Origin of the sequence: Achromobacter sp. ACRQX, assembly GCF_022346505.1 — a bacterium.
In the GTDB taxonomy this organism is placed as follows: Bacteria; Pseudomonadota; Gammaproteobacteria; order Burkholderiales; family Burkholderiaceae_B; genus Achromobacter; species Achromobacter animicus.
Genome location: NZ_JAKRML010000002.1, coordinates 219692 through 275600 on the forward strand (window position 1 = coordinate 219692; position 55909 = coordinate 275600).

Sequence of the window (55909 nt, forward strand, 5' to 3'; positions counted from 1 at the left end):
CAGGACAGTTCGCCTTCGACCAGAACCGTGATGTCGACCACGACGTCGGCGTGCAGGGCGACCTGGACCGGGTACTCGCCGATGGCCTTCAGTTGGCCATTGGGCAGACGCACTTGGGCCTTTTCGACGGCTTCGAACGAAGCCTTCTTCAGACCTTCGGCGATGTCGGCGTTGGTGACCGAACCGAACAGACGACCGTCAACGCCGGCCTTCTGAACGATCTTGAGCTGGTAGCCGTTCAGGCGCTCGCCCAGGGCTTGGGAAGCGGCCAGCTTTTCAGCCTGGACCTTTTCCAGCTCGGCGCGGCGGGCTTCGAATTCCTTCAGGGCGGCGTCGGTTGCGCGACGGGCCTTCTTCTGGGGAATCAGGAAGTTGCGGGCGTAGCCATCACGCACACGCACGACTTCACCCAGGTTGCCCAGGTTGACGACTTTTTCGAGCAGAATAACTTGCATTTCAGTGCCCCGGATTAGTTGTGGTTGTCGGTGTAAGGCAACAGAGCCAGGAAGCGCGCGCGCTTGATGGCGGTGTCCAGCTGGCGCTGGTAGATTGCCTTGGTGCCGGTCAGGCGAGCCGGGATGATCTTGCCGTTTTCTTGCACGAAGTCGCGCAGGGTGTCCAGATCCTTGTAGTCGATCTCTTCGACGCCGGCTGCGGTGAAGCGGCAGAACTTACGACGCTTGAAGAGCGGGTTCTGCTGCGTGAATTTGCGTTTTTCTTTGCGTTTTCCGAAGAAAGCCATGATATGTGCCTTTATGTTTGAGGGGACGGGGTCAATGCCCACTTCCCCATAACCTATCCGAATTCAGAAGGCGCTCTCGCACCCTGTGTCTCATTGCCATCAGGCCACCTGCGGATCGCGTCCAGCGCTTCCGCTGATCTTGCGCGCCTGCTGCAGATGCAGCTTGATCTTCACCGAGTCCTTGCGGGCGGGAGCCAAAAACCCCTGCACCAGCAATTCAGACCCTAACGCGGTGTTTCTCAAGAGCAGCGCCAGATCTCCCAGTGCCACGGCGGAAATCGTCAGTTCGACACGGCGCGGGTGGCCGGCTTCGATGACTTCCGACTCGTGCGCCAGCAGCATTTCCAGCGCTGGCAAACCGGCGGGTGTGTGGCGCAAAGGCTCGCATTCGAGAACGCGGGCGCTGAGTTCCAGCTTGTTCATCCTGCCTGGTACCGAGGGGACTTGATGCAATGAGCTCTGCGTGAGCCTGCTTACTCGGCCTGAGCCGGAGCAGCTTCCGCCGAAGCCTTGCGGGCTTCTTCGCGCTCGACCGACTTCATCATGATCGACGGGGTGGTCTGGGCCTTCTTGGTCTTGATGACCAGGTGGCGCAGCACGGCGTCGTTGTAGCGGAACGAGTGTTCCAGCTCATCCAGCGTGGCTTGGCCGCACTCGATGTTCAGGCAGACGTAGTGAGCCTTGACGAGCTTCTGGATCGGGTAGGCCAGTTGACGGCGGCCCCAGTCTTCCAGGCGATGGATCGAGCCGCCTTGGCCCGTGACCAGCGCTTGGTAACGCTCGACCATGGCGGGCACTTGCTCGCTTTGGTCGGGGTGAACAATAAACACTACTTCGTAGTGACGCATGAGTAAAACTCCTTGAGGATGTCTTGCTGGCCAAACGTCTTGCACCCGCGCTTTCCATCATGGGTGGATCAACATCATTGACGTTTCGCCGCAAGGGGCAGCCCGCTACCCAAAAACCATGGGTGGTCGAGCAAGAAAGCTCTCGATTATCACCGATTGGGCGGTCGCTTGCAAGCCGGCGTAGGCTTAAGAAATAAGGGACGCGTTTCGGGCAGGTTCCTGCCCGCCAGTTGCAGGCAGGTCGGCGGCGGTGATCGCCCGCGGCCGGTTGACGGCACTGACCATGACGTAGCTGATGATCATGAGCAGGAACCAGGAACCCAGCTTGGCGATGGACACGGCCTGCCAGACCTGCGCCTGGTTGGGATAGCGCCACGCATTGGCGAAGGTGCCGATGTTTTCGGCAAACCAGATGAACAGCGCCACCAGCACGAAGCCCAGCAGCAGCGGCATGCGCCGGTAGACCTGCCAGATCCGGAAATACACCCACGTGCGCGCGAACAGGACGGCGGTCATGGCGAACAGCGCCCATCGGAAGTCCATCACGTAATGGTGCGCGAAAAAGTTCACGTAGATCAGCACCGACAACACGGCGGTCGCGGCCAGCGGCGGATGCGCGCGAAAGCGGAAATCGAACAGCCGCCACACCCGGGCCAGGTAGCTGCCCACCGCCGCGTACATGAAGCCCGTGAAAAGCGGCACACCGCCGATGCGCAGCACGCTGGCCTCGGGATAGATCCACGAGCCGGCGGCGGTCTTGAAGATTTCCATGCAGGTGCCGACCACATGGAACATCAGGATCACGCGCGCTTCGCTCCAGGTTTCCATGCGCAGCGCGAGCAGCGCGGCCTGGATGCCGAGCGCGGCGAGCGTCAGGAAGTCGTAGCGCGCCAGCGCGGCATCCTTGGGATACCACCAGTGCGTGCCCAGCAGCAGCGCGCACATCAGGCCGCCGAACAGACACGCCCAGGCCTGCTTCACGCCGAAGCGGAAGAACTCGTAAAGCGCCACGCCAAAGCGGCCGCGGCTCGCCAGATTGCTGGCCAGCCGCGCTTCCCATTGCTGCAGATCGGCGATGAGCGGCCAGTCGCTGGCCGCCGGGTGGCGCACGGGCGTTCAGCCTTCGACGACGGCGTAGGCCGAGTGGTTGTGAATGGACTCGAAGTTTTCGGCCTCGACGCGATAGCGCGCGATGCCGGGGTGCGCGTTCAGGCGGGCCGCCACGTCACGCACCAGGTCCTCGACGAACTTGGGATTGTCGTAGGCGCGTTCAGTGACGAACTTTTCGTCAGGGCGCTTGAGCAGCCCCCACAGTTCGCACGAGCCTTCGTCTTCGATCAGGCGGATCACGCCGTCCATCGAGATGTCTTCATTCAGGATGGCCGACACCGTGACGTGCGAACGCTGGTTGTGCGCGCCGTATTCGGAGATGGCCTTCGAACACGGGCACAGGCTGGTGACCGGCACCTGGACCACGAGCTCGAATTCGACGCGATCGGCCTGCGCGCGCGCGATCCACTGGACCTCGTAGTCCAGCAGGCTCTGCACGCCGGAGATCGGCGCGGACTTGTTGATGAAGTACGGGAACGATGCCGTGATGTCGCCGCGTTCGGCATGCAGCAGCGGCAGCATGTCGGCCGCCATGGTGCGGAACAGCGCCGGCGTCATGGCCGTGGTGCGGTATTTTTCCAGCAGGGCCACAAAGCGGGACATGTGCGTGCCCTTTTCTTCGGGGGGCAGGGCCACGGTCAGCGTCCAGCTGGCCACCGTGCCTTGCGCCGAGCCGTCGCCGCTCTGGACCAGCATGGGATGACGCACGCCGCGGATGCCAACGCGCTGGATCGGGATATGCCGCGTGTCGGTGGCGCTCTGGACGTCGGGCATCACGATGGCGGGGTCGATCGGAGAATTCATTTCGGCTTACCTGTCCGGGCCGGTCCGCCATGGCGCAACGTGCTGGCCCAGTTGTCTTGAGAAGGGGCTAATTATCGCCCAGCCACGCGCAATGAGAAGGGGTAACCCTACGGCGCCCATGCGGGCGGGGCCGGAACAGTGTGTTTCATTCATGCGTCCGAAGACGCATGTCCTCGGCCGCAAGGATCAGCCGGGATCAGGCCGGCCGGATCACTTCAACAGGTCGGCGTAGCGCGTGCGGATCGACTGCTCGATGCCCACGGCATCCAGGCCGAGCCCCACCAGCAGGGCCGATTGCTCGCCGTGGTCGATGAATTCATCCGGCAGGCCAAGCTGCAGCACCGGAATCAGCACGCCGGCGGCGCTCAGCACCTCGAGTACCGCGCTGCCTGCGCCGCCCATGATGCAGGCGTCTTCCAGGGTGACGAGCGCGTCGTGGCGGCTGGCCAGATCCAGGATCAGGTCGCGGTCGATCGGCTTGGCGAAGCGCATGTCGGCGACGGTGGCATCCAGCTTGCCGGCGGCGCCCAGCGCAGCCTGCACCAGCGTGCCAAAGCCCAGGATGGCGATCTTCTTGCCTTCGCGGCGGACGACGCCTTTGCCCAGTTCAACGGTATCGAGGCTCTGACTTTCAGCCGCGCCGCAGCCCGCGCCGCGCGGGTAACGCACCGATGCCGGACCGGGGTGCTGATAACAGGTCGACAGAAGCAGGCGGGTTTCGTTTTCGTCGGAAGGCGTGGCCACCACCATATTCGGCACACAGCGCAGGAAGGCGATGTCGTAATTGCCGGCGTGCGTGGCGCCGTCGGCGCCCACGATGCCGGCGCGGTCCAGCGCAAACGTGACGTCCAGGTTCTGCAGGGCGACGTCATGGATGAACTGATCGTAGCCGCGTTGCATGAAGGTGGAATAGATGGCGACGACAGGCTTCTGGCCTTCGCACGCCACGCCCGCGGCAAACGTGACGGCATGCTGTTCGGCAATGCCCACGTCGAAATACCGCTGCGGAAACCGCTGTTCGAATTCGACCAGGCCGCTGCCTTCGCGCATGGCGGGCGTGACGGCCACAAGGCGCGCATCCTGCTGCGCCGTGTCGCACAGCCACGTGCCGAACACCTGCGTGAAGGTGCGCTTGCCCGGCGCCTTCGATTGCTGGATGCCGACCGCCGGATCGAACTTGCCGGGACCGTGATAAAGCACGGGATCGGCTTCGGCCAGCTTGTAGCCCTGGCCCTTGCGCGTGACGACGTGCAGGAACTGCAGGCCTTCGAGGGCTTTCAGGTTCTGCAGCGTGGGAACCAGCGCGTCCAGGTCATGGCCATCGATGGGGCCAACGTAGTTGAAGCCGAACTCTTCGAACAGCGTGGCGGGCGTGACCATGCCCTTGGCGTGTTCCTCGAAGCGGCGCGCCAGCTCAAGCACCGGCGGCACGTGCTGCAGCACCGCCCGCCCCACGTTCTTGGCCGTGGCGTAGAAGCGTCCGGACATCAGGCGCGCCAGATAGCGGTTCAGCGCCCCCACCGGCGGCGAGATCGACATGTCGTTGTCGTTCAGGATCACCAGCAGGTTGATGTCGGGCGTGACGCCCGCGTTGTTCATGGCCTCGAACGCCATGCCCGCGGACATGGCGCCGTCGCCGATCACGGCAATGTGCTGGCGCTGTTCGCCCGCATTGCGCGAGGCCACCGCCATGCCCAGGGCCGCGGAGATCGACGTGGACGAATGCGCGGTGCCGAAGGCGTCGTACTCGGATTCGCTGCGCTTCGGGAAGCCCGAAATGCCACCCTGCTGGCGCAGCTTGGCCATGCCGGCGCGGCGTCCCGTCAGGATCTTGTGCGGATAGGACTGATGACCCACGTCCCACACGATGCGGTCGTGCGGCGTGTCGAACACCTGGTGCAGCGCCAGCGTGAGTTCGACGGTGCCCAGGTTGGACGACAGGTGTCCGCCCGTTTTGGACACCGACTCCAGCACAAAGCCGCGCAGTTCATCGGCAAGCTTTTTCAGTTCGCGGCGATCCAGGCGCTTCAGGTCAGCCGGCGATTGAATACGGTCCAGTAAATCTGTCGTCATGCTTTTATGGGGTTCGTTGGCCCGGCCTACCAAGAAGGCCGGGCTGATCTCGGATCAGCGGTCTCGAAGAACGATGAAGTCGGCAAGCTGGGCCAGACGCGCGCCGGCGTCGCCCAGCGGCGCCAGGGCGGCCAGCGCCGCCACGCGCAGTTCCTCGGCAAAGGCCCGGGCTTCGTCCAGGCCCAGCAGGGACACGTACGTAGGCTTGTTTTCGGCGGCGTCCTTGCCCGGCGTCTTGCCCAGGCTGGCGCTGTCCGCGGTGACGTCAAGAATATCGTCGACCACCTGGAACGCCAGGCCCATGGCCTGCGCGTAGGCGTCCAGCGCCTGGCGCGATGCCGAGCTGGCGCCCGCCACGATGCCGCCCAACGCCACGCTGCACGCCAGCATGGCGCCGGTCTTCATGCCGTGCATCATCTGCAGTTCATCGCGCGACAGCGAGCGGCCGACGCTGAACAGGTCGATCGCCTGCCCGCCCGCCATACCCTGGCTGCCGGCCGAGCGGGCCAGCGACTGGGTGGCCTGGACGATCAACGCCGGGGCGATCGGCATGGACGCGATCAGTTCGAAGGCCAGCGGCTGCAGCGCGTCGCCCGCCAGCATGGCGGTGGCTTCGTCGAACTGCACGTGCGTGGTGGGACGGCCACGGCGCAGCGTGTCGTCGTCCATGCAGGGCAGATCGTCGTGGATCAGCGAGTAGGCGTGGATCAGTTCGACGGCGGCGGCCGCGCGGTCCAGCGAGGCCTCGATGGCAAGCACGCTGCCGCTGACGGGGCAGGCCTGTCCGGCGGCATAGACCAGGGCGGCGCGCACGCGCTTGCCGCCGCCGAGCACGGCGTAGCGCATGGCTTCATGCAAGCGGGCAGGCGCCTGATCCGCCGGGGGCAGCAGGTCGTCGAGCACGTCTTCGACGTGGCGCGCACGGCCTTGCAACCACTCGGAAAATGCGAGTTGAGTTTGCTTCATTGGTGTCTTATTCGTCGTCCAGCGCCGCGGGATCCAGCGGCCGCAGCAGGCCGCCTTCGAGGACCTTGACCTGCTGCTCGGCCTGCGCCAGGCGATCCTGGCACACCCGCGTGAGCGCCACGCCGCGCCGGTAGGCAGCCAGCGATTGCTCGAGCGGCAGCGATCCGTCTTCCATGGCCGCGACCAGTGATTCCAGTTCGGCCAGCGCCGTTTCGAAATCCTGGGGCAAGGGACGATCGTCGTTCTGCGGATCAGCTTGAGTGGGTTTGGCCAAACGGGCCTCCGGGGCACTTGGGGGTGGATTAATCCGTGAATTGTACGAGATAGCCAGGCGCGGCCCGGATGCGTCCCATGCCCTAGGCCTGCGTGCCCGCCAGGCCCGCCACCGCCGCCAGGAGCGCCGGGGCGACGTGATCCCGAAGATGCGAAGCCTCCAGCAAGCTGGCCGGCCCGCCGCAGCTCATGACGAAGACGCCTTCGCCTGTGATGGACGTGAACGGCACGGCCACGGCATTGATGCCGGATTGCCATTCGCCGATGGCGCAGCAGCAGCCGGCCTGCGCCAGTTCGGCGCGCGCCCGCGCGATGGCCTCGGGCGCCGGCGCCGCCTGGTCCAGGCGCGCGAGGACGGCGTCGCACTCGTCTTCGGGCAGGCTGGCCAGGTACGCACGCCCCATGGCGCTGTCCAGCGTGGCGCGGTAGCCGACGGGCAGGCGCAGGTACAGCGCGGACGAGCCGTGGATCGCTTCGACGTAGGTCATGGCGTCGCCGTCGAAAGCGCCCAGCGCCACCGCGCCGCCGGTCTCGCGCGCCAGATCGGTCATGGACGCCTTGGCCAGTTCGCGCACTTCCAGACCGGCGAGCAGGCCGAATCCCAGCGCCAGCACGCCGTAGCCGGGCGAATACTTGCCGGTGTCGGGGTGATAGCGCAGGTAACCCAGTTCCGTCAGCGTGTAGGTGATGCGGCTGATGGTGGGTTTGGGCAGGCCGGTCAGGCGCGCCAGATCCAGGTTGCCCAGCGCGGCCACGCCGTGGCGAAAGCAACGCAGCACATCCAGGCCGCGCGCCAGCGCCGTAATGAAGTCAGGGGAATTGGCGCCCTCGCCCGCGCCGGCGGCCCGCTTGCGCCGGGCGGGCAGGCTCAGTTCAAGCTTCTGGTCCGGCTTGGACGGCGGGAGGGTGATGCGCTTGGCGCCAGAAAACGGTTGCATTTATATACGCTTCGTTTTTATAGTTTATTTCGAAAGACAGAATTAAATTCCATATTCCGGAATTTAAAACATCCAAGGAGACCTGGCAAGCGACGTCCCTGCGCGTCAGCCAAGCCAGGCCCGGCGATCCACTCTGACCATGCGACTTCAAGGGGAAAACATGATTCGCAACAGCTTCAAACTGCTCGCCACCCTGGTGCTCAGCGCCGCCGCGCTGGGCGCCCAGGCAGATACGTATCCGTCCCGCCCGATCAAGGTGATCTCGCCCTTCCCGGCGGGCGGCGCCACCGACGTGCTGACGCGCGTCCTGGCCGAGCGGATGGCCAAGAACCTGGGCCAGTCCATGATCGTGGAAAACAAGGCCGGCGCAGGCACGTCGATTGGGGCGGCCTATGTCTCGCGCGAAGCGCCGGACGGCTACACCATCCTCATGGCCACCAACTCGACGCTGGTGACCAACCGCTATCTCTACAAGGAACTGCCCTACGACCCGGACAGCTTCGCCAAGATCGGCATGGTCGGCGTCGGCCCGCTGGTTCTGCTGTCCTCGCCCAAGCGGCCGTTCAACAGCACGCAGGACGTGGTGGCGTACGCCAAGCAGAATCCGGGCAAGCTGACGTTCGCGACCTTCGGCCCGGGCACGTCGTCGCACCTGGCCGGCGAACTCTTCAAGGAACGCGCCGGCATCGACATCCTGCACGTGCCCTTCAAGGGCGCCACGCAGGCCCTGCCCGCCCTGATCAGCGGCGACGTGGACCTGTTCTTCGACATGGTGGCGACCGGCATGCCGCAGGCTGACGCCGGCAAGGTCAAGGTCTTTGCGATCACGAGCCCCACGCGCCTGGCGACCGAGCCCAACGTGAGCACGCTGGCCGAGCAAGGCTATCCCGCGTTCGACATGACCGCGTGGTTCAGCTTCGTGGCCCCCAAGGGCACGCCGGCACCCGTTGTCGAGCGCCTGCAGGCCGCGCTGACCGAAACGCTGAAGGACGAAGCGGTGAAAAAGCGCCTGCTGGACATGGGCATCGACCCGCGTTCGGGCACGGCGGCCGAGCTGGACAAGCAGATCAAGACCGAGCAGCCCATCGTGTCGCAGCTCATCAAGCAGGCCAACATCGTCCTGCAGTAAGCCTGCCTTCATGCCGGTTTCGTGACAAAACGTTCGCGGAGTGCCGGCCCGCGACCGGTGTGCCCGCGGCCCTGCCGCGAGCATGCCTTTCCCCCCGACAGCGCCGTCACGGCCCTGTCGGTTTTTTACGCGCGGTCTAACCCCTGGATACAGAAATCGGCGTCACGTCGCTGCTAAGGTAAGGCGCAGTCACCGAACCATTCCGGGAGCCCGATGCCTCAGACCGAAGACCGATACGCCCGCCTGGACTCAGCCCGCTGGCTGGCTGCGCTGGCCGTCGTTCTGCTGCACAGCGCCGCACTCATCGTCAGCGATCCCGCCGCCCACGGCCGCGGCGCATGGCTGGCCGCCAATCTGTACGACTCCGCCGCACGCTGGTGCGTGCCCGTCTTCGTGATGGTGAGCGGCGCCCTGCTGCTCGACCCCGACAAGCCCCAGGACGCGCGGCGCTTCTACAGCCGCCGTCTTGCGCGCATCCTGGCCCCGCTGCTGTTCTGGACGCTCTTCTACCTGGCATGGCGCACGGGGCTGGACTGGTGGGACGACGGCCGCATCGATTTTTCGTTCTGGCCGCGCAAGGTCGCGCAGGGCGAGCCTTACTACCACCTCTGGTACCTGTACATGATCGTGGGCCTGTACCTGTTCGCGCCGCTGGTCCGCGTGCTGTATGTGCGCAGCACGCCGAAGGCGCGCGCGCTGTGGGTCGTCGGCATCCTGGGCGTGGCGATTCTTGACGCCCTGTACCGCCGCGCGCTCGGCGCGCCGCATGGCTTTTTCCTGACGTGGTTCCTGCCTTACCTGGGCTACTTCGTCGCGGGCCGTCTGATCTTCGATGGCGAGATGCGCGTTCCGCGCCCGGGCCTGATGCTGGCCGCCACCGTGGCCGCGACCGCGTTGGGCGTGACCGTCATGTCCAACGGCCACGTGCTGGACACCTACTTCTACGACTACTTCAGCCTGACGGTGCCGTTCATGTCGCTGGCTGCGTTCCAATGGATCGTGTCCTCGCCGCGATTGCCAAGGCTTGCAGCGCTGGCCCCGTTGACGTTTGGCGTCTATCTCATCCATCCCGTCTTCCTGGATGTCGCGCGCCGCGTCGGGGCTTTTTCGGGCCAGGACCGCGATGCGTGGGTGGTGCCGCTCCTGACGATGATGGTGTTCGCCTTGTCGGCCGCCAGCAGCTGGTTGCTCAGGCGTCATCCGGCCACCCGCCGGCTCGTCTGAAAGACCTACGGGATAAAGGGTTAATCGCGGTTTGCGCGCGGTCAAACCCACCCCGGGATTCACGCGAATGGCCTGCCCTTTTGCCACGGGCGTCGTACAAGCCCTTGGGGTACAATTCACGGCTTATTTGATCGGCCAGACACCGATTTTTCTTCGCGCCAGTACGGATTCAACCAGGCTCGAATTCACGAACAAGGCCCCCGGCACACACCGCGAGGGACCTGGACTTGAACAAAAGCGCCTGGCAAGGCTCAAACCGTCCTGGCTTTTTTATCCGAGCGGAGGGAATCATGACCGACATCGGTCGGATGGCACATGTCGTGCCAGCTCGCACCCAGCTACCCGTCAGCGCTTATTTTGACGAAGCCCTCTTTGCCCGCGAGCAAGAACTCATTTTCAAGCAATCCTCGCTGTACGTCGGCCACCAGAAATTGGTGCCCGAAATCGGGGATTGGCGTACGTTGGTCCAGGAAAACGGAGGGCGCTCGCTGGTTCGCAACCAGCATGGCGTCGAACTCATCTCAAATGTCTGCCGTCACCGTCAGGCATTGATGCTTGGTGGCGAAGCCGGCAACGTGGCCGGCAACTGCAACACGCACGGCAACCTGAAGGCAACTGGCGGCAACATCGTCTGCCCGCTGCACCGCTGGACGTACAACAACCAAGGCGAGTTGTTGGGCGCGCCGCAGTTCGAAACCACGCCCTGCATGAACCTGCAGAAGTTCCGCCTGCGCGATTGCCACGGGCTGCTCTTCGAAGGCCCGCGCGACCCGGCTGCCGACATGGCGCCGCTGTTCGGGCGCCCCGAGTTCGACTTCGGCGACTACGTGCTGGACCACGTTGAAGTGCATCAGTGCAACTACAACTGGAAGACCTTCATCGAGGTCTACCTCGAGGACTACCACGTCGGCCCGTTCCATCCCGGACTGGGGCGTTTCGTCACCTGCGACGACCTGACCTGGGAGTTCAACGACTGGTACAGCCTGCAGAAGGTGGGCGTGCACAACGCGCTGGCGCAGCCGGGTTCGGACGTGTACAAGCAGTGGCACGACCGCCTGCTGTCGTTCCGCGAAGGCGACGCCCCCGACTTCGGCGCCGTGTGGGTCACGTACTTCCCGACCCACATGATCGAGCTCTATCCGCACGTGCTGGTGCTGTCCACGCTGTACCCGAAGGGCCCGCAGGAAACGGTCAACGTGGTCGAGTTCTACTACCCCGAAGAAATCGCTGCGTTTGAGCGCGAGTTCGTCGAGGCGCAGCGCGCGGCCTACATGGAAACGGCCATCGAGGACGACGAGATCGCCGAACGCATGGATGCCGGCCGCAAGGCATTGATGCTGCGCGGCGTGAACGAGACCGGTCCCTACCAGTCGCCCATGGAAGACGGCATGCAGCACTTTCACGAGTGGTACCGCCGCATCATGCAGTCGGTGTAGTCCCCACCGCTTCAGCCCGCATGACAAAGGGCCTTGCGACATCCTTTACGGATCGCAAGGCCCTTTTTTCGTCCAGCGGCGTTGTGCGGTTCAGCGTCCGAGTTTAACGTCCAATAACGCCCGCCACCGTCCTTTCGCCGATCGCCAACCCCACCGTCATGCCGACGCCAGAGTGCATGACCGCCACCGTGGTGGCCGCGTCCACCGGAATCACGGAAAACGGCGCCGGTCCGTGCGCGCCGTAGACGCCTTGCCACCGCTCGACCACGCGCAGCCGCGCACCCAGCGCCTGCGAGGCCAGATCCAGCATGGCGTTGTCGACGGCTTCGTCGTTGAATGGCAACGCGTCCTGCCCATACTGGTGCGAGTCGCCGATGATCAGTTCGCCGTACGGCGTGGGACTGATCAGCAGGTGGATGCCGTTTTCCAGCAGCATCGGCGTACGCGCCTGGATCACGCCGCGCAGCGTCTGCGCCGTCGGCAGGTCCGAGAACGCGCCGTAATGCACGCAGGACAGGCCGGTGAGCAGCGGCCGGTCCAGCGCAATGGGCGCGCCGTCGATCACCGCACGCAGCATCTGCAGGCGCGTGACCTCCAGGTTCAGCGGCGCGAACTGTTCGGGCAACAGGGTCAGGTAATCGTGGCCGGGACACACGAACACATGCGACGCCTTGAAGTCGCCCGCCGAGGTGCTGACTTCGCCGTTTTCCACGGCGCGCGCCAGGGTTCCCGTGATGAAGTCGATGCCCAGCGAGGACTGCAGATAGTGCGTGATGGCCGGCAGCGCCTCGCGCGAATAGATCTGCAGGTCATCGTGGCCGCGCAGCGCCAGGCAGTGGTGGGCCAGCTGGCCGTTGTACAGCGCCCCCACCTCGCGAGCCGACAGCAGGTCGGCACGGTACCCTTCCTGCCGCAGCCGCATGTCCGCGAATTCCCGCAACACGTCGGCCTCATCGGCATTGCGCGCCAGCACCAGCGCGCCATTGGCACGCACATGAAAACCCGCCTTGTCCGCCAGATCGAGCCACAGCTCGCGGGACTGCTGCGCGTGCGACAGCATCGTGCCGGGCGCCTGGCCCGTCACGATGACCTGACCGAAGTTGCGGATCGTCGCGCCGTGCGCCTGGCGGCTGCGCTCGATGACGGCCACGGACAGGCCGCGCTTGGCGGCCGCCCAGGCATGCGCGATGCCGAGCATGCCCGCGCCCACCACGATTACGTCGTAAGTCTTCATTTTTGAACTACTGCGAGAGGAATGTCGGGGAGACCCCCGCGGGTCTCCCGATGCGCGGCGGCGCGCTGCCGCCGCCATGGGTCAGGAATTACTTCTTCTTCGGCTCGGACTTGCCGTCGTAGCGCTTCGTCCACTCGGCAATGATGCGGTCGCGGTTCGTTGCGGCCCACGTGAAGTCGTTCTTGATCATGCGCGAGGTCAGATCGGCCGGCAGGTTCGGATTGGCGGTCGCGATCGACGGGATCGCCAGCACCGCGAAGTTGGCCTTGTACAGCTCGTTGGCTTCGCGGCTTGCCGAGAAGTCAGCCAGCTTGCGGGCGGCGTCGAGGTTCTTGGTGCCCTTCATGATGGCGGTGGCTTCGACTTCCCAGCCCAGGCCTTCCGACGGGAACACGGCTTCGACCGGCGCGCCGTCGGCCTTCAGCTTGGCGGCGCGGTAGTCGAACGAGATGCCGATCGGGAATTCCCCGGCGGCAGCCATGTTGCACGGCTTGGAACCCGAGTGCGTGTATGAGCCGATGTTCTTGTGCAGCGCGTCCATGTAGGCCCAGCCCTTTTCTTCACCGAAGATCTGCAGCCAGGCGCTGACGTCCAGGAAGCCCGTGCCGGACGAGGCCGGGTTCGGCATGACGATCTTGCCGGCGTACACCGGCTTGGTCAGGTCCTGCCACGACGTGGGCTTGGGCAGCTTCTGCTTTTCGGCTTCGATCGTGTTGAAGCAGATGGCGGCTGCGTAGCCGTCCATGCCGACCCAGGCCGGTTCGGCCTTGGCGTCGCGCATGTTGGCGGCGATCTGGTCCAGGCCCTTCGGGGCGTAGGGCTGGAGCATGCCTTCCTTGTCCATCAGGCCCAGCGCCGTGCCGGCCAGACCCCAGATCACGTCGGCCTTGGGGTTGTTCTTTTCGGCCAGCAGCTTGGCGGCGATGATGCCGGTGGAGTCGCGCACCCACTGGATCTTGATGTCGGGATTGGCCTTTTCGAAGGCGGCCTGATAGGCCTTGATCTGGTCGGCTTCCAGCGCCGTGTAGACGGTCAGCGTGGTCTCGGCCGAGGCGGCGCCCATCACGCCCGTCAGGGCGGCGGCCAGTGCAAGCAGCTTGTAGCGATTCATGAACAACTCCGTGAGTGAGCGGAAAAGCAGGGTGAACGAGGTCCCCACGGCCGGCGGCTGCCGGCTGCGGATCGTGGTGATTCAAAGGTCTATGGATGGCCCGGGACGCCGGGCGGCAGCGTCTAGTTCAGGGGCGGTCGCCTCGCGAGAGTCGGGCTTCGATGTCGTCGACCACGGCCGGCAGGTCGGCCACCGTGTCGATCAGGTAGTGCGGACCGGCCGGATTCAGTTCCGCGCGGGCAGCATCGCGTGCCGCGTCGCGGGCGGGTTCGGAAAGGCCCTTGTACTCATCCAGCGTCAGGCCCGCAGCGTTGCCGGACAGCAGCAGCCCCACGGTCCACATGCCCGCGCGGCGGCCCTCTTCGATGCCCGGCGCGGTGTCGTCGACCTTGATGCAGCCGGCCACGTCGGACAGCCCCAGTTCCACTACATTCTTCAAGGCCATGGCGGGCGCGGGACGCGCACGCGTCACTTCATCGCTGGCGACGATGCAGTCGGGCGTCAGGTCCTCGGTGGCGGCACGTTCGACCACGCGGCCCATCACGCTGGCGGGATAGCCGGAGCAGGATCCGATCTTCAGTCCGCGCGCGCGCAAGGCGCGCATCACGTCCGCGGCGCCCGGAATGGCGGCCGAGTACTGCGCCACTTTTTCCAGCTGCATCGGCAGAAAACGCTCGTAGATGGCGGTGACGTCGTCGTCGCTCGGCAGGCGGCCGAAGCGGGCCTGGTACTGGCTGGCAATGGCGGGCTGGTCGCACAGCGTGCGGATGTGATCCCACTTGCCCATGCCCATCGGGCCGCGCGCTTCTTTCAGCGACACGTCCATGCCGAACTGCGCAAACGCATCCACGAACACCTTGGTGGGGGCAAAGGAACCGAAGTCGACCAGCGTGCCGGCCCAGTCGAAGATCACCGCTTCTAGGCGGACGGGCAAAGGTTGAGCAGTCATGAAAGTCATCCTGGAAAAATGATCGGTCAGCGGAACGCCGGGCGCCGCCAGGCCTGGGTGCGCGCCACCAGGGCGCGGCTCGCCAGGTGCAGGACCAGCGCGGCGACGGCGGAACTGGCCATGATGACCGTGCACATGGCGGCGGCCGGGCCGATGAAGCCGGCGTCGTCCATGTTCAGCACGGCAACGGCGGCCAGCACCGTGGACGGGCTGTACAGAAACACCACCGCCGACACGGTCGTCATGGCGGACACGAACAGGTAGCGGGCCACGTCCAGCGCCGCGGGCAGGCACATCGGCAGCGTCACGCGCAAAAAGGTCGTCAGGCGCGGCACCTTCAGCGATGCGGAGGCGGCCTCGAACTCCGGGTCCAGCGCATTGAGCGCGGTGGCGGCCGTCAGGTGGGCGCTGGTATAGAAGTGCACCACCGTGCACAGCACGAGCAGCGGCATCGTGCCGTACAGCACGTTCAGCGGGTTCGACACGCTGTTGAAGAAGAAGATGTAGCCCAGGCCCAGCACCAGCCCCGGCACGGCCATCGGCATCAGCGCCAGCATGCCGGCCATGCCGCGCAGGCCGCGCGCCATCGTGCTGCGGGCCGGCACCTTCTCCATCATCCACGCGCCGACAAAGACCACCAGGGTTCCGACGAGCGCGGTGCAGAACGCGAGTTGCAGGCTGTTGCGCCAGGCGAGCCAGCCGCCGCCGTCCATATTGTCGAAGTCGTACGAACGCAGCGACATCGACAGGTTGTACGGCCACATCTTCACGAACGAGGCCCAGACCGCCACGCCGATGATCAGCAGCAGGAAGGCCGCCATCACGCCCGCCAGCGCCAGGAACGCCGCGTCGCGCCGGCCGTTCACGCCGGCCGCGTAAGGCTGCGCGCGGCCGCTCATCTGGGCGCCCTGACGGGCACGCAAGCGGCGGTCCAGCACGAAGGTCAGCAGCGCCGGCAGCAGGAGCAGGATGCCAATCGCCGCCCCCTTCGGAAAATTCTGCTGCCCCACCACCGCCTTGTAGGCTTCCATCGCCAGCACGTTGTAATCGCCGCCCACCACCTTGGGCACGCCGAAGTCCGTGACGGTCAGCGTGAACACCACGCAGCAGGCCGAGAACACCGCATAGCGCGTGCCGGGCAGCGTGACCGTCATGAAGGTGCGCCACGGCCCCGCGCCCATGGCGCGTGCGGCGTCGTACAGGCGCCCATCTGCCAGCGCCAGGCCGGTCAGCAAAATCATGAGCGCATGCGGAAACGTGTAGAAGGCCTCGCCGACGACGATGCCCCAGAAGCCGTAGATGGTGGCGCCGCCGGTCAGGCCCTTGAGCAGGCCCTGATTGCCAAGCAGGTAGACCAGCGCAATGCCGGGCAGCAGCGACGGCGCCAGCAGCGGCAGCAGCGCGATCGTGCGCAGCAGACCCTTGCCCGGCAGGCGGGTGCGGGTGAGGCCATAGGCAAAACCGTACGCGCACGGCACCACCAGCAGGGTCGTCACGACGCCCACGGCCAGGCTGCGCCCGACCATGTCCATGAAGCCGTCGGCGCCGATGATGCTGGCGATGACCGACAGGCCCGCCCAGCCGCCGTCAGCGTCCGTGACCGATTTGAGCAGGATCGCCGCCAAGGGCAACGCCAGGAAAAGCAGAAGGCCAAGCGCCAGGCCGCCCTGCCCCAGCGCCAGGCCCAGCGCGCCGACCCACGCGGGCAACGGGCGGCGTCCCAAGGCGGGCAGCGGCGCGGATGCGGGAACCGCGGGCGCAGCGGAAACCGCGGCGGGCTGGCCGATGGCGCGGGAATTGTTCACGGCCGGATCAAGCGTAGGCGCGTATCGCATGGCGCGGCAGCTCCACCCAGCAGCGGCCGGCAGCGTGAGCGCCCAACAGGGCGTCTCCGGTTTCAGGGGACACGATGGAATGGACCGTGGCGCCGGGCACGCCTTCCAGGCGTAGCGCAAGACGATAACTGCGACCCAGGAACACGCCGTCCAGCACGTCCGCGAGCATGGAATTAGGCTCTTCCGGCTTGGTCATGCTGACGCGCACGGCCTCGGGACGCACGAAAAGCTTGCCGGACCCGGCGTCCAGGGCCGCATCCACCGCCAGCTCCTGGCGCCCCACGCGGGCGCGGTGGGTGTCGATGCGTTCAAACGGCAGCCAGTTGGCCTCGCCCACGAAATCGGCGATGAAAGCCGATCCCGGCTGACGATACAGTTCGCGCGGCGTGCCGTACTGTTCGATGACGCCGCCGTTCATCACGGCGATGCGGTCGGCCATCACCATGGCCTCTTCCTGGTCATGCGTCACCATGAGCGTGGTGATGGACAGGCGCTTTTGCAACGCGCGCAGTTCGATGCGCAGGTGTTCACGCACCCGCGCATCCAGCGCGGACATGGGTTCGTCCAGCAACAGCAGGGACGGCGACGGCGCCAACGCGCGCGCCAGCGCCACGCGCTGCTGCTGGCCGCCCGATATCTGGCCGGGGTATTTGTTCGACGCGCCCGCCAGACCCACCAGCGTCAGCATTTCCTCGACGCGGCTGGCGACGTGGCTGCGGTGGGCGCGCTTGCCGCTCAAGCCGTAAGCCACGTTCTGGGCCACGGTCAGGTTCGGAAACAGCGCATACGACTGGAACAGGATCCCGTAGTCGCGCGCCTGCGGCTCGGCATGGGAGATGTCGCGGCCCGACAGCACGATGGTGCCGCTGTCCTGGCGCTCCAGCCCGGCAATCGCGCGCAGCAGCGTCGTCTTGCCGCAACCCGACGGCCCCAGCAGACACACCAGCTCTCCGGCGCGGATATCCAGCGACACATCGGCCAGCGCCGTGTGGGTGCCGAATCGCTTGACGAGATTCTGCACGGCGAGAAAGGCGGTATCGCGTTGGGGCATGAGGCCTCCGGTCTGGGAACGAAGGCAGTATGGAATCGGCGTATTGAGCGTTTATGACACTTCGCGCAAATGCAGTAATAAAAACATCAAATTATTTTGGTGTACTGGCGGTCTTGCGCATTGCGTCCAATCCTCGCCCCCGATTGTGCTCGTCGCCGAACTCAAATCCTTCTATGCCGTGGCCCGCTGCGGAACCGTCACCAAGGCCGCCGCCCAACTGGGCGTGAGCCAGCCCACGGTGACCGGGCAGTTGCGTCAGCTCGAATCGCGCTACGGCATCGAACTGTTCCACCGGCAGGGGCGCGGCATGCGGCTGTCGGACGCCGGGCAGAACCTGATGCCGATGGTCGAGAAGCTGGTGCAGCAGGAGACCGAGATCGACTTCCGGCTGCGCGACGCGAGCGATCTGCGCGAGGGCAACCTGCGCATCGGCGCGACCGGCCCGTACTACATCATGGACACCGTGCGGCGCTACAACCAGCGCTATCCCGGCATCGACCTGACCGTCACGATCGGCAATTCGCAGTCGATGCTCCGGGCGCTGCAGGATTACCGCATCGAGATTGCCACGTCTTCCTTTCTGATGGATGACAAGCATCTGTACCGGCGCAAGATCGCCGCGGACCCGATCCGCGTGGTGGTGCACCGGACGCATCCGCTCGCCCGGCGCGGCCAGGTGCGGCTGGCCGATCTGGCGGAGTATGCATTGCTCCTGCGCGAGCCGGGCTCCATGACGCGCCAGCTGACCGAAGAGGCGCTGCAGGCCGCCGGCGTCACCGTGCGCCGCACGCTGGAAATCGGCAGCCGCGAATCGATCCGCCAAGCCATCCTGTGCGAGCTGGGCATCAGCCTGATCCCGTCGCGCGAAATCCCGTCCCACCCCGATCTGGCGGCCCTCGACATCGAAGACGCCGGCATCGTGATGAATGAGTACCTGTACTGCCTGCGCGAGCGCCAACCGGTGCAGCTTATCGCGCGCTTTCTGGAGATGGCGCCGGCAGCCGGCTGACCGTTGCGGTCACTGCCCGCCTCTTCCCCTTGCGGCCACTCAGGAGACAACCATGGCCTTGACCCTGCAGGATATCGAACAGCTTTTCCTGGAACGCGGGCACCGTTCCTATCATGGCGAATCCGTCAGCCATCTGCGGCACGCGCTGCAGACGGCGACGCTGGCCGAACAGAACGGCGCCAACGCCCATCTCATCACGGCGTGCCTGCTGCATGACCTGGGCCACCTGATCGCCGACCGGCCCGGCACGCCGACGCTGCGCGGCATCGACGACAAGCATCAGTATTTTGTGCTGCCCTTCCTGCGCGGCTTGTTCAGCGCCGCCGTGCTGGATCCCATCCGCCTGCACGTCGAGGCCAAGCGCTACCTCTGCTATGTCGAGCCGCAGTACGAAGCGAGGCTGTCCGAGGATTCCCGCCGCAGCCTGGCACTGCAGGGCGGCAGTTTCGACGCCGGCCAGGCGGTGGACTTCGCCAGCATGCCCGGCGCGCCCGACGCGATCCGCCTGCGGCGGTGGGACGACATGGCCAAGGTGCCGGGGCTGGCGACGCCGCCGCTCGATCACTTCCTGGAAATCGCCGAAAGCGTGTCCGGACGCGTCAAGCTGGCCGCGGTCTGGTAACTGCCCTCCCGCGACCATGAAAAAAGCCAGGGTATAGGCCCTGGCTTTTTGTCGTTCATTCGCCCTTGGCCACCGGCCGGGCGGGATCGCTGCACCATTCGCTCCAGGAACCCGGATACAGGCGGGAACCGGACAGGCCGGCGATTTCCATCGACAGCAGGTTGTGGCAGGCGGTGATGCCCGAGCCGCACTGGTGGACGATGGACGCCGGATCGCGCCCCGCCAGAAGCGCCCCGAATTCCGCGCGCAGCGCGTCGGCTGACTTGAAGCGGCCGTCCGGCTGCAGATTTTCGCCGTTCGGGCGGTTCAGCGCGCCGGGGATATGGCCGGCCACCGGGTCCATCGGTTCCACTTCGCCGCGATAGCGATTGGCGGCGCGCGCGTCGATCACGGTGAAGGCCGGCTGGGCGATGTTGGCCAGCACCGTCTGGGCGTCCACCGTGCCGGCCAGCGGCGCGCCTGGCTCGACCGGCTTGCCCGGCTGCACGGCGGGCGCCGCGTCGTGGCTGACGGGCAGGCCAGCGGCCGTCCAGGCTTGCCATCCGCCGTCCAGCACGGCGACCTGGTCATGGCCCAGCCACCGCAGCATCCACCACAGGTGCGCCGCATACATGCCGCCGCTGGCGTCGTACGCCACGACCAGCGTGCTGGGGGTCACGCCGTGGGCGGCCATCAGCGCGCCGAACTGGGCGCGGTCCGGCAGCGGATGGCGGCCGTTCTTGCCCGTCTTCGCGGCGGCCAACTCGGTTTCATGATCCAGGTAGCGGGCGCCGGGAATGTGGCCCGCGTCGTAGGCCTGGCGGCCCGCCGCGTGGTTGGTCAAATCGTGGCGCACGTCGAACACGCGCACGTCGGGCGTATCCAAACGCGCGGCCAGGTCAGCGGCGGAGATCAGGGTCGTCGTCATGCGAGGGGGCTCCTGTGGAATTCGGCGGATGCTGGGTTCAGACCGGCTTGGGATCGCGCATGGTGCGCCACACCGACAGCAGGCCCGCGAAGATGATGAGGCCCATGCCGGCCCAGGCCACGACGTCCAGATGGTCGCCCCAGAAGCCCATGCCGATCAGCGCCGCAAAAATGATGGTGCTGTACTGCAGGGCGGCGGTCAGCAGCGCCGACCCCATGCCGAACGCCCGGGTCATGGCCAACTGGCCAAACAGCCCCGCGACGCCCACGCCCAGCAGCGAAAGATAACCGGTCCAGTCCGCATAGCCCCAGCCTTCAAACGCCAGTCCGGCGCCGCTGGACGCACACACCGCGACCGAGAAGAACAGCACCGTGCGCCATTCGGGTTCGCCGATGCGGCCCAGCTGGCGGATCTGCATCATCGCGATGGCGGACATGGCGCCCGCCCCCATGCCGAGCAGGGCGGCAAGCCACTGGTCTTCGTTGATGCTGGGCCGCAGCACGGCAATCACGCCCATGAACCCCAGCGCCACGGCCAGGATCCGCACCGGATCACGCTGCGCCCCGCCCCACCCCAGCATCCAACAGGCGATGAACAGCGGCGCCGTGTAGTTCAGGCTGGTGGCCGTGGCCAGCGGCAGATGGGAGATGGCAAAAAAGCCCAGCCACATCGACGTGACGCCGGACAGATTGCGCCAGATGTGCAGCTTCCAGCTCGTGGGAATGATCGACTGGCGGCCGGCGCGCGCCCAGATCAGCAACAGGATCACCGACGGCAGGCCGCGAAAGAGCACGACCTGCGGCAGCGACGCGCCGTGTTCGGTGCCGAGCTTCACGAACGACCCCATGATGGCGAACATGGCGGACGCCACCAACATCCAAAGTGCCTGCATGCGGGTCTACGCTAAGGGAAAAGGGGGGATGGAATAAGGGAAAGCGATACTATACTCTCCGTCACCCGGAGCGGAGCCGGCGAGTCGGGGAACTGGCGAGGCCCCGCGATGTCGAAATCCGGGTATTTGCCGCTCGCAGAGGAATAAAAAAACATGAAACGCATTGTTCTGTTCGTCATCACCAACCTGGCCGTCATGCTCGTGCTGTCGGCCACGCTGCGCATCCTGGGCGTGGACCGTGTCATCACGGCCAACGGGATCAACTTCAACGCGCTCCTGATCTTCTCGGTCGTGGTCGGCTTCACCGGCGCCATCATCTCGCTCCTCATGAGCAAGCCGATGGCCAAGTGGAGCACCGGCGCGCAGGTGCTGGACCCCAACGCGCCCCGCAACCAGCGCGAAGCCTGGCTGGTCGACACGGTCCACCAACTGGCCGACCGCGCCGGCATCGGCCGCCCCGAAGTCGCCATCTACGAAGGCGCCCCCAACGCGTTTGCCACCGGCGCGTTCAAGAACGACTCGCTGGTCGCCGTGTCGACGGGCCTCCTGGAAAGCATGTCCGAAGAGGAAGTCGCAGCCGTGCTGGCGCACGAAGTCGCGCACATCGCCAACGGCGACATGGTCACCCTGACCCTGATCCAGGGCGTGGTGAACACCTTCGTCATCTTCCTGGCGCGCGTGGTCGGCTACTTCATCGACCGCGTCGTGTTCAAGAACGAACGCGGCATCGGCCCGGGCTACTTCGTCACGGTGCTGGTCTGTGAAATCATCTTCGGCGTCCTGGCCTCGATCATCGTGGCTTGGTTCTCGCGCCAGCGCGAGTACCGCGCCGACGCCGGCTCGGCCCACCTGATGGGCGCCCGCGAACCGATGATCCGAGCCCTTGCCCGCCTGGGCGGCCTGGAACCGGGCGAACTGCCCAAGTCGTTCGAAGCGTCCGGCATCACCGGCAAGGGCGGCCTGGCAGCCATGTTCGCCTCGCACCCGCCGATCCCGGCCCGCATCGCCGCGCTGCAGAATGCGCGCGTGATCTGACCGGCCCCGGCCCTTGGCCGCAAAAAAGCCCGCTTCGGCGGGCTTTTTTGCGTACGTATCAAGCACAAGCGCGTGGATGGGAGGCCGCCACCCAGGCCGCGCTCAGCACTCGACGATATTCACCGCCAACCCGCCCCGCGCCGTTTCCTTGTACTTGGTCTTCATGTCGGCGCCGGTTTCGCGCATGGTCTTGATGACCGAGTCCAGCGATACATAATGCTGGCCGTCGCCGCGCAGCGCCATGCGGGCGGCGTTGACGGCCTTGACCGAGGCCATGGCGTTGCGCTCGATACAGGGAATCTGCACCAGTCCGCCGACCGGGTCGCAGGTCAGGCCGAGGTTGTGCTCCATGCCGATCTCGGCCGCATTCTCCACCTGCTCCACCGACCCGCCCAGCGCCGCCGCCAATCCGCCGGCCGCCATGGAACAGGCCACGCCAACTTCGCCCTGACAGCCCACTTCCGCGCCCGACAGCGACGCGTTGTACTTGTACAGCAGCCCGATCGCGGCCGCGGTCAGCAGGAAGTCGCGCACGCCATCGCGGTTGGCGCCCGGCACGAAGCGATCGTAATAGTGCAGCACCGCCGGGATGATGCCCGCCGCGCCGTTGGTCGGCGCGGTGACCACGCGCCCGCCCGCGGCGTTCTCTTCGTTGACGGCCATCGCGTACAGGTTCACCCAGTCCATGACGGACAGCGGGTCGGACAGCGTGCGCTCGGCGCGCTGCGTGAGATTGCGGTACAGCTCCGGGGCACGGCGGCGCACGCGCAGCGGACCGGGCAGTTCGCCGTCCGCCTCGGGATAGTTGATGCCGCAGCCGCGCGCCACGCAGTCCTGCATCACCTGCCAGATCCGGTCCAGCCCGGCGTTGACCTCCGAGGCTTCGCGCCAGGTCAGCTCGTTCTGCATCATGATCTGCGCGACGGTCATGCCGTTTTCCTGGCACATGGCCAGCAACTCGCGTCCCATGCGGAACGGGTACGGCAACTGGTCGTGCGCGGCGATGACCTGGCTGTTGGACGCGCCCGCCGTGACGACGAAGCCCCCGCCCACCGACAGGTAGCGCGCCTCGCGCAGGCTCTGGCCGTCGGCGTCGAAGGCGTGGAATTTCATGCCATTGGGGTGCTCGGCCATGGCTTCGCGGCGGTAGAACATCAGGTGTTCCTTTTCCACGAAGGGCAGCGGGTACTTGCCCAGCAACGGCAGTTGGCGGCTGGCGCGTACGGACGCGACCATGCCGGCGATGGCAGCCGGATCGACGGTGTCAGGCGCCTCGCCCATCAGGCCCAGCAGCACGCCCTTGTCGGTGCCGTGGCCCTTGCCGGTGGCGCCCAACGATCCGTACAGTTCGGCCCGCACGCTGGCGACCCGCGGAATCAGGCCGTCCCGCTCCAGGCCCTGGGCGAACAGCAGCGCCGCCCGCATCGGACCCACGGTATGGGAACTTGACGGGCCGATACCCACCTTGAACAGATCGAAAACGGAAACGGCCACGCCAAACTCCAAGACATCCACAAATGATCAGGCAATGATACGCGTAGCCCCGGGCGCACGCAGCAAAGCCCCGCCGGGCGTATCCTGTATCTTCGCGCCGGGTGTCAAAGCCCGGCGTGGCATGCGATCATTACAGAATTATTACTTGTCATAAAAAGAACGGAAAAACGCCTGGATGTCTGGACTCATTACCCTGCTTGACTTCGCCGGCTACGTGGCGCTGCTGCTTTGGGGCGTGCACATGGTGCAAACGGGCGTCCAACGCGCGTTTGGTGCGGCACTGGGCGCGGCGCTGGGGCGCGCCCTTGGCACGCGGCTGCGGGCATTCTTTGCCGGCCTGGGCATCACGGCCGCATTGCAGAGCAGCACCGCCACCGGCTTGATGATCACCGGCTTTGCCGCGGGCGGCGTCGTGGGCCTGGTGCCCGCGTTGGCGGCCATGTTGGGCGCCAACGTCGGCACCACGCTGATCGTCCAGCTGCTGTCCTTCGACCTGACCGAGCTTGCGCCGATCCTGATCCTTGCCGGCGTCTGGATGTTCCGGCGCTACCCGCCGGGCCGCACCCGCGACCTGGGCCGGGTCTTCATCGGCCTGGGCCTGTTGCTGCTGTCGCTGCACCAGCTCGTCGAACTCTTTGCCCCCTTCCAGACCGCGCCCATGCTGGGCATGGTCCTGGACGCGCTGGCGACCCAGCCCGTCGCTGCGGTGCTGCTGTCCGCGGCATTCACCTGGGCGGCGCACTCCAGCGTGGCCGTGGTGGTGCTGGTGATGTCGCTGGCCAGCCACAACATGGTGGCGCCGCATGTGGCATTTGCGCTGGTGCTGGGCGCCAACCTGGGCACGGCAATCAACCCGATGATCGAAGGCGTGACCGGCGACGACCCCGCCGCCCGCCGCCTGCCGCTGGGCAATCTGCTGACACGGGTGCTGGGCGTGCTGGCCGGCCTGCTCCTGCTACCGCTCCTGCAGCCTTGGATGAGCGACCTGGCGCGCGACCCCGCCCGCGCGGTCGCCAACTTCCACACCTTGTTCAATGTGGTCATTGCCCTGGCCTTCCTGCCGCTCCTGACGCCGTACGCCGCCCTCCTCACCCGCTGGCTGCCCAAGCGCGCCGACCCGAACGACCCGTCGCGGCCCCAATACCTGGACGAATGGGCGCACGACGTGCCGGCCGTGGCGCTGGGCAACGCCGCGCGCGAAGCCCTGCGGATGGCCGACATGCTGCAGACGCTGCTGCTCTACGCGCGGGCGGGCTTCAAGCGCGACAACCGCCACCGCATGGTTCAGGCGCGCCAGCTCGACGGCGCGCTGGACAAGCTGGAGAACGCCATCACGACGTATCTGGCGACGCTGGACCAGGAAAACATGACCCGCGACGACATCCAGCGGCTCGACGACATCCTGGCCTTCACCAGCAACATCGGACACGCTGGCGATATCGCTCATCACGGGCTGCTCAGCCACGTCGCCAAGTTGCGTAAGCAGGGATGGACGTTCTCGCCCGAGCAACGTGCCAGCCTGGACGACACGCTGGGCCAGCTCATCGCCAACCAGCGCACGGCCGCCGCCCTCTTCGTGAACGACGACCTGCGCCAGGCGCGTTCGCTGGCCGGCGAAAAGGCGCGTTTCCGCACGATCGAAACCCAGGCGGCCGACACGCACCTGCAGAAGATCAAGTCGGGCCAGGTCGACGCGGCGGAAGTCGGCGCGTTGTATCTGGACATCCTGCGGGATATGAAGGGCATCAACTCGCATCTGGTAGGCGCGGCGGCGTACCCCTTGCTGGCACGCCACGGCGAGCTCTTGCCCAGCCGTTTGCGCGAAGCGGGGAATTAATAGCCTCCACGCCGCGCACGCTTCGCACGCTTGCTGCCCCCCGAGGGGGCGGCCCCGCATGAAAAAGCCGACCCGCGGGTCGGCTTTCTTCTGCGAAGCTCACATCCGGTGGGCCACTTTCGTGGCTCGCCCGTCCCGCTTCACAAATACCGCTTGAACCACTCCAGCATCCGCGCCCAGCCATCCTTCGCGGCCTCCGGGTGATAACTGGCGCGGTAATCCGCCAGGAACGCATGATCGGCCTCGGGATACACCACGATGTCGGACTGCTTCGCCGCAGCGTTGCCGGCGGCCAGCTTCGTCTTCATGGCTTCCACATCAGACAGCGGAATGCTGGCGTCGCGCCCGCCGTACAGGCCCAGGACGGGACCGTGCAGCTCGTTCGTCACATCCAGCGCCACGCGCTTGATGAGCGGCCCGTGGCCCACGCTGAGCTTGCCGTACCAGGCGACGCCCGCCTTCACGTCGGGATTGTGCGCGGCGTACATCCACGTCAGGCGCCCGCCCCAGCAGAAACCCGTCACCGCCACCCGGCGTGGGTCCCCGCCGTTGGCGGCGGCCCAGGCGACGCTGGCGTCCAAGTCGCCAAACACCTGTTCGTCCGGGACCTTGCTGACAAGTTCGGAGATGAGCTTCGGGATGTCGGTGTAGGAGGATGCGTCGCCCTGGCGCTGATACAGATCGCAGGCGACGGCCAGATAGCCGGCCTTGGCGACGCGGCGGCAGATGTCCTTGATGTGTTCATGCACGCCAAAGATTTCCTGGATCACCAGCACGATCGGCAGATCGCGCTTGCCCTCGGGCGCCGCGTAGTAGGCATCGATGGGGCCACCCGTGACGGGTAGCTGGAAATCCCCATGGACGAGGCCCTGCGTGTCCGTGTGGATCACGGTGGGGGCGACATTGCCTGCGGCGGTGGAAAAACTCATGGAGAACTCCTTGGTTGGGGTCGACGAAAGCCGGCCATCCCTACCGCCGTGCCAGCGCTAGTGCTGGTGGCCGTGCTCCGCATGCGGCGCGCCATGGTCATGGCCGCCATGGTCGTGCCCGTGGTGCATCAGGGTCGTCACGCTGTAGATCAGCGCCACACCCACACCGACCAGCAGCAATTGCGGGACGGCATCGGACAGGGATACCCGCTCGTGCATCTGCGGCATCAGGTCGGCCACCGAGATATACAGGAAGCTGCTGGCGGCAACCACCAGAATGTACGGCGTCCAGTCCTGCGCCTGCTGCAGCACGAAGTAGCCTATTATGCCGCCGACCGCTGAACACAAGCTGGTAAAGAGAATCAGCGCGAAGGCCCGGCGGCGGCGCAGGCCGGCATTGATCAGAACGACGAAGTCGCCCAGCTTGTGCGGTATCTCGTGGATGATGATCGACGCCGCGGTCAGCACCCCCAACAGCGGATCGGTGAGAAACGCCGCGGCGATCAGCACGCCATCGCACAGGTTGTGCAGCGAGCTGCCGATCAGGATGAGCATCCCGCCGCGCCCCGCCTCGTGCCGGTCGTGTCCCTTGTGGTGGTGATGGCCGTCGCCTTCGTGGTGATGGCTGTGGCGCAGCAGCGCAATCTTCTCCAGCACGAAGAACCCGATTAGCGACGCCAGCATCAGCCCGAAGAGCACATGCGCGTTGCCAACGCCGGTCTCGAACGCTTCGGGCAGCAGGTGCAGCAGCGCGACCGACAGCAGCACGCCCACCGACAGGCTCACCATGTGATGCAGGTATTTGGCAAAGACCTTGTACGCGAGCCAGCTCGCGATGAGGACAGCAATAAGGCCGCCGGTAATGGTGGCGAGCAAAACCCAGAGCAGCAACATGGAGGGGGAAAAGATCAGGCGGGGGGAAGCGCAACATTATATTGTTGCAATCCAAAAACCGGAAATGGGCCGTCCGAAGACGGCCCGGGGCGCTCTGTCCCTTTAGTGCGCCTGTTCCCAGTTCTTGCCCATGCCCACTTCCGCGACCAGCGGCACACGCAGCGTCGCCACGTTGCACATCAGGCGCGGCAGCGCCTCCTTGACCAGCTCCAGCTCCTCGTCCGGCGCTTCCATCACCAGTTCGTCGTGCACCTGCATGATCATGCGCGTCTGCAGCTTCTCGCTGTCGAGCCAGTCCTGCACCGCCACCATGGCCATCTTGATGAGGTCGGCCGCGGTGCCCTGCATGGGCGCATTGATGGCCGCCCGCTCGGCGCCCTGCCTGCGCGGCCCCGAGGCGCCGCGGATTTCCGGCAACTGCAGCCGCCGTCCAAAGACGGTTTCCACGTAGCCCTGCTCGCGCGCCAGGCGCCGCGTGTCGTCCATGTACATGGCCACGCCGGGATAGCGCGCAAAGTAGCGGTCGATGTAAGCCTGCGCGGCGTCGCGCGTGATGCCCAGGTTGGACGCCAGGCCGAACACGCCCATGCCGTAGATCAGGCCAAAGTTGATGGCCTTGGCGGCACGGCGCTGATCGGTGGTCACGGCGTCCAGCGGCACGCCGAACACTTCGGATGCGGTGGCGCGGTGGATGTCTTCGCCCGCCGCGAAGGCGCTTTGCAGATTCGCGTCGTCCGAAACGTGCGCCATGATGCGCAACTCGATCTGCGAATAGTCTGCGGACAACAGCAGGCCGCGCTCGGCAATGAACGCCTCGCGCACCCGACGCCCGGCCTCGGTGCGGACCGGAATGTTCTGCAGGTTGGGATCCGACGACGCCAGACGCCCGGTGATGACGGCGGCCTGCGAATAGTGCGTGTGCACCCGCCCGGTCGCCGGATTGATCATGCGCGGCAGCTTGTCCGTGTAGGTGGACTTCAGCTTGGACAGCCCGCGGTAGTCCAGCAACACCTGCGGCAGCGGATAGTCCAGCGCCAGCTTGCTCAGCACTTCCTCGTCCGTGGAGGGCGCGCCGCTCGCGGTCTTGCGCACCACCGGCAGCTGCATGCGGCCGAACAGGATTTCGCCAAGCTGCTTGGGGGAATTCAGGTTGAACGGCTGGCCGGCGAGTTCATAGGCCTTTTGCTCGAGCTGCAGCATCTCCTGGCCCAGCTTGTTGCTCTGGCGGCCCAGTTCCGCGGCATCGACCTTCACGCCGTTGCGTTCGATGGTGGTCAGCACGCCGGACACCTGCATTTCCAGGCGATAGATGCGTTCCAGCCCTTCGTCGGCAGCGACCATCGGACGCAGCACCTGATGCAGTTGCAGCGTGAAATCGGCGTCTTCGGCCGCGTAATGCCCGGCCTTGTCCACCGCCACTTCGTCAAACCCGATCTGCTTGGCGCCCTTGCCGCAGAGGTCCTCGTAGGACACGCCGCTGCGTCCCAGATAACGCTGCGCCAGATCGTTCAGGCCCACGCCGCGATGCGATTCCAGCACGTAGGCCTGCAGCATCGTGTCTTCAGCGGCGCCGGCCAGGCGGATGCCTTCGTTGGCGAACACGTGCGTGTCGTACTTGGCGTGGTGCAGCAGCTTGGCGCGCGCCGCGTCTTCCAGCCAGGGCTTCAAACGGGCCAGCACTTCATCCTTGGGCAACTGGACCGCACCGTCGGGACCCCGGTGCGCGACCGGGATGTAGCAGGCCACGCCGGGCGCCACCGACATCGACAAGCCCACCAGCCGGGCCTGCATCTCGTCCAGCGACGTCGTCTCGGTGTCCAGCGCAACCAGCGATGCCTGCTGCATCAGTTCCATCCAGGCGTCGAACGCGGCCCAGTCGGAAATGATGCGGTAATCCAGCGTGGCGGGCGCGGCGGGCGCCTCGTGCGCGACGCGCGCATCGCCCGTGGGCACGCGCTCGACATCACCGGTCAGGTCGCGCAGCCACGTGCGGAAGCCGTAGCGTTCGTACAGTTCGGTCAGCGTGGCGTCGTCGCGCGGGCGCGGCATCAGGTCATCCACGCTGTCGATGTGGCCGGTCAGATCGCAATCGCACTTGACCGTGAGCAGTTGGCGCGTCAACGGGAAATTGGGGATGGCTTCGCGCAGGTTGTTGCCGGCCACGCCCTTGATGCCATCGGCGCCTTCGATCAGCTTGTCAATCGAGCCGAATTCCGTAATCCATTTGGCGGCCGTCTTGGGCCCGACCTTGGTGACGCCCGGGACGTTGTCGACCGTGTCGCCCACCAGCATCAGGTAGTCGACGATACGCTCGGGAGGCACGCCAAACTTGTTCACGACGCCGGCTTCGTCCAGGACCTCGCCGCTCATGGTGTTGACGAGCGTGACGTGGCTGTTGACCAGTTGCGCCAGGTCCTTGTCGCCCGTAGAGACGATGGTGTGAACGTCATGCTGCGCGGCACGATGTGCCAACGTGCCAATGACGTCATCCGCCTCGACGCCTTCGATCGCCAGCACAGGCCAGCCCAGGGCGCGCACCGCGCGGTGGATGGGATCGATTTGTGCTGCCAGGTCCTCAGGCATAGGGGGACGGTGCGACTTGTATTCCGGATACAGATCGTCCCGAAACGTCTTGCCGCGAGCATCGAAGATACATGCGGCATACTCTGCCTTATGGTCAGATACAAGCTTGCGCAGCATATTGACCACGCCGTAAAGCGCACCTGTCGGTTCGCCTTGCGCGTTGCGCAAATCGGGCATAGCGTGGAAAGCGCGGTACAAGTAACTTGAACCGTCGACCAGTAATAGCGTTTTTTTCATGGTTACAAAGGCAGATATGGATACACCCGCCGGCAAACAAATTCCGCTGATTATGTCAGAGATAAGGACGGCGGCAGACAAGCTCGCTCACATCGGGCCCGCAGTCAGCGTTTTCGGTAGCGCACGAGTCAGCCGTAATTCCCCGTACTATGAAACCACCATCGCGATCTCCGCGGCGCTGGCAGAAGCTGGCTTCGCAGTCATCGCGGGCGGCGGCCCCGGCATCATGGAAGCCGCCAACAAAGGTGCATTTGAAGCAGGAGGCACGAGCATCGGGTTGAACATCAGCCTGCCGCACGAAGCCCACAACAACGAATTCCAGACCATCAGCCTGTCCTTCGAGTACTTCTTTCCTCGCAAGGCAGCGTTCTTCATGCACAGCTTCGCCTACGTGGCGATGCCCGGCGGCTTTGGCACGCTGGACGAGCTCTTCGAAGCGTTGACGCTCATCCAGACGGGCAAGGTGCCGCCGGCGCCGATCGTGCTGGTCGGCAGCGAGTACTGGTCGGGACTGGCCGAATGGCTGGGCGACCAGGTGCTCGGCAACGGCATGATCGGCGCCCACGACCTGGATCTTTTCATCATCGAAGACGACCCCGTCAAGGTGGTGCGAAAGGTCGTGGAATTCCACGAACGGGTGATGTCCGCCGAACAGTACGCCCCTTCCCTGCCCGCCTGACACGGCGGCTGTGCTACGGACAGGGCGTCGCCCGCGCTTGTCCGCACGCACCGCAACCTTCAGTCAAGGCGCTGCCTACGTCATCGCCTTGACGATCGCCTCGCGCGCCAGCCCCACGAACTCGCTTTCGCCGGGGCGGGCAGCGAGCAACCTGAATTCCACCGATGGCAACGCCGGCAAGCCGGGCGCCTGCAGCCGCGCCATGCCCGCACCCAGCGCCGATTCGTTCAGGCACGCAACGCCCAATCCCGCGGCGACGGCCAACTGCAGTCCCGCGACGCCGGACGCCACGTGCGATACCGCATACGGCACGCCGCGGCGCGACAACATCCGCTCTACGTATTGGCGCAGCGCGCAGGTTTCCGGCAGCGCCAGCAACGGCAAGGGTTCGGCCAGCGGCGGCGTCACGCCCTCGGCCGCCATCCACAGCAGCGGTTCACGCCGCAGCAGCGCGCCGTCCGCCCGGCCGCGCGTCGCGCCCCGCTCCTGGATGACCATGGATATGCCGACGTCGATCTCGCCGCGCTCGTAAGCCGCTTCGATCGCGCCGCTTTTCATGATGGTGACGTGCAGCCGCACCTGCGGATACTGCTCGTTCAGGCGGCGCAGCAGACGGGCGACGTCCCCCGGCCGGAAGTAATCGGTGATGCACAGGCGCAGTTCGCCCCGAAGCGCCACGCCGCGCAGGTCGCGGTAGGCCTCGTCGCTCAGGGCCAGGATCGTGCGCGCATGCGCCAGGAGGCGCTGACCGGCCGGCGTGGCGCGCACGCCCGCTTTGCCGCGCACCAGCAACGGCTGGCCCGCCCTGTCCTCCAGCTTGCGCATCTGTTCACTGACGGACGATTGCGACAGGAACACCTTGGGCGCCGCGGCCGTCAGGCTGCCCGCGTCCAGCACCGCAACCAGCGTGCGAAGCTGGTCCAGGTCGAATCCGCTCATGATTTATCCAACGGCTAAATCGATGGATGAAATCGTAATTTCCCGCTTTTCCGATGTCAACGCGCTTTCTACACTGGCCCTGTACCTACCCAACCGGAGAGCCGTCATGCCCCACATCGTCATCCATCGTTCCGGCACAACCGATGCCGCCATTGACCAACGCATCGTCGAATCCGTCGCCGGGCTGACCCAGTCCGTGCTCGGTAAAAAGCTGCCCGTCATCGCCATCACGCTGCAGCACATTCCGCACGAACTCTGGTTCATCGGCGGGCGTCCTTTGGCCGAGCAGGGCAAAAACGCATTCCACCTGGACATCAGCGTCACGGACGAGACCAACACCAAGTCCGAGAAGGCGCGCTTCATCAAGGACGTCTATGCCGCGTTCCAGGAGATCCTGGGCGAACTGCACGAGTGCTCGTACGTCCATGTGATCGACGCGCGCGCGGCGGCCTATGGCTATGGCGGGCGAACGCAAGAGCACCGGCACCAGCACGGCGCGGTGTAGCCGGCGGCCGCAGTGGTTGCAAAAAAAAGCCGCGCACCCGAAGGTGCGCGGCTTTTCATTGATCCGGCGACAAGGCGGCGACTGCCGCCTTCAAGCTCAGACCGCGGCTTCGCGCGCGGCGCGCTTGCGCTCGTTTTCGAGCAGGTAGCGCTTGCGCAGACGGATCGACTTCGGGGTGATTTCCACCAGTTCGTCGTCGTCGATGAATTCCACGGCGTATTCCAGCGACATCTGGATCGGCGGAACCAGGCGCACGGCTTCGTCGGTGCCCGACGCGCGCACGTTGGTCAGCTGCTTGCCCTTGATCGGGTTCACGACCAGGTCGTTGTCGCGGCTGTGGATGCCGATGATCATGCCTTCGTACAGCGCATCGCCCGGGTTGACGAACATGCGGCCGCGATCCTGCAGCTTCCACAGCGCGTAGGCCACGGCGTCGCCGTTGTCCTGGCTGATCAGCACGCCGTTGCGGCGCTCGCCGATGGAGCCTTCCTTGATCGGCGCGTACTCGTGGAAGATGTGGCTCATCAGGCCCGTGCCGCGCGTCAGCGTCAGGAATTCGTTCTGGAAACCGATCAGGCCGCGGGCCGGGATCAGGTATTCCAGACGCGTACGGCCACGGCCGTCCGGCTGCATGTCCTGCAGGTCGCCCTTACGGCGGCCCAGCTCTTCCATGACGCCACCCTGGTGCGCGTCTTCGACGTCAACGGTCAGCGACTCGAACGGCTCGCACTTCACGCCGTCGATTTCCTTGAACACCACGCGCGGACGCGACACGGCCAGCTCGTAGCCTTCGCGGCGCATGGTTTCCAGCAGAATGGTCAGATGCAGTTCGCCACGGCCCGACACTTCGAAAACCGTGTCGTCGCCCGTGTCGCGCACACGCAGCGCCACGTTGGACTTCAGTTCGCGATCCAGACGGTCGCGCACCTGGCGGCTGGTCACGAACTTGCCTTCGCGGCCGGCCAGCGGCGACGTGTTCACCATGAAGTTCATGGTCAGCGTCGGTTCGTCGATGCGCAGCATCGGCAGCGGTTCCTGGTTGACCGGATCCATCACCGTGCAACCGATGCCCAGGTCTTCAATGCCGTTGATCAGCACGATGTCGCCGGCTTCGGCTTCGTCCACCACGACGCGCTCCAGGCCATGGAACTTCAGCACCTGGTTGATGCGGCCGCGGCCGCCTTGACCATCGGGACCGAACTTGTAGGCCACTTCCATGCCCGGGCGCATACGGCCACGGTTGATGCGGCCCACGCCGATCTTGCCGACGTAGCTGTTGTAATCCAGCGAAATGATCTGCATCTGCAGCGGGCCGTTGGGATCGTCCTCGCGCTGCGGCACGTGTTGCAGGATGGCTTCGAACAAGGGACGCATGTCGCCTTCGCGCACATCCGGCGTCAGGCCGGCGTAACCGGACAGACCCGATGCGTACACGACCGGGAAGTCCAGCTGCTCGTCGGTGGCGCCCAGCTTGTCGAACAAGTCGAACGTGGCGTTGATGACGAAATCGGTGCGGGCGCCCGGACGGTCGACCTTGTTGACCACGACGATCGGCTTCAGGCCCAGGGCCAGTGCCTTGCGGGTCACGAAAATGGTCTGGGGCATCGGGCCTTCGACCGCGTCAACCAGCAGCAGCACGCCGTCGACCATCGACAGCACGCGCTCGACTTCACCGCCGAAGTCGGCGTGGCCCGGGGTGTCGACGATGTTGATGTGGGTGCCTTCGTACTCAACGGCACAGTTCTTGGCCAGAATCGTGATGCCACGTTCCTTTTCCAGGTCGTTCGAGTCCATGACCCGTTCGGTCAGCGCCTGGTTTTCGCGGAAGGTGCCGGATTGGCGCAGCAGCTGGTCGACCAGGGTGGTTTTTCCGTGGTCAACGTGGGCGATGATGGCGACGTTGCGCAAGGCGCGAGTCATAGCGAGTCCTTTAAGGTCAGGGTGGAGGGCAGCAAGCCCTCCGGCAATTCGTTCAGTGCAAGCAATGCCTGCTTGGGGTCTGGCATGGCCTGCAAGGCTTCCAGTTCAACGGCGCGTTCCAGAGAGAAGGGCCCGACGTGCGTGCGCCGCAGCGCCGTCAGGTGGGCGAAACAGCCCAGCACGCGCCCGATGTCCTGGGCCAGTGTTCGGATGTATGTGCCTTTACTGCAAGCCACATCGATCTCTGCCTGCGTCCCGGTCAGGGACAACAGCTCGATGCGGTATATAGTGATCTTGCGCGGCGCCCGCTCCAGCTCGATGCCCGCGCGGGCGTACTCGTACAGCGGCTTGCCGTCGCGCTTGAGCGCCGAGTACATCGGCGGAATCTGCTCGATGGTGCCCGAGAAACGTGACAGTGCATCGCGCAGCGCCTGTTCCTCGACAACAAAACCGGGTTCGGCGGTCGCGGTGACGTTGCCCGTCAGGTCGCCGGAATCAGTTTCCGATCCAAATTGCAGCGTAGCGCGATATGCCTTGTCGGCGTCAAGCATCGCGCCGGAAATTTTGGTGGCGCGGCCCATGCAGCACACCAGCAGGCCGGTGGCAAAAGGGTCCAGCGTGCCGGTATGGCCAGCCTTGGCCGCGTCCATGGCGCGTTTGGCGCGCTGCAAGGCGTGATTGCTCGACAAACCCACAGGTTTATCAAGCAACAGCACACCGTCGAGCGCAAGCCCGCGTCGTTTAGCCATCGTCGAAATCCGGAAAAAAATGAAGCAGTGACGACAGCCCGATCAGGACTTGTCTTCAGGCTCGTCGGGTACGCCCGAGTGCGGGCCGGGGCGGTTTGCGCGGTCGATGAGGATCGACATTTCGATGCCACGGGCGACTTGCTCGTCGTGGAAGAAACGCAAAGTGGGGACGGTGTGGATGTGCAGAAGCTTGTAGAGCTGCGAATGCAGCCAGCCGGCCTTCTCGTTCAGCAAGGTGGTGGCGGCTTCGGGCTCGGCGCCCAAAACCGTGAACCACACCTTGGCATGCGCGTAGTCGGTCGACAGTTCCACACCCGAAATCGTGATCAGTCCAGCGCGTTTCGTGTCGATTTCGCGCTGGATGATCCCGGCCAGATCCTTCTGGATCTGGTCGGCCAGCCGCAGATTGCGGCCGGGAATGGCTTTGGACTTGTGACGGCTCATTAACAATGCCTGGCGCCTGCTTTACAGCGTGCGCGCAATTTCCTTGATTTCAAAGACTTCCAGCTGGTCGCCCACCTGGATGTCATTGTTGCCGCGCAGCGTCAGACCGCAATCGAAGCCCGACTTGACTTCCTTGACGTCGTCCTTGAAGCGGCGCAGCGACTCGAGGTGCCCCGTCCAGTGAACCACGTTGTTGCGCAGCAGGCGGACCTGGGAATCGCGGCGCACGATGCCGTCGAGCACCATACAACCGGCGATGTTGCCGAGGCGGGAGATGCTGTACACCTCGCGGATCTCGACCAGGCCGATGATTTCTTCCTTCTTCTCGGGCGCCAGCATGCCCGACATGGCGGCCTTAACCTCATCCACGGCGTCGTAGATGATGTTGTAGTAGCGCACGTCGATGCCGTTGTTCTCGGCAAGCTTCTTGGCGCTGGCGTCGGCGCGCACGTTGAAGCCGATGACGACGGCGTGCGAGGCGATGGCCAGGTTGATGTCGGTTTCCGAGATGCCGCCGACTGCGGCGTGCACGACCTGCACACGCACTTCGTCGGTGGACAGCTTGACCAGCGACTGCACCAGGGCTTCCTGCGAACCCTGCACGTCGGTCTTGACGATGAGGGTGAGGGTCTGGGTGCCTTCGCCGAGGTTGTCGAACATCGATTCCAGCTTGGCAGCCTGTTGGCGGGCCAGCTTGACGTCGCGGAACTTGCCTTGGCGGAACAGCGCGATTTCGCGCGCCTTGCGCTCGTCGGACAGTGCCATCAGTTCGTCACCGGCGGCCGGCACTTCAGTCAGGCCCTGGATCTCAACGGGGATCGAGGGACCGGCCGTCTGAATCGGCTTGCCGTTTTCGTCGAGCATGGCGCGCACACGGCCAAAGCTTGCGCCGGCCAGCACGACGTCGCCGCGCTTGAGCGTGCCGCTTTGCACGAGAATCGTCGCGACCGGGCCGCGGCCCTTGTCCAGACGGGCTTCGATGACCAGACCCTTGGCGGGTGCGTCTTCGGGCGCCTTCAGTTCCAGCACTTCGGCTTGCAGCAGCACGTTTTCGAGGAGGTCGTCGATGCCCTGGCCGGTCTTGGCGGACACGCCCACGAACGGCACGTCGCCGCCGTATTCTTCCGGCACGACCTGCTCGGCAACCAGTTCCTGCTTGACGCGTTCCGGGTTGGCGGCGGGCTTGTCGATCTTGGTCACGGCCACCACGATGGGCACGCCTGCGGCCTTGGCATGGTGGATGGCTTCACGCGTCTGCGGCATCACGCCGTCGTCGGCGGCAACCACCAGAATCACGATGTCGGTCGCCTTGGCGCCGCGGGCACGCATGGCGGTAAACGCCTCGTGGCCCGGGGTGTCAAGGAAGGTCACCATGCCGCGCTCGGTGCGGACGTGGTAGGCGCCGATGTGCTGCGTAATGCCGCCGGCTTCGCCCGCGGCAACCTTGGCGCGGCGGATGTAGTCCAGCAGCGAGGTCTTGCCGTGGTCGACGTGGCCCATGACGGTCACGACCGGCGCGCGCGGCAGTTGCTCGGCTTCGGATTGGGTGGCGGATTCGTCCAGGAAGGCTTCCGGGTCGTCCAGCTTGGCGGCGATGGCCACGTGGCCCAGTTCCTCGACCACGATCATGGCCGTTTCCTGATCCAGCACCTGGTTGATGGTGACCATCTGGCCCAGCTTCATCAATTGCTTGATGACTTCGGCGGCCTTGACGGACATCTTGTGAGCCAGGTCGGCCACGCTGATGGTTTCCGGCACGTGGACTTCACGTGCGATGAATTCCTGCGGCGCCGGCTCGTTGCGGCGGTCGTTCTGCTGGTTACGGCCACCACGGCCGCCCGACTTGCCACCGCCCTTGCCACCCGCACGCCAGCCGTCACGGCTGGCCGGGGCTGCCGGCTTGTCGGCCGGCTTCTTGCGCGACGAATCATCGGACCAGGTCGAAGCGACTTCAGCGGTCTTGATGGTTTTCTTGGCGCCAGGGGCAGCCGGCTTGGCGTCCTTCTTGGCCGCGGGTGCGGCGCCGGGCTTGCCGGCCGGCTTGTGCAGCGTGCCGGAGATCGGCGCGGCTGCAGGCGCCTCGGGCTCGGGCGCGCGCAGCACCTTGCGGGGACGGTTCAGCATTTCGCGCAGCGCGGCGGCCTCGGCCTCGGCGGCGCGGCGGGCTTCGTCGCGGCCTGCGGTCGTGGCGGAAGCGGCCAGCGGCGGCGCGGCACGGCGGTTGTCGACGCGACCACCCACCTTGGGCGCAGCGGCGGGCGCGGCGGCGGCGGGCTTCACGGATTCGGGTTTCGCGGCAGGCTGCGCCTGGGCGACAGGCGCGGCGGCCTGGGAGGAAGATGTTTCGGACTTATTGGCTAGCACAGCAGGTTCCGGCTTGGCTTCTTCAGCCAGAGGCTCGGTGGTTTCAGTCTTGATTTCGGGCTTGGCCTCTTCGGCCACGGGCTCGGCAGGAGCAGGCGCCGGCGTCGGTTCGGGTTCAGGCTGAGCCTGGACTTCGGGCGCTTGGGCCTCGACGGGGGCGGGCGCTTCGGCCGCGACGGATTCGGTTGCCGCGGGCGCTTCTGCCGGGGCGGCGGCTTCGGCTGCGACGGGCTCCTGCTGCGGCGCTTCGGCCTGGTCGGGAGCTTCGGCCTCTACAGGCGCCGTTTCGCGAGCTTCTGCGGCGACAGGCGCCGCGGGAGCTGCGGGTGCAGCCGGTGCGGAAACCTGCGGTGCGGCGTCTGCCGCGACTTCTTCTTCGGGACGGGCCGAGGCGGCCTGTTCGGCGGCGAGTTCGGACGGGTCGCGCTTGACGAAGACGCGCTTCTTGCGCACTTCGACCTGGATCGTGCGCGAACGCCCGGTGGCGTCGGCTTGCCGGATCTCGGAAGTCTGGCGGCGCGTCAGCGTGATCTTCTTGCCTTCGGTTGCGCCGTGCGCGCGACGCAGCGATTCGAGCAATTTCGCCTTGTCGCTGTCGGTGACGGAGTCGTCGACCGATTTGAGGTCAACGCCAGCCGAACGCAGCTGATCCAGCAGCACGTTGGCAGGCATTTTCAGCTCGGTAGCGAACTGGGCGACGGTATTACTCGACATTAGGCTCTCTCTTCCCTATAGGCAGCTATTACAAACAACGTGAACTTGCGGTGGATGAAGCGGCTGCAGCGCCCACCGCAGACCCGTGTCCTTTTGGTTATTCTTCGTCGAACCAATGGGCGCGGGCACGCATGATGAGATCGCTGGCTTCCTGTTCGGTCAGACCGGCGATTTCCGCCAGTTCGTCCGTTGCCAATTCGGCCAGATCATCACGCGTATGCACTTGACGCTCGGCCAGCTTGGCGGCCAGTTCCGGCGTCATGCCTTCGAGTTCAAGCAAATCCTGTGCGGTCTCAAGGCGCTCTTCCTGGGCGATTGCCTCGGTCAGCAGCGCATTGCGGGCACGGGCGCGCAACTCGTTGATGGTGTCTTCGTCAAACGCCTCGATTTCCAGCAGTTCCTGCATGGGAACGTAGGCGATTTCCTCGATACCGGTAAATCCTTCGTCGATCAGGATGTCAGCGACTTCCTCGTCGACGTCCAGCTTGCTCATGAACGTGGTGCGCAGACCCGAACGCTCGACTTCCTGGCGGTTCAGGCTTTCTTCCGGCGTCATGATGTTGATCTGCCAGCCGGTCAGTTCGGACGCCAGGCGCACGTTCTGGCCCTTGGCGCCGATGGCCTTCGGCAGGTTTTCCTCGTCCACCACGACGTCCATCGCATGCTTGTCTTCGTCGACAACAATGGATTCGACGTTGGCCGGCGCCAGCGCGCCGATGACGAACTGCGCGGGGTCTTCGGACCACAACACGATGTCGACCTGCTCGCCGCCGAGTTCGTTGCGCACGGCGGTCACGCGCGAACCGCGCATGCCCACACACGTCCCGATGGGATCGATACGCTTATCGTATGCCACGACGGCGATCTTCGCACGCACGCCGGCATCGCGGGCGGCAGCCTTGATCTCGAGCAGACCCTGCTCGATTTCGGGCACTTCATTCTCGAACAGCTGGCGGATGAACTCGGGCGACGTGCGCGACAGGATCACTTGCTGGCCACGCGCGGCGTGGTCAACACGCAACACGAAGGCACGGACGCGGTCGGCAACCCGCAGGTTTTCCTTGGGAATCATTTCGGAGCGCGGCAGGCGCGCTTCGATCTTGCCGGTTTCGACGATGGCGTCGCCCTTGTCCATGCGCTTGATCGTTCCGGACACGATGGTTTCACCACGGTCCAGGAAGTCGTTCAGCACCTGTTCGCGTTCGGCGTCGCGGATCTTTTGCAGGATGGCCTGCTTGGCCGCCTGGGCGCCGATACGGCCGAACTCGATGGGTTCGAGGGGCTCTTCGATGTACTCGCCTTCCTTGATGCCGGGGACGATTTCCTCGGCATCCGACAGCATTTCCTGCTTGTCGGGTTCTTGCAGACCGGCCTCGTCGGGCACGACCAGCCAGCGGCGGAAGCCTTCGTGGTCTCCCGTTTCCCTATCGATGGAAACACGAATGTCCGCATCATCCTTGAAGCGCTTTTTCATGGCCGAGGCCAGCGCACTTTCGAGAGCGCCGAACACGACGTCACGCGTGACGTTTTTTTCACGCGCCAAGGCATCGACCAACAGAAGAATTTCGCGACTCATCGCTTTTTGCCCTTGAAATCCAGAACGGGATCCAGTTTTGCACGCTCGATATCTTCGACCGTGAAATTCAACACCTGGACTTCGTTCTTTTTTGCCTCAAATTCGAGACCGAACACGGTCTTGTGCATCCCAGCAGCTGCGTCGGCTGCGGCTTCGTCTTCCGGCACGGTCAACGTGCCCGAGAAGACCTTGCGGCCGTCCAATGCCTCACGCAGCTTGATTTCGATGCGCTCGCCTGCGAAACGGCGGAACTCGGCCTCGGTGCGCAGCGGGCGGTCAACACCCGGCGAACCCACTTCGAGGCGCTTGTAGTCGATGTTCTCGACCTCATAGACCCGCGACAATTGGCGGGACACCTGCTCGCAGTCTTCGATGCGCACACCGCCGACCCGATCGATCGTGACGCGCAAAAGGCCCAGGGCGGCACGTTCCACGTCGACAAGTTCGACGTCCATGCCGGCCAGAGCCTCTTCGGTCAATGCGAATAAATCAGCCATATACTCAAAAAAAATGGGCTGTACGCCCAGCCCACCGATATTGCACAGAGCCCAGCCGCTTCCCTACTACACGTAAGGAGCAATGCTGGGCAGTGCCCTATATTGCGACCTAATTTTTGGCTTGCGCCGCCCTGATTTCCCGACCCGGTGCCGAACCCGGCTTTCGACGGACTTGGCTGGGTACTCAGGCGCCTGTGCGCCTTCCGCGAAAAGCGGCACGCGCCAAGGAGATTGCTGCAAACAGCGCCCGGCAACACGCCAGCCAGCAACACGCCAGCACAAGGCCGTACGCCCGATCGGCCCAAATGCAGCCAACAAGCATGCAGCCGACGTGCTTTTTGCGGTAAAGCGCACTTAAAGAATCCAGTGCTTCCAGCAAAAAGCCATGACGCGAAGCCATGAAAACCATTGATTTTACCAGATAAACGGGAAAATCGCCTGATTCGTCACGGGCTTACGTTTATATGGGACGGATGCGGGGCGGCGGCGCAGTCTGCGGGCCGCCCTGCGGGGATCAGCGACCCTGACGTCCCCGGCCACCGCCCATGACGCCCAGCCGCGATTCGTGAGCCGAAGCGCTGCGGGGTTGCCAATCGTCGCCACGCTGGCCGCCGTCGGCGCGGGGACCGCCACTACGCGGCGCACGCGGCTTGCCACCGGCGCCCGGACCCTTGTTGTTGCCGCCGGTGCGCGCGCCTTCGGCCTTGTTGCCGCCGCGACCGCCCGCGGCGGGCTTGCCGCCACGACCCGGATTGCCGCTACGCGCGCCTGCCGGTTTGCCGCCAGCCGGCTTGCCGCCGCCAGGCTTGCCACCGGACTTGCCGCCAGGACGGCGGCCAGCGCCAGCCGGCGCATCGCCCATGCCGCCCGCTGCCGGATTGCCGGCCACCGGATTGCCGGCCACCGGGCTGCTTGCCATCGGATTGCCGGCCGCGGCGTTCGCTGCGGCGCGGGGACCGCGTGCGTTGCCGCCCGCGCGCCCACCCGGCTTGCCGCCGGCCTTGCCGCCCTGCTTGCCACCGGACTTGCCGGCGCCCGCGGAGCGCGGACCCGATTTGCCCTTGCGATTGCCCAGGCCGGGTTCGCCCGAGAGCGGGTGGCCGTTGGCGTAACCACCGGCGATCATGAGGCCGGTGCCGAAAGGATCAGAAGGACACGCCGCAGCCTGCCCTGCACTGCCCAGGCCGCCGCCCTGCAACTTGCCACGGCGGCCGATGCGGGCGCCGTTCATGCCGTTGCGGTCGAGCGTGCCGAATCCGGGAGGCAAGGCGCTGTCGTGCGATTGCGGCTGCTTGGAGCGGCGACGGTTGCCCGACGAATCGTCGTCATCGCGCAACAGTCCCAACTGGACCATCAGCGCGGTCACCAGCGAAGCGTCCAGTTCGTCCCAGCGGCCACGGCGCAGCGTGCGCGGCAGCACGACATCGCCGAAGCGCGTGCGGATCAGGCGGCTGACAGTGACGCCGACCGCTTCAAACATGCGGCGGACTTCGCGGTTACGGCCTTCCTGCAGCGTGACGCGGTACCAGCGGTTGCTGCCGTCTCCGCCCAGGTAGTCCAGCGCGCCGAAGGCGGCCAAGCCGTCTTCGAGCTCGATGCCGTCGACCAGCGATTGGCGCTGCGCCTCGTCCATTTCACCCAGGACACGAACGGCGTACTCGCGTTCCGTGCCGTAACGGGGGTGCATGATCCGGTTGGCCATGTCGCCCGACGTCGTGAAAATCAGCAGGCCTTCGGTGTTCAGGTCAAGGCGGCCCACCGAGAGCCACTTGCCGGTACGCAGCTTGGGCAGCCGGGCAAACACGCTGGCGCGGCCACCGGGGTCGTCGTGGCTGACGATCTCGCCGGCGGGCTTGTGATACAGGATCACGCGCGGCGGCTTTTTCGTGTTGGTGCGCATGATGGGCTTGCCATTGACACGCACCTGATCGTTAGGCCCCACGCGCTGACCGATATGCGCCGGTTCGCCGTTGACGGACACCCGGCCCGCGACGATCAGCTCTTCCATTTCGCGGCGCGACCCGATGCCTGCGTCGGCCAGCACCTTGTGCAGCTTGGGCATGACCGCTTCGCTGTTCAGGTACTTGCCCAGACGCTGCTCCATGCGGTCAGCCGTATCCAGGTAGGACAGCGCCTGCTCGGCTTCCTGCTCGCCACCCCGGGAGTCCACGGACTCGACCGGTGCGGCGGGCACAGTGGCCTGCCCTTCGGCGGCGGGCGCCTGTTCGGCGGCAGCGTCGCCGCGGCGGCGGCGGAACGGGGTCCTCAGCTTGCGGCCGCGGCTGCGGGCGCCGGCTTCGCCCTCGGCGGCCGGTTCGCGCGCGGCGGAGGATTCCGGCTGCGCGCCGGCAGCGGCGTCATCCGAACGGGGGGTGTCGTCCTGCATTGCTGTATTCGTTGTCACTGGGACAGCTCCGAATTTCAAACTTGGGTAGGCCTGCCGGGAGCAGGCTCGTCATCATCTGGGGACGCCGAATCCGGTTCAAACCCGGACCGGTCGGGGTCCGCCTGCTCCGAGGCCGCGGCGGCAGCATCGGGTTCGGGCTGAACGGCCTCGTCAAGACCATGAACGGGCTCGCGCCTGGCGTCGCCAGGGGCCTCGGGATCGGTCTTGTCAGTCGGGTCAGTCGGTTCCGCGTGTTTTGCGTTCTCGACTCTTTCCTTTGCAGCACCGGCCTCGGAGGCATCGGCGGCCATATCGGAAATGTCGTTGCCAGCTCTGTCGTCGGGAAGATCGGACGAGAGCGGCGTATTGGACAAGCCTTCGGCTTGCTCCCGGACGGTGGATTCGTCGGCGGGATCCGCGCCTTCTTCTGTGCGCGAAAGCTGGGATTCTACGCTATCGATGGCCGCTATGGGGACATCGTCTTCCGAAACAGACAATTCCGCAACGGGGAAAATCTCGGAAGATTCGGCATCAGGATCGGCGGCAGGCGGATTTTCGTCTTCTTGCGACGCCTGTTGCGGGGCGTCCGCCCCGTCCTGGACGATGTCGTCCGCCCCGGAAATGGACGCTTGCGCGCCATCTTCCGCCGGCGACGCGTCCGCACCGCCCTCGCCATCAGCCGATTCAGGCGTCTCGCCCAGCACCTGCTGCACTTCGCCCAGATCCAGCCCGGCGAGCGCGGCGGCAGCGTGCGCGGTTTCGAGCGGCGGCAGCTCGTCCAGGGCGCGCAGCCCCAGATCGTCGAGAAACTGGCGCGTAGTGCCGAACAGCGCGGGACGACCCGGCGCGTCGCGGTGGCCAATGACTTCGATCCAGCCGCGATCCTCGAGGGCCTTCACGATCTGCGACGAAACCGTCACGCCGCGGATATCTTCGATGTCGCCGCGCGTCACGGGCTGGCGCCAGGCCACGATGGCAAGTGTTTCCATCACGGCGCGCGAATACTTGGGCGGCTTTTCAGGGCTGAGGCGCTCAAGGTAGCGCTGCATGCTGGGGCGGCTCTGGAAACGCCAGCCGGAGGCGAGCTGTACAAGCTCCAGCCCGCCGTCGGCCCAGTTGCCTTGCAAGGTCTCCAGAAGCCGGCGCACCGTGCTGCTGTCGAATTGTTCATCATCCCCGAACAGCTTGCGCATATCGGAAATCTGCATCGGCTGAACCGCGCACAGCAGCGCGGTTTCCAGCACGAGTATTGCCTCGCTATCGTTCATCGACATCCAAATTCAAAAATGGGCTAACTTGCGCTTGGTTGGAAATAAGGTTAATATTCTTTTCTCAGACGCGGGGTGGAGCAGTCTGGCAGCTCGTCGGGCTCATAACCCGAAGGTCGTAGGTTCAAATCCTGCCCCCGCAACCAATTTGATGAAGGCCTGGCATTCGCCGGGCCTTTTTCATTTGCGGCGCCGGATTCAAAATAAATAATCGAGCGGTCGGCGTGGCAATTCAAACCCGCGTGGCAGTTCAAATTCGTGCCGCGATTCAAACGCACGCCGCGAGTCAATCCCGCACCGCAGCTCAAACCGGATACCCCCACGCGACGCTCGCCCGGAGACGACCGAGCCGCCGCAAAAGCGGCGACGCAACAGTCAATGTTGGCTTGCGAAATTGTCACTGGGTTCCTGTTTACCGCCACGCCCACACCTCATGGCGCTGCCCTGCGCTAAAACCACCACGCCGGCGCCCGTAAGGCGGAATGCCTGCCGCGGCTGCGCGGCTGCGGCAAAACGTCTGAGCACATTCTGGAAAAGCTGGCACCAGCAACGCTGACGCCTATCGCCAATATGGCCGCGGAACGCGCCGGAACCTCCGGCACCAACCCTTTCCGCGAAGATTGATAGCAAAGACTAGAACCGACGGGCATCGGCCATTGCCGTGCGGCCGAACGCCGCTGCCAGACCGGCTCGCCCCCTTGCGCAAACCGAGCCGGGCTCTGGATTGCGCCGGCCTGCCACCAGGCCGGAACGATTGTTAGGTATTTTTTGGGTCAAAAGCTGGCAAATTATACCGCCATCTATTCAGGCCTCAAGCTGCGGCGTACCCGTTATCGGCCCGCCAACCCGCCGCGCCAGCCTACCCCTCACCCGTCCGCCGCTCAGCCCGCCGGCTTGTCCCACGGCGCCGACCCCAGCCGCTCGGCTAGATAATCCATCATCGAACGCAAAATCAGGGGCATCTGCCGGCGCGAGGCGTACACACCATAAATGCCTAGCTCCTGGGGTTTGCATTGGGGCAGGATGACCTGCAGCTTGCCCGACGCGATGTATTCTGCCGCATAGTACGTGGGCAACATCGCGATGCCCGCCCCTTCCACGGCGGCACTGCACAACACCGAGACTTCGTTGGCACTGATGCTTCCCCCCACGGGCACGTCGACCGGCTCGCCATCGCGCTCGAAACGCCACAGGCTCTTGCCGAAATACGAATGGGTCAGGCAGTTGCGCAACGACAGATCCTCGACGCGCGCAGGCACGCCTTCGCGCGCGAGATATTCCGGGGAGGCGCAGACCACCGATCGGCACACCGCCAGCTTGCGCGCAATCAGATTGGGATCCAGATCATTGGTGATGCGCACCGCGAGGTCGACCCGCTCTTCCACCAGATTGACCGCGCGCTCGACCAGCATCAGGTCCACGGACGTTCCGGGGTGGCGTTTGACGTAGTCGGTGACGGCCGGCGCCAGATGGCGGGCGCCAAACGACATGCTCGTCGTGATGCGCAGCAGGCCGCGCGGCGTATCCTCGGGCGTGGCGACGGCGCTGTGCAGATCGCCGACCATATCCAGCATCTGGCGGCAGCGCGGCAGGGTTTCGGCGCCAGCTGGCGTGAGGCTCAGGCGCCGCGTCGTGCGATGCAGCAGGCGCACCCCAACCCATTGCTCCATCTCGGCCAGGTATCGCGACACCATGGCGCGAGACATGTCCAGATGCACGGCGGCCGCCGACAGGCTGCCCCGATCGGCAACCTCAACGAACACCTGCATGGCTTTCAGTCGATCCATCACTGTCTCGGCAAGTGCATCAGACCGTACCGGTTATACCGTATTTCCGTGCAGCATCCGCAACGGAATATCGATCAATGAAACGGGGTCCTTCGGCGCGATCACGCGGACGATTGGCCTAATGCGTGGCGCACAGCGGCAGCCACGTCCGGCACGACCAAGCCGCGAACGATGAACACCAGCCGCGAGACGCGCACATCATCCGGCCATTCGTTCAAGGACTGCAACGGATACAACTCGCCATGCACGCCATGCACTTCACACGGACTTGATTCACCGGCGAAACACACGATGCCTTTCATCCGGAGCACGCCCGGCCCGTAGCGCTCCTGGATACGCGCGACGCCTGCCAGAAACGCCGCTCGGCTCATCGGCGCTTCCAGCGTGAGCGAAAAACTGCTTACGTCCGCATGCCGTACAGCGGCCGATGACGAGAATGCGCCAAGCCACTTTGCCGTGACCTTCCCATCGCGACGAGCAAGCAGGTCCGGCCCCTGGAGCAAGCCATCGGCCAACGGGGCATCCGGGCGCTGCACGTAGCGCCGCGCGCCAGGATTGATGGCCTCGATCGCCAGTTCGACTTCGTGCAGTTGCGCCGCATCGACAAGATCGGATTTGCTGATTACGACGGCATCAGCAAGCGCAAGCTGCCGGGCCGCCTCGGGCTGCGCGCGCAGCTGTTCCGCGCCGTGCGCAGCCGACACCACGACGATTGCGCCGCGATACGCGTAGCGCTCGGCCAGAAAGCGTTCGTGCTTCAGTGTGAAGAGGATGGGCGCCGGATCGGCAAGACCGCTGGTCTCGATGATGACGTGCCGGAACGGCTTGATCTTGCGCGCGAGCGCCTGCATGAAGAGATCACGCAAGGTGTCGACCACCGAACCGCTGACCACGCAGCACAGGCATCCGCCCTCGACCAGCACAACCTTGTCCGGCGCCAGACGCACCAGATGATGGTCCACGCCGATATCGCCATATTCATTGACGATGACCACCGCGTCGGCATACTCAGGCGCTTGCAGCAGCCGGTTCAAGAGCGACGTCTTGCCGCTGCCCAGAAAGCCCGAGATGACGGTGACACCGATGCGCTTGTCTTGCACCGGCCGGTCGCCCTGCCCGCGTTGATCGCGGCCGCGCTTGTCGTCATTCATGCCGATCGCCTTAGTTGTCGATGCGCACTTGGTAAATACCCATGCTGTGGACCTACACGCACAGAGACGCGAACACCACCGCAAAAACCAAAAGGGCCACTCACTTGCGTGAGCGGCCCAAAATTCTTTTGGCTCCCCGAGCTGGGCTCGAACCAGCGACCTGCGGATTAACAGTCCGTCGCTCTACCGACTGAGCTATCGGGGATCTGCCAAGACCGAAATTATGAACTAAAAATTCGGCGCATGCAAATCTCGTTTTTTTCTGAATTTTTTGCGCTTCTTGTTGCCCATCGCGAAAAAACTCTGATATAGTTTCGGTCTTTCCAGATCGGGCCCTAAAAAAGCCGACGAACTGGAAGAAAAAAGATGTTTTGCTAGCGCTTTCCGGCTTGGTCCAGAAACAAAAGCAAATGGTCTTGCCGGCATAGCTCAGTTGGTAGAGCAGCGCATTCGTAATGCGAAGGTCGTAGGTTCGACTCCTATTGCCGGCACCAGATTTCCAAAAAGCAGCCCTCTCGGGCTGCTTTTTTCATTTCACCCCTGCCCGCCCTCCTCCCCGCCCCGCCACCCCGGCCGGGAACTCGCGCTGATCGCCACGCGTCCAACCCCCTTGGACCATCCCAGCGGAATAAACCATGCGCATTCTTCTCGTGGAAGACGACATGATGATCGGCGAAAGCGTACTGGACTGCCTGCGCGCGGAACACTACGCCGTCGATTGGGTTCGGGACGGCAGCGCGGCGGACTCTGCGCTGCGCACCGATCCTTACGACCTTGTACTGCTCGACCTGGGCCTGCCCAAGCGGGACGGACTGACGTTGCTGCGCGACATGCGCACCCGCAAGGACCGCACGCCGGTGCTCATCGCCACTGCGCGCGACGCGGTCAGCGACCGGATCGCCGGGCTGGACGCAGGTGCCGACGACTACATCGTCAAACCCTATGACGTGGACGAACTGCTGGCGCGCATGCGGGCACTGATCCGCCGCAGCGCGGGCCGGGCCGAGCCCATTTTTGAACACGACGGCGTCACCATCGACCCGCAATCGCACGCCGCCATGGTCGACGGCGCGCCGGTGGCGTTGACCGCGCGCGAATGGGCGGTGCTGGAACCGCTGATCGCGCGGCCCGGCATGATTTTTTCGCGCGCACAGCTCGAGGAAAAACTCTATAGCTGGAAAGACAGCATCAGCAGCAATGCCGTTGAGGTTTATATTCATGGCCTGCGCAAGAAACTGGGTCCCAACCTGATCCAGAACGTCAGAGGCGTCGGCTATGTCATCCCCAAAACATGAGCATTCCGCTTAGCTATTCGCTGAGAGCCCGGCTGCTTTTCTTTCTGCTGGCCGCCATTGCGGTCGGCGCGCTGGTGCAAGGCGCAATCGCCTATCGCAGCACCCTGGCGCAGGCCGACGACATCTTCGACTCGCTGCTGCAGCGCACCGCCCTGTCGTTGGGCACCGGCGACGGGCTGCTGAGCACCGGCCCCACACATGCGCGCGGCGCCGGATCGCCGGTTGCCGATGACCTCATCATCCAGATCTGGACGCCGGACGGCTTGCGCGTCTTCAACTCACGCTCGCGCCTGCGCCTGCCCAGCCAGATCGTGTTGGGGTTTTCCGACGCGAAGCTGGAAGGCGAAACCTATCGCGTGTATTCGCTGGCCACGCCCTTCCAGGTGATTCAGGTGGCGCAGGACATGCGCGTGCGCAAGAACATGGCCAGCGCCCTTGCGCTGCGCACCGTCGCGCCGATCGCCGCCGCCGCGCCGCTGCTGATGCTGATCATCTGGTGCGTCGTCAGTTGGTCGCTGCGTCCGGTCAAGCGCGCGCGCGCCCAGGTGGCCGCTCGCCAGCCCGAAGATCTGTCGCCTGTCAGCGTACGCGGGCTGCCTGATGAAATCCGCCCGCTGGTGCAGGAACTGAACCTGCTGCTCGAACGCATGCGCGGCGCTTTTGCGCAGCAGAAGCAATTCGTGGGCGACGCGGCGCACGAACTGCGCTCGCCGCTGGCGGCGTTGCGCCTGCAGATGCAGGCGCTGCAGCGCGCAGCAGACCCCGCCGCGCGCCAGCTTGCCGAACAGCGCCTGACTGCCGGCATCGACCGCGCGACGCGGCTGGTCGAGCAGTTGCTGTCGATGGCGCGCCAGGAAGGCGCCCAGGAGCAGACGCCGCTGGCGCCGGTGGATCTGGCGGACGTGCTGCGGCAGGCGCTGTCCGAGACACTGCCCGAAGCAAACGCCAAATCCATCGACGTCACGCTGGACGGCGATACGCAAGCGCAGATGCAGGGCAATCGCGATGCGCTGGTGCTGCTGGTGCGCAATCTGCTGGACAACGCAATCAAGCACTCGCCTGCCGGTGGCCGCATCGGGATGCGTCTGGAACACGGCCCGGGCCGCATTTCGCTGATGATCGACGACGAGGGACCCGGCATCCCGGTCCATGAGCGCGAACGCGTGTTCGACCGCTTCTACCGGGCCGAAGGCAACACGACGCATGGCAGCGGATTGGGACTGGCCATCGCACGCACCATTGCCGACCGCCACGGCGCAACCATCACTCTTGAAGACGCGCCGTCCGGCCAAGGCCTGCGGGCGCGCGTCAATTTTCCCGCTTAGCCTGGATTTTTCCCGCTTAAGTTTCCCCTAAGTGTGCGGCCCGAAGATAGCGCCATGTTCCCAACATGATCGCAGGAGCCGACATGAAGACCACGCAAATCAAACCCTCGCGCCTCGTCCTGGCGCTGCTGGCAGCCGGCGCCATTGGCGGTGCAGGCGCAACCGCCTTGACCGGCAGCGTTTCGATGGCTGCCGAAGCCCCCGCCGCCACCGCTGCGTCCCAGCCGATCAGCGCGTCCGTGCCGCCCAACTTCGCGCAGATCACGCGCGAGTCCGGTCCGGCCGTCGTCAACATCAGCGTCAGCGGCACGCGCAAGGTGTCGGCCGCCGAAAGCGACGACCCGTTCGCGCAGTTCTTTGGCCAGGTGCCCGGCGCTCGTGGCCGCGCGCCGGCTCGTGAAGTCCCGATGCGCGGCGAAGGCTCGGGCTTCATCGTCAGTTCCGACGGCATCATCCTGACCAATGCGCACGTGGTCCAGGACGCTAAGGAAGTGACCGTGAAGATGACCGACCGCCGCGAATACAAGGCCAAGGTCCTGGGCGCCGACCCGCAGACCGACGTCGCCGTCATCAAGATCGAGGCGAAGAACCTGCCCGTCATCAAGGTGGGCGACGTGAACAAGCTGCAGGTGGGCGAATGGGTGCTGGCCATCGGCTCGCCCTACGGCCTGGAGAACACCGCCACCGCCGGCATCGTCAGCGCCAAGGGCCGTTCGCTGCCGGACGACACCTCGGTGCCGTTCATCCAGACCGACGTGGCCGTGAACCCCGGCAACTCGGGCGGTCCGCTGTTCAACGACCGCGGCGAAGTCGTGGGCATCAACTCGCAGATCTACAGCCGCACCGGCGGCTTCCAGGGCCTGTCGTTCTCGATTCCCATCGACCTGGCCTACAAGATCAAGGACCAGATCCTTGAGCACGGCAAGGTGCAGCATGCGCGCCTGGGCGTGACGGTGCAGGAAGTGAATCAGGACCTGGCCGACTCGTTCAAGCTGGATTCGCCGTCGGGCGCACTGGTGTCGAGCGTCGAAAAGGGCAGCGCCGCCGAAAAGGCCGGCCTGCAGCCGGGCGACGTGGTGCGCAAGATCGACGGCAAGACCATCGTGTCTTCCGGCGACCTGGCTTCGACGATCACCATGGCCGCCCCCGGCGAGAAGATCAAGCTGGACGTATGGCGCAACGGCGGGCAGAAGGAGATGGTCGCAACGCTGGGTGGCGTGCCCAAGGACAAGACCCAGGCGTCGGCCGACGGCCAGGAAGTGCAGCGCGGCCAGCTTGGCCTGGCGCTGCGCCCCCTGAGCCCGCAGGAGCAGCAGGAGTCGGGGGCGGAAGGCCTGCTCATCGAGCGTTCTGCAGGCCCCGCCGCCAAGGCTGGCATTCAGCCCGGCGACGTGCTGCTGTCCCTCAATGGGGTGCCGGTGCACAACGTCGGCCAGGTGAAGGCCGAGTTGTCGAAGGCGGGCAAGACCGTAGCCTTGCTGGTGCAACGCGGCGAAGACAAGATCTTCGTGCCGGTGCAGATCGGCTGATCAGCCGGGCGTCACTCCGCGTCGGGCTGCTTGCCCGGCGCGGCCGCTTCAAATGCCGGCAGGGCCCGGCACGCCGCGTCGATGCGCAGCACATTGGGCATGGCCGACAGGTCACACTCGAAGCGCTGCGCATTCGCCACTTGCGGCACCAGGCACAGGTCAGCGATGGTCGGCGTGTCGCCGTGGCAGAACTTACCCGTGGCGCGGGAAGCAGCCAGTTGGGTTTCCAACGCTTCAAGACCCTGATGCACCCAGTGCTTGTACCAGGCCGTCTTGGCGGCTTCATCCACGCCCAGCGTGTGCTTCAGATACTTCAGCACGCGCAGGTTGTTGAGCGGATGCGTATCGCAGGCGATGCCCAGCGCCAGATCGCGCACACGGGCGCGGCCGATGGCGTCGGCAGGCAGCAGCGGCGTTTCCGGGTGCGTTTCTTCCAGGTATTCGATGATGGCCAGCGATTGGCCGATGACCGCATCGCCGTCGATCAGCGTGGGAACCAGCGCGGTCGGGTTCACCTTGCGGTAGCCGGCCGACAACTGCTGGCCGCCCTCCTTCAGAAGATGAACCGGCACGGTCTCGTACGGCAGGCCCTTCAGGTTCAGGGCAATGCGTACGCGATAAGCGGCCGAGCTGCGGAAGTAGCTGTAAAGCTGCATGGTGTCTCCTCGGTATTCTTGTGGCGCCGCCCGCGTGGGCGGCGCTTGTTCATTCCAGCGATTCGGTCTGGGCCGCCTTGCGCGACAAGCCCTTGGGCAGCGGAAACGCGACGTTTTCTTCCAGCCCCGGCATCTTGCGCACCGAGACGGCGCCCAGTTCCTTGACGCGCGCGATCACCTGCTGCACCAGCACTTCCGGCGCCGAGGCGCCCGCGGTCACGCCAATGCGCTTGCGGCCGACGAGCCACGCGGGGTCGATGGATTCCGCGCCGTCGATAAGATAGGACGCGACGCCCTTGCGCTCGGCCACTTCGCGCAGGCGATTGGAGTTCGAGCTGTTGGGGCTGCCCACGACCAGCACCAGATCGCATTCCGGCGCCAGGATCTTGACCGCATCCTGCCGGTTCTGCGTGGCGTAGCAGATGTCGCTTTTCTTGGGCTCGGCGATGCTGGGAAAGCGCGCCTTCAGCGCCTGCGACACCGCGGCCGCGTCATCGACCGACAGCGTGGTCTGCGTGACGTAGGCCAGGTTTTCCGGATCGGTGACTTCGAGGCTGGCGACGTCTTCGACGGTTTCGACGAGGTACATGCCGCCCTGCGCCTGGCCCAGGGTGCCTTCGACCTCGGGATGCCCCTTGTGGCCGATCATGATGATCTCGCGGCCGGCGGCGCGCATGCGCGCGACTTCGATGTGCACCTTGGTGACCAGCGGGCAGGTGGCGTCAAAGACCTGCAGCCCGCGCGCTTCCGCTTCAGCGCGCACGGCCTTGGAGACGCCATGCGCCGAAAACACCACGATGGCGCCCGCGGGCGCATCGTCGAGCTCGTCGATGAAGATGGCGCCCTTGGCGCGCAGGTCTTCCACGACGTAGCGGTTGTGAACGATCTCGTGACGCACATAGATGGGCGCGCCGTGCAGTTCGATGGCCCGTTCGACGATATCGATGGCGCGATCCACGCCTGCACAGAAGCCGCGCGGCTGCGCCAGCAGGACTTCGGCGTCGGAGGCGGTGACAGCCTGGCTCATCAAAGCACTCCCAGCAGCGCCACGTCCACTTTCAGGCTGATGCCTGCCAGCGGGTGGTTGAAATCGAATAGCGCGGATTCGTCGTTGATTTCCTTGAGGACGCCCGAATAGCGGCCGCCGTTGGGCGCGGTGAATTCAACGAGGTCGCCGGGTTCGAACGTGGCGTCCTCGCCGGCGTGCTGCGCCAGCATGGCGCGCGTCACGCGCTGGATCAGTTCGGGGTTGCGGTCGCCGTAGGCGTCTGCCGGCTCGATGGTGACGCTGAACTTGTCGCCCTCGGCGCGGCCGACCAACGCGGCCTCCAGGCCAGGCGCCCACTGCCCGCCGCCCATCTGCAACGTGCCGGGACGGCCGTCGAAGGTGTCGGTGAACACCGAACCCGCGCCCGGGCCCGAGGCCAGGGTGATGCGGTAATGCAGCGTCAGGTAGGAATCCGGACGGACCAAAACGTTCACTTCATTAGAGGCGATGCTCACGATCTGCCACCGTATGGGTATTTGAGTAAACCCTGATTTTAGAGCCTCTTATGAAATTGTCCGTCCGGCTGCCAAAACAAGACCGTCCCCGAGAGCGTCTGCTCCGTCACGGGGCCGCATCGATCCAGGATGCCGAGCTGCTGGCCGTCGCGCTGCGCACGGGGATTCCAGGGCTGAATGTAGTGGATCTGTGCCGTCAATTGCTGGACCGGTTCGGCGGGCTGCGCGGGTTGCTGAGCACCTCGCCCCAGGACCTGATGTCCATCGCCGGATTAGGGGCGTCCAAAGCCTGCACCCTGGCGGCGCTGCTGGAACTGGCCCGCCGCGCCATGGAAGAAGACCTGGTCCGGGACACCGCCATGAACCACCCCACCCGAGTGAAACAATATTGCAAGGCGGCGCTCGGCCATCTGCAAGTGGAGCACTGCATCGCCCTGTATCTGGACGCCCAACTGCGCCTGATCGCCACGGGCGAACTGGCGCGGGGCACGCTCTCGCAGGCGGCGGTCTACCCGCGGGAGGTCGTGCGCGAGGCCTTGCGCCACCACGCTGCGGCCCTCATCGTGGCGCACAACCACCCGTCTGGCGTGGCGTCGCCCAGCGCGGCAGACCACGGCTTCACGCGGCACCTGAAGGAAGCCCTGGCGCTCGTGGACATCAAACTGATCGACCACCTGATCGTCGCGGGAGGCTCGGCGGTGTCGCTGGCTGAACTGGGCTGCCTCTGACCGCAACAAGCGCCGGAATTCCGTTAGACTACCGCCCGATATTGTTTTAGGCTTAACCTAATTCCGGCCCTCGCGACCTTTCCTTGCCCGCCATGAAACGCCTGTGGGACATTTCCCCGCCCGTCTCGACGGCATCTCCCGTCTTTCCGGGCGACACGCCGTACCGCCAGCAATGGAAGTGGACGCTCACGCCCGGCTGTCCGGTCAACGTCAGCGAAATCACGATGTCGCCGCACATCGGCGCGCATGCCGACGCCCCGCTGCACTACCAGAACGGGGCCGCAGCCATCGGCGCAGTTTCGCTTGAACCCTTCCTGGGCCCTTGCCGCGTGATCCATGCGATCGACTGCGGCGATCTCATCACGATCGACCATCTAGCCCATGCGGCGCACAACCTGCCGCCCCGCGTGCTGGTGCGCACCGCCAAGCACGCCGCGCAGGACTGGTGGACGGATGACTTCTCCGCCTACGCGCCCCAGACCATCGAATGGCTGGCCGAACGCGGCGTCATGCTGATCGGTCTGGACACCGCCAGCATCGACCCCGCTTCCAGCAAGACCCTGGACAGCCACCATACGATCTTGCGGCACGACATGCGGGTACTGGAGAACCTGGTGCTCGACGACGTGCCGGAAGGCGATTACGAGTTGATCGCCTTGCCGTTGGCGCTGATCCAGGCCGATGCCAGCCCGGTCCGCGCGGTCCTGCGCGAACTGTAGGCTGATTTGCCGGCCCGGGCGCGGCTGCCCGACAGCAGCCGCCCCGCTTGGAGAATCGACCATGCAATTCCTATTCGCGCCCCACTGGCGCGCCCTGCCCGCATCCGCCCGCCGCGCCGCGCCGCCCTGCCACGGAGGCCGCGCATGAGCCAGAACGAACGCCCCGAAGACATCGTCCACCAGGAAAAGGCGCAACTCGATTTCGCGCGCGACATGACCTACGGCGATTACCTGCATCTTGATGAACTGCTCGGCGCCCAGCACCCGATGTCGCCCGAGCACAACGAGATGCTGTTCATCATCCAGCACCAGACCAGCGAGCTCTGGATGAAGCTGATGCTGCACGAGCTGCGGGCCGCGATCGCCAGCGTCGCAGAGGACCGCCTGCAGCCGGCCTTCAAGATGCTGGCGCGCGTCAGCAAGATCATGGAGCAGCTGGTCCACGCCTGGGACGTGCTGGCGACCATGACGCCGCCCGAATACTCTGCGCTGCGTCCCTATCTGGCGCGTTCCAGCGGATTCCAGAGCTACCAGTACCGCCAGGTCGAATTCCTGCTGGGCAACAAGAACGCGGCCATGCTCAAGCCGCATTCGCACCGCGCCGACCTGCTGGCCCAGGTGCAGAGCGCCTACGAGGCCCCGTCGCTGTACGACGAGGCACTGCGGCTACTGGCGCGCAACGGCCTGGATATCCCGGCCGATCACCTGGAACGCGACTGGACCCAGCCGTATCAGGCGTCGGCGGCGGTCGAAGCCGCCTGGCTGACGGTCTACCGCGACACGGACCGCTACTGGGCGCTCTACCAGCTTGGCGAAAAACTGACCGACCTGGAAGACGCCTTCCGGTTGTGGCGATTCCGCCACGTTACGACCGTCGAGCGCGTCATCGGCTTCAAGCGGGGCACGGGCGGCACGTCGGGGGTGGATTACCTGCGGCGCATGCTGGAGGTGGTGCTGTTCCCGGAAATCTGGAAGCTGCGCACGGATCTCTGACATTTGCGTCGCGCTGAAAC

The 55909-nt window shown here is 65.3% G+C and carries 50 protein-coding genes and 3 tRNA genes (1 of these 53 only partly in view); 17 read left to right on the forward strand and 36 right to left on the reverse strand.

All coding sequences use genetic code 11. The features are described from left to right. The 10 genes from rplI to MHZ91_RS02950 all read right to left on the reverse strand — a co-directional run. On the reverse strand, positions 1–455 hold the 5' portion of the coding sequence (gene rplI, locus MHZ91_RS02905; protein ID WP_175124660.1) for a 50S ribosomal protein L9. The gene continues 1 nt to the left of window position 1, outside the view; the window shows 455 of its 456 coding nt (coding positions 1–455); its start codon is at positions 453–455; its stop codon straddles the left edge of the window (only 2 of its three bases are visible, at positions 1–2). A gap of 14 nt (positions 456–469) precedes the next feature. Further along, entirely contained in the window at positions 470–742 is a 273-nt protein-coding gene (rpsR, locus tag MHZ91_RS02910) for a 30S ribosomal protein S18 (RefSeq protein ID WP_006218308.1), read from the reverse strand. A 99-nt stretch (positions 743–841) separates the two neighbouring features. Beyond that, positions 842–1165, reverse strand: a complete 324-nt coding sequence (gene priB, locus MHZ91_RS02915; RefSeq protein WP_175124661.1) for a primosomal replication protein N — start codon at positions 1163–1165, stop codon at positions 842–844. Between the two features lie 50 nt (positions 1166–1215). Next, a complete protein-coding gene (gene rpsF / locus MHZ91_RS02920) occupies positions 1216–1590 on the reverse strand; it encodes a 30S ribosomal protein S6 (RefSeq protein WP_056322467.1) in 375 nt (124 codons plus the stop codon). Positions 1591–1776: 186 nt separating this feature from the next. Further along, positions 1777–2700 carry a DUF817 domain-containing protein gene (locus MHZ91_RS02925; protein WP_175138793.1) on the reverse strand — a complete coding sequence of 308 codons (924 nt, stop codon included), beginning with the start codon at positions 2698–2700 and terminating at the stop codon, positions 1777–1779. Between the two features lie 6 nt (positions 2701–2706). After that, a complete protein-coding gene (gene folE2, locus MHZ91_RS02930) occupies positions 2707–3504 on the reverse strand; it encodes a GTP cyclohydrolase FolE2 (protein ID WP_175124663.1) in 798 nt (265 codons plus the stop codon). A 210-nt stretch (positions 3505–3714) separates the two neighbouring features. Further along, positions 3715–5577 (reverse strand): 1-deoxy-D-xylulose-5-phosphate synthase, encoded by a 1863-nt coding sequence (gene dxs, locus MHZ91_RS02935; RefSeq protein WP_175138795.1) that lies wholly within the window; start codon positions 5575–5577, stop codon positions 3715–3717. Between the two features lie 54 nt (positions 5578–5631). After that, positions 5632–6543 carry a polyprenyl synthetase family protein gene (locus tag MHZ91_RS02940; protein ID WP_175138796.1) on the reverse strand — a complete coding sequence of 304 codons (912 nt, stop codon included), beginning with the start codon at positions 6541–6543 and terminating at the stop codon, positions 5632–5634. A gap of 7 nt (positions 6544–6550) precedes the next feature. Beyond that, positions 6551–6817 carry an exodeoxyribonuclease VII small subunit gene (locus tag MHZ91_RS02945; protein WP_056567431.1) on the reverse strand — a complete coding sequence of 89 codons (267 nt, stop codon included), beginning with the start codon at positions 6815–6817 and terminating at the stop codon, positions 6551–6553. 82 nt (positions 6818–6899) lie between these two features. After that, positions 6900–7754 (reverse strand): IclR family transcriptional regulator, encoded by an 855-nt coding sequence (locus MHZ91_RS02950; protein WP_218345112.1) that lies wholly within the window; start codon positions 7752–7754, stop codon positions 6900–6902. A 160-nt stretch (positions 7755–7914) separates the two neighbouring features. Between MHZ91_RS02950 and MHZ91_RS02955 the strand changes: the two genes are divergently transcribed. From MHZ91_RS02955 to MHZ91_RS02965, 3 genes are all read left to right on the forward strand, one after another. Continuing rightward, complete coding sequence (locus MHZ91_RS02955; protein WP_175124668.1) at positions 7915–8883, forward strand: tripartite tricarboxylate transporter substrate binding protein; 969 nt, start codon at positions 7915–7917, stop codon at positions 8881–8883. Between the two features lie 213 nt (positions 8884–9096). Next, the gene (locus tag MHZ91_RS02960) at positions 9097–10107 is read left to right on the forward strand and encodes an acyltransferase (protein ID WP_175138797.1); all 1011 of its coding nucleotides are present in this window, start codon (positions 9097–9099) and stop codon (positions 10105–10107) included. 290 nt (positions 10108–10397) lie between these two features. Then, the gene (locus MHZ91_RS02965; protein WP_175124670.1) at positions 10398–11543 is read left to right on the forward strand and encodes an aromatic ring-hydroxylating dioxygenase subunit alpha; all 1146 of its coding nucleotides are present in this window, start codon (positions 10398–10400) and stop codon (positions 11541–11543) included. Positions 11544–11646: 103 nt separating this feature from the next. Here the strand turns inward: MHZ91_RS02965 and MHZ91_RS02970 are convergent, their stop codons facing one another. The 5 genes from MHZ91_RS02970 to MHZ91_RS02990 all read right to left on the reverse strand — a co-directional run bounded on the left by MHZ91_RS02970 (position 11647) and on the right by MHZ91_RS02990 (position 17723). Next, positions 11647–12777 (reverse strand): TIGR03364 family FAD-dependent oxidoreductase, encoded by a 1131-nt coding sequence (locus MHZ91_RS02970; RefSeq protein WP_239212397.1) that lies wholly within the window; start codon positions 12775–12777, stop codon positions 11647–11649. 88 nt (positions 12778–12865) lie between these two features. Further along, a complete protein-coding gene (locus tag MHZ91_RS02975) occupies positions 12866–13888 on the reverse strand; it encodes a putative 2-aminoethylphosphonate ABC transporter substrate-binding protein (RefSeq protein ID WP_191576595.1) in 1023 nt (340 codons plus the stop codon). A gap of 127 nt (positions 13889–14015) precedes the next feature. After that, positions 14016–14846, reverse strand: a complete 831-nt coding sequence (phnX, locus tag MHZ91_RS02980; protein ID WP_370647776.1) for a phosphonoacetaldehyde hydrolase — start codon at positions 14844–14846, stop codon at positions 14016–14018. 17 nt (positions 14847–14863) lie between these two features. Then, positions 14864–16672 (reverse strand): putative 2-aminoethylphosphonate ABC transporter permease subunit, encoded by a 1809-nt coding sequence (locus tag MHZ91_RS02985; protein WP_239212399.1) that lies wholly within the window; start codon positions 16670–16672, stop codon positions 14864–14866. Then, positions 16650–17723, reverse strand: a complete 1074-nt coding sequence (locus MHZ91_RS02990; RefSeq protein ID WP_239212401.1) for a putative 2-aminoethylphosphonate ABC transporter ATP-binding protein — start codon at positions 17721–17723, stop codon at positions 16650–16652. Before MHZ91_RS02990 ends, MHZ91_RS02985 begins: the two co-directional genes overlap by 23 nt. A 145-nt stretch (positions 17724–17868) precedes the next feature. Here MHZ91_RS02990 and MHZ91_RS02995 point away from each other — a divergent pair, with 145 nt between their 5' ends. Then, the gene (locus MHZ91_RS02995; RefSeq protein ID WP_218345116.1) at positions 17869–18732 is read left to right on the forward strand and encodes a LysR family transcriptional regulator; all 864 of its coding nucleotides are present in this window, start codon (positions 17869–17871) and stop codon (positions 18730–18732) included. A gap of 52 nt (positions 18733–18784) precedes the next feature. After that, positions 18785–19354 (forward strand): phosphonate degradation HD-domain oxygenase, encoded by a 570-nt coding sequence (locus MHZ91_RS03000; protein WP_175124676.1) that lies wholly within the window; start codon positions 18785–18787, stop codon positions 19352–19354. 55 nt (positions 19355–19409) lie between these two features. On the opposite strand, the gene MHZ91_RS03005 is transcribed toward MHZ91_RS03000, so the two are convergent. Continuing rightward, on the reverse strand, positions 19410–20261 hold the full coding sequence (locus MHZ91_RS03005; RefSeq protein ID WP_175124677.1) for a sulfurtransferase: 852 nt from the start codon (positions 20259–20261) through the stop codon (positions 19410–19412). 37 nt (positions 20262–20298) lie between these two features. After that, complete coding sequence (locus tag MHZ91_RS03010) at positions 20299–21153, reverse strand: DMT family transporter (protein WP_175124678.1); 855 nt, start codon at positions 21151–21153, stop codon at positions 20299–20301. A gap of 153 nt (positions 21154–21306) precedes the next feature. On the opposite strand from MHZ91_RS03010, the gene htpX reads away from it, so the two are divergent. Then, positions 21307–22188 carry a protease HtpX gene (htpX, locus tag MHZ91_RS03015; protein ID WP_056567464.1) on the forward strand — a complete coding sequence of 294 codons (882 nt, stop codon included), beginning with the start codon at positions 21307–21309 and terminating at the stop codon, positions 22186–22188. Between the two features lie 102 nt (positions 22189–22290). Here htpX and MHZ91_RS03020 read toward each other — a convergent pair whose 3' ends face one another. Next, complete coding sequence (locus MHZ91_RS03020; RefSeq protein ID WP_175124679.1) at positions 22291–23682, reverse strand: L-serine ammonia-lyase; 1392 nt, start codon at positions 23680–23682, stop codon at positions 22291–22293. A gap of 175 nt (positions 23683–23857) precedes the next feature. Here MHZ91_RS03020 and MHZ91_RS03025 point away from each other — a divergent pair, with 175 nt between their 5' ends. After that, the gene (locus tag MHZ91_RS03025) at positions 23858–25519 is read left to right on the forward strand and encodes a Na/Pi cotransporter family protein (protein WP_175124680.1); all 1662 of its coding nucleotides are present in this window, start codon (positions 23858–23860) and stop codon (positions 25517–25519) included. A 140-nt stretch (positions 25520–25659) separates the two neighbouring features. Here the strand turns inward: MHZ91_RS03025 and MHZ91_RS03030 are convergent, their stop codons facing one another. The 3 genes from MHZ91_RS03030 to polA form a co-directional block, all read right to left on the reverse strand. Next, positions 25660–26448, reverse strand: a complete 789-nt coding sequence (locus MHZ91_RS03030; RefSeq protein WP_175124681.1) for a dienelactone hydrolase family protein — start codon at positions 26446–26448, stop codon at positions 25660–25662. Between the two features lie 57 nt (positions 26449–26505). Next, positions 26506–27342 (reverse strand): ZIP family metal transporter, encoded by an 837-nt coding sequence (locus MHZ91_RS03035; RefSeq protein WP_175124682.1) that lies wholly within the window; start codon positions 27340–27342, stop codon positions 26506–26508. 102 nt (positions 27343–27444) lie between these two features. Continuing rightward, positions 27445–30162: a DNA polymerase I gene (gene polA / locus MHZ91_RS03040; protein ID WP_239212403.1), complete on the reverse strand. Its 2718-nt coding sequence runs from the start codon at positions 30160–30162 to the stop codon at positions 27445–27447. A 52-nt stretch (positions 30163–30214) separates the two neighbouring features. On the opposite strand from polA, the gene MHZ91_RS03045 reads away from it, so the two are divergent. Beyond that, positions 30215–30841 carry a TIGR00730 family Rossman fold protein gene (locus tag MHZ91_RS03045; protein WP_175124732.1) on the forward strand — a complete coding sequence of 209 codons (627 nt, stop codon included), beginning with the start codon at positions 30215–30217 and terminating at the stop codon, positions 30839–30841. Between the two features lie 75 nt (positions 30842–30916). Here the strand turns inward: MHZ91_RS03045 and MHZ91_RS03050 are convergent, their stop codons facing one another. Further along, positions 30917–31780, reverse strand: coding sequence for a LysR family transcriptional regulator (locus MHZ91_RS03050; RefSeq protein ID WP_175137495.1), 864 nt, complete (start codon positions 31778–31780; stop codon positions 30917–30919). 106 nt (positions 31781–31886) lie between these two features. On the opposite strand from MHZ91_RS03050, the gene MHZ91_RS03055 reads away from it, so the two are divergent. Further along, positions 31887–32285 (forward strand): 4-oxalocrotonate tautomerase, encoded by a 399-nt coding sequence (locus MHZ91_RS03055; protein WP_239212405.1) that lies wholly within the window; start codon positions 31887–31889, stop codon positions 32283–32285. A gap of 96 nt (positions 32286–32381) precedes the next feature. On the opposite strand, the gene typA is transcribed toward MHZ91_RS03055, so the two are convergent. The 8 genes from typA to scpB form a co-directional block, all read right to left on the reverse strand. Then, positions 32382–34205 (reverse strand): translational GTPase TypA, encoded by a 1824-nt coding sequence (gene typA / locus MHZ91_RS03060; RefSeq protein ID WP_175124686.1) that lies wholly within the window; start codon positions 34203–34205, stop codon positions 32382–32384. Then, positions 34202–34954 (reverse strand): tRNA pseudouridine(55) synthase TruB, encoded by a 753-nt coding sequence (truB, locus tag MHZ91_RS03065; RefSeq protein ID WP_175124687.1) that lies wholly within the window; start codon positions 34952–34954, stop codon positions 34202–34204. Before truB ends, typA begins: the two co-directional genes overlap by 4 nt. Before the next feature lie 42 nt (positions 34955–34996). Further along, a complete protein-coding gene (gene rbfA / locus MHZ91_RS03070; RefSeq protein ID WP_175124688.1) occupies positions 34997–35398 on the reverse strand; it encodes a 30S ribosome-binding factor RbfA in 402 nt (133 codons plus the stop codon). 21 nt (positions 35399–35419) lie between these two features. Next, entirely contained in the window at positions 35420–38476 is a 3057-nt protein-coding gene (infB, locus tag MHZ91_RS03075; protein ID WP_175124689.1) for a translation initiation factor IF-2, read from the reverse strand. Positions 38477–38573: 97 nt separating this feature from the next. Beyond that, positions 38574–40052 (reverse strand): transcription termination factor NusA, encoded by a 1479-nt coding sequence (nusA, locus tag MHZ91_RS03080; protein WP_056322387.1) that lies wholly within the window; start codon positions 40050–40052, stop codon positions 38574–38576. Continuing rightward, positions 40049–40549: a ribosome maturation factor RimP gene (gene rimP, locus MHZ91_RS03085; RefSeq protein WP_175124690.1), complete on the reverse strand. Its 501-nt coding sequence runs from the start codon at positions 40547–40549 to the stop codon at positions 40049–40051. The genes nusA and rimP overlap by 4 nt, the downstream gene beginning before the upstream one ends. Before the next feature lie 514 nt (positions 40550–41063). Then, positions 41064–42935, reverse strand: coding sequence for a 23S rRNA pseudouridine(2605) synthase RluB (gene rluB / locus MHZ91_RS03090; RefSeq protein WP_239212406.1), 1872 nt, complete (start codon positions 42933–42935; stop codon positions 41064–41066). A gap of 35 nt (positions 42936–42970) precedes the next feature. Beyond that, positions 42971–44209, reverse strand: a complete 1239-nt coding sequence (scpB, locus tag MHZ91_RS03095) for an SMC-Scp complex subunit ScpB (protein ID WP_370647777.1) — start codon at positions 44207–44209, stop codon at positions 42971–42973. Between the two features lie 63 nt (positions 44210–44272). Between scpB and MHZ91_RS03100 the strand changes: the two genes are divergently transcribed. Beyond that, positions 44273–44349 (forward strand) — tRNA-Met (locus tag MHZ91_RS03100). A gap of 735 nt (positions 44350–45084) precedes the next feature. On the opposite strand, the gene MHZ91_RS03105 is transcribed toward MHZ91_RS03100, so the two are convergent. The 3 genes from MHZ91_RS03105 to MHZ91_RS03115 all read right to left on the reverse strand — a co-directional run bounded on the left by MHZ91_RS03105 (position 45085) and on the right by MHZ91_RS03115 (position 47346). Then, positions 45085–45990 (reverse strand): LysR family transcriptional regulator, encoded by a 906-nt coding sequence (locus MHZ91_RS03105; RefSeq protein WP_175124693.1) that lies wholly within the window; start codon positions 45988–45990, stop codon positions 45085–45087. Positions 45991–46091: 101 nt separating this feature from the next. Then, entirely contained in the window at positions 46092–47141 is a 1050-nt protein-coding gene (locus MHZ91_RS03110; RefSeq protein WP_239212407.1) for a GTP-binding protein, read from the reverse strand. A gap of 129 nt (positions 47142–47270) precedes the next feature. Beyond that, positions 47271–47346, reverse strand: a tRNA-Asn gene (locus tag MHZ91_RS03115). 213 nt (positions 47347–47559) lie between these two features. Between MHZ91_RS03115 and MHZ91_RS03120 the strand changes: the two genes are divergently transcribed. The 4 genes from MHZ91_RS03120 (at position 47560) to MHZ91_RS03135 (ending at position 51290) form a co-directional block, all read left to right on the forward strand. Then, positions 47560–47635, forward strand: a tRNA-Thr gene (locus tag MHZ91_RS03120). 141 nt (positions 47636–47776) lie between these two features. After that, positions 47777–48436 (forward strand): response regulator, encoded by a 660-nt coding sequence (locus tag MHZ91_RS03125; protein WP_175124695.1) that lies wholly within the window; start codon positions 47777–47779, stop codon positions 48434–48436. Beyond that, entirely contained in the window at positions 48433–49761 is a 1329-nt protein-coding gene (locus tag MHZ91_RS03130) for an ATP-binding protein (RefSeq protein WP_175137487.1), read from the forward strand. Before MHZ91_RS03125 ends, MHZ91_RS03130 begins: the two co-directional genes overlap by 4 nt. Positions 49762–49844: 83 nt before the next feature. Then, positions 49845–51290 (forward strand): DegQ family serine endoprotease, encoded by a 1446-nt coding sequence (locus MHZ91_RS03135; protein WP_175124697.1) that lies wholly within the window; start codon positions 49845–49847, stop codon positions 51288–51290. 11 nt (positions 51291–51301) lie between these two features. Here MHZ91_RS03135 and maiA read toward each other — a convergent pair whose 3' ends face one another. From maiA to MHZ91_RS03150, 3 genes are read right to left on the reverse strand one after another with little or no spacing between them, the layout of a single operon-like run. Then, positions 51302–51946, reverse strand: coding sequence for a maleylacetoacetate isomerase (gene maiA, locus MHZ91_RS03140; RefSeq protein WP_175137486.1), 645 nt, complete (start codon positions 51944–51946; stop codon positions 51302–51304). Between the two features lie 49 nt (positions 51947–51995). Beyond that, a complete protein-coding gene (gene ispH / locus MHZ91_RS03145) occupies positions 51996–52973 on the reverse strand; it encodes a 4-hydroxy-3-methylbut-2-enyl diphosphate reductase (protein ID WP_175124699.1) in 978 nt (325 codons plus the stop codon). After that, the gene (locus MHZ91_RS03150) at positions 52973–53449 is read right to left on the reverse strand and encodes a peptidylprolyl isomerase (RefSeq protein WP_175184333.1); all 477 of its coding nucleotides are present in this window, start codon (positions 53447–53449) and stop codon (positions 52973–52975) included. Before MHZ91_RS03150 ends, ispH begins: the two co-directional genes overlap by 1 nt. 50 nt (positions 53450–53499) lie before the next feature. Here MHZ91_RS03150 and radC point away from each other — a divergent pair, with 50 nt between their 5' ends. The 3 genes from radC (at position 53500) to kynA (ending at position 55889) form a co-directional block, all read left to right on the forward strand. Continuing rightward, on the forward strand, positions 53500–54177 hold the full coding sequence (radC, locus tag MHZ91_RS03155) for a DNA repair protein RadC (protein ID WP_175124701.1): 678 nt from the start codon (positions 53500–53502) through the stop codon (positions 54175–54177). 92 nt (positions 54178–54269) lie between these two features. Next, on the forward strand, positions 54270–54896 hold the full coding sequence (kynB, locus tag MHZ91_RS03160) for an arylformamidase (RefSeq protein ID WP_175124733.1): 627 nt from the start codon (positions 54270–54272) through the stop codon (positions 54894–54896). 144 nt (positions 54897–55040) lie between these two features. Further along, positions 55041–55889: a tryptophan 2,3-dioxygenase gene (kynA, locus tag MHZ91_RS03165; RefSeq protein ID WP_056567541.1), complete on the forward strand. Its 849-nt coding sequence runs from the start codon at positions 55041–55043 to the stop codon at positions 55887–55889. Positions 55890–55909: the final 20 nt, after the last annotated feature.

Excerpts from the sequence above, each read along its gene's own strand:
- rpsR (WP_006218308.1), bottom strand. The coding sequence starts at position 742 with ATGGCTTTCTTCGGAAAACGCAAAGAAAAACGCAAATTCACGCAGCAG.
- priB (WP_175124661.1), bottom strand. The coding sequence starts at position 1,165 with ATGAACAAGCTGGAACTCAGCGCCCGCGTTCTCGAATGCGAGCCTTTG.
- rpsF (WP_056322467.1), bottom strand. The coding sequence starts at position 1,590 with ATGCGTCACTACGAAGTAGTGTTTATTGTTCACCCCGACCAAAGCGAG.
- folE2 (WP_175124663.1), bottom strand. The coding sequence starts at position 3,504 with ATGAATTCTCCGATCGACCCCGCCATCGTGATGCCCGACGTCCAGAGC.
- dxs (WP_175138795.1), bottom strand. The coding sequence starts at position 5,577 with ATGACGACAGATTTACTGGACCGTATTCAATCGCCGGCTGACCTGAAG.
- MHZ91_RS02940 (WP_175138796.1), bottom strand. The coding sequence starts at position 6,543 with ATGAAGCAAACTCAACTCGCATTTTCCGAGTGGTTGCAAGGCCGTGCG.
- MHZ91_RS02950 (WP_218345112.1), bottom strand. The coding sequence starts at position 7,754 with ATGCAACCGTTTTCTGGCGCCAAGCGCATCACCCTCCCGCCGTCCAAG.
- MHZ91_RS02955 (WP_175124668.1), top strand. The coding sequence starts at position 7,915 with ATGATTCGCAACAGCTTCAAACTGCTCGCCACCCTGGTGCTCAGCGCC.
- MHZ91_RS02960 (WP_175138797.1), top strand. The coding sequence starts at position 9,097 with ATGCCTCAGACCGAAGACCGATACGCCCGCCTGGACTCAGCCCGCTGG.
- MHZ91_RS02965 (WP_175124670.1), top strand. The coding sequence starts at position 10,398 with ATGACCGACATCGGTCGGATGGCACATGTCGTGCCAGCTCGCACCCAG.
- MHZ91_RS02970 (WP_239212397.1), bottom strand. The coding sequence starts at position 12,777 with ATGAAGACTTACGACGTAATCGTGGTGGGCGCGGGCATGCTCGGCATC.
- MHZ91_RS02975 (WP_191576595.1), bottom strand. The coding sequence starts at position 13,888 with ATGAATCGCTACAAGCTGCTTGCACTGGCCGCCGCCCTGACGGGCGTG.
- phnX (WP_370647776.1), bottom strand. The coding sequence starts at position 14,846 with ATGACTTTCATGACTGCTCAACCTTTGCCCGTCCGCCTAGAAGCGGTG.
- MHZ91_RS02985 (WP_239212399.1), bottom strand. The coding sequence starts at position 16,672 with ATGCGATACGCGCCTACGCTTGATCCGGCCGTGAACAATTCCCGCGCC.
- MHZ91_RS02990 (WP_239212401.1), bottom strand. The coding sequence starts at position 17,723 with ATGCCCCAACGCGATACCGCCTTTCTCGCCGTGCAGAATCTCGTCAAG.
- MHZ91_RS03000 (WP_175124676.1), top strand. The coding sequence starts at position 18,785 with ATGGCCTTGACCCTGCAGGATATCGAACAGCTTTTCCTGGAACGCGGG.
- MHZ91_RS03005 (WP_175124677.1), bottom strand. The coding sequence starts at position 20,261 with ATGACGACGACCCTGATCTCCGCCGCTGACCTGGCCGCGCGTTTGGAT.
- MHZ91_RS03010 (WP_175124678.1), bottom strand. The coding sequence starts at position 21,153 with ATGCAGGCACTTTGGATGTTGGTGGCGTCCGCCATGTTCGCCATCATG.
- htpX (WP_056567464.1), top strand. The coding sequence starts at position 21,307 with ATGAAACGCATTGTTCTGTTCGTCATCACCAACCTGGCCGTCATGCTC.
- MHZ91_RS03025 (WP_175124680.1), top strand. The coding sequence starts at position 23,858 with ATGTCTGGACTCATTACCCTGCTTGACTTCGCCGGCTACGTGGCGCTG.
- MHZ91_RS03030 (WP_175124681.1), bottom strand. The coding sequence starts at position 26,448 with ATGAGTTTTTCCACCGCCGCAGGCAATGTCGCCCCCACCGTGATCCAC.
- MHZ91_RS03035 (WP_175124682.1), bottom strand. The coding sequence starts at position 27,342 with ATGTTGCTGCTCTGGGTTTTGCTCGCCACCATTACCGGCGGCCTTATT.
- polA (WP_239212403.1), bottom strand. The coding sequence starts at position 30,162 with ATGAAAAAAACGCTATTACTGGTCGACGGTTCAAGTTACTTGTACCGC.
- MHZ91_RS03045 (WP_175124732.1), top strand. The coding sequence starts at position 30,215 with ATGTCAGAGATAAGGACGGCGGCAGACAAGCTCGCTCACATCGGGCCC.
- MHZ91_RS03050 (WP_175137495.1), bottom strand. The coding sequence starts at position 31,780 with ATGAGCGGATTCGACCTGGACCAGCTTCGCACGCTGGTTGCGGTGCTG.
- MHZ91_RS03055 (WP_239212405.1), top strand. The coding sequence starts at position 31,887 with ATGCCCCACATCGTCATCCATCGTTCCGGCACAACCGATGCCGCCATT.
- typA (WP_175124686.1), bottom strand. The coding sequence starts at position 34,205 with ATGACTCGCGCCTTGCGCAACGTCGCCATCATCGCCCACGTTGACCAC.
- truB (WP_175124687.1), bottom strand. The coding sequence starts at position 34,954 with ATGGCTAAACGACGCGGGCTTGCGCTCGACGGTGTGCTGTTGCTTGAT.
- rbfA (WP_175124688.1), bottom strand. The coding sequence starts at position 35,398 with ATGAGCCGTCACAAGTCCAAAGCCATTCCCGGCCGCAATCTGCGGCTG.
- infB (WP_175124689.1), bottom strand. The coding sequence starts at position 38,476 with ATGTCGAGTAATACCGTCGCCCAGTTCGCTACCGAGCTGAAAATGCCT.
- nusA (WP_056322387.1), bottom strand. The coding sequence starts at position 40,052 with ATGAGTCGCGAAATTCTTCTGTTGGTCGATGCCTTGGCGCGTGAAAAA.
- rimP (WP_175124690.1), bottom strand. The coding sequence starts at position 40,549 with ATGGCTGATTTATTCGCATTGACCGAAGAGGCTCTGGCCGGCATGGAC.
- rluB (WP_239212406.1), bottom strand. The coding sequence starts at position 42,935 with ATGCAGGACGACACCCCCCGTTCGGATGACGCCGCTGCCGGCGCGCAG.
- scpB (WP_370647777.1), bottom strand. The coding sequence starts at position 44,209 with ATGTCGATGAACGATAGCGAGGCAATACTCGTGCTGGAAACCGCGCTG.
- MHZ91_RS03105 (WP_175124693.1), bottom strand. The coding sequence starts at position 45,990 with ATGGATCGACTGAAAGCCATGCAGGTGTTCGTTGAGGTTGCCGATCGG.
- MHZ91_RS03110 (WP_239212407.1), bottom strand. The coding sequence starts at position 47,141 with ATGAATGACGACAAGCGCGGCCGCGATCAACGCGGGCAGGGCGACCGG.
- MHZ91_RS03125 (WP_175124695.1), top strand. The coding sequence starts at position 47,777 with ATGCGCATTCTTCTCGTGGAAGACGACATGATGATCGGCGAAAGCGTA.
- MHZ91_RS03130 (WP_175137487.1), top strand. The coding sequence starts at position 48,433 with ATGAGCATTCCGCTTAGCTATTCGCTGAGAGCCCGGCTGCTTTTCTTT.
- MHZ91_RS03135 (WP_175124697.1), top strand. The coding sequence starts at position 49,845 with ATGAAGACCACGCAAATCAAACCCTCGCGCCTCGTCCTGGCGCTGCTG.
- maiA (WP_175137486.1), bottom strand. The coding sequence starts at position 51,946 with ATGCAGCTTTACAGCTACTTCCGCAGCTCGGCCGCTTATCGCGTACGC.
- ispH (WP_175124699.1), bottom strand. The coding sequence starts at position 52,973 with ATGAGCCAGGCTGTCACCGCCTCCGACGCCGAAGTCCTGCTGGCGCAG.
- radC (WP_175124701.1), top strand. The coding sequence starts at position 53,500 with ATGAAATTGTCCGTCCGGCTGCCAAAACAAGACCGTCCCCGAGAGCGT.
- kynB (WP_175124733.1), top strand. The coding sequence starts at position 54,270 with ATGAAACGCCTGTGGGACATTTCCCCGCCCGTCTCGACGGCATCTCCC.
- kynA (WP_056567541.1), top strand. The coding sequence starts at position 55,041 with ATGAGCCAGAACGAACGCCCCGAAGACATCGTCCACCAGGAAAAGGCG.